Here is a 43,208-nt window from a genome sequence, read left to right as displayed (position 1 = left end):
AAAAAAGGGGGCCTGACGAGCCTGCCGATCACGCTCTAGGCCGCAGCCGTGGCGGCCTGACAACCAAAATCCACATGCTCTGCGACGCCAACGGGATACCGTTGCGCTTCCTTCTCTCTGGTGGTCAAGCCAGTGACATCAGCTACGCACAACCACTGTTGGACGAGGTCGGCATTCCATCGAGCCAACGTGGCCGCCCGCGCAAGCGCTGTAAATGGCTGCTTGCCGATAAGGGCTACGACGCCGAAGCGCTACGCCGCTACTGCGACCAATATCGAATGCAACCCGTCATCCCGCTGCGCTCGATGAAGCGCAAGCCCAAGCCTGGCTTGCCCAGACTGTTCGACCGGCCCAAATACCGACAGCGCAACATCATCGAACGCATGTTTGACTGGCTGAAAGAGAACCGCCGAATCGTCACGCGCTTCGACAAGCTCGCGAAAAGTTATGCCGCGATGGTCTCGCTGGCTTGTGTCATGCGGTGTATGCGACGGCTTTTTTCAGACAGAGCCTAATCAAGCTTGAACGAAAAGCCTATAGGTAACTACTCTACAGCAGCTTCTGCAAACACTACCGAGCACCCAGGTAGACTTTTTCACTTAGTTATATTGTGCTCCGCAACAAATGCGCCAATGCAGCTCAGCAAAGGTAGCCTAGTAATATAACATAGTGTATATTACACGACTTTTTATGAGCGCAATTGAAAAGTGACAAAGGAACGTCCTGCAAAAACAACTAATTCGAGCCTAGCGCCCAATAAGAGTAAGAATTGCTTCATTGTGACGCCGATAGGCTCTAGCGACTCTTCTACTAGGCGAGCAGCGGATGGCCTGATTAGCTCTGTACTTAAGCCCTTACTCAGCGAAATGGGATTCGATGTCTATGTAGCGCATGAGATATCTTTGACGGGGTCCATTACACGACAGGTCGTGGAACACGTTCTTACGGCAGAGCTTGTGGTAGCAAACCTATCAGAGCTGAATCCGAATGTAATGTACGAATTGGCGGTTAGGCACTGCACTGGCCTGCCAGTTGTGGCGATTGCAGAGCTTGGGACAAAGCTCCCGTTTGATATTTCAGATGAAAGAACCGTCTTTTACACTAATGACATGCGAGGCGTGTTTGAGCTTACCCCGGCTTTACGAGTTGCTATCGAAGGAGCAATGACCCGGAGTGATGCGGATAACCCTGTGACACGAGTAAGGAAAAACCGAGTACTACTAGAGTCTCTCGATCAAGCGACGCTAAAACAATTTTAATTGAGCGCCTAGACAACATCGAATCTTTACTAGCAGATCTACGGTTTGCGGGAGACAAATTCGACAGGCTAGCACGAAAGAACCATAGGCTAATGCTAGTTGTAGAGTCTGGAGAGGCTGTAGAGCGATTCAAGAGTGCCTTGCTGAGAGCCCACCCAAGCTGCTCACTTCGAGAGCGGGCGGGGTCGCATCACAAGAATGGGACAATATTTAGTTCGTGCGTAAATTTCTCGATTGAAACTCCCGACGGAATCGACTCTGGTGTCGTTCTTGATCTCTGCCACCAAGTAAATCTCAAAGTACTCGATCTGATCGCCATTTGAATTTTTAACATCAAATTTTCTAGAATAACAATTTAATAGCGACACTATGACTTAGGTAGACGGGTGCCATCGGGCGTCCGTCAGCCCAAACGATATCAGCTACACTCAACCATCGTCTGGAGGACACCCGCACTGTCTTCGCCCACGCCGCTCTACAAATGCACCCAATGTAAGATCGCTCACATTTTTTACCCGAGCCAATCGACCAATAATACTCTACACCACCTCAAACAAGAGTCAAAATATACACCCTTACAAAAAACTTATAAATCTAAGAGATCAATTATTTTATCTCGCTCATAGTCTAAAAGATCAGATCTTAAGTGAAGGCGACGCTCACGAATATACTTAAGCACCTTATCCTCAGATATATCGTCCGGCACAACCCCCTCTAATTTTTTCGCTGCAGTTGAAGGGACACCGTATTCATCTAGAATAGATAAGTTCGACTGAATAAAATCATTTTCAATCTGCGACGCATAATAGGAGTAACTGCCAAATTTATAGCCCTTCTCTCGACATACAAACTCTTGAATACTGCTCACAACACTCAACCACTTTGGAATTTTGTATTGGAACCAATGTTTCAAAACCTGGAACCCCTCCCTAACAGAGTCATCCAAGATATCCTTCATCTTTTTTCTGCATGACACTTCATCAAGTCGACTAACATCCAACTGCGAAAGCTTATAGTTTCTCATGTTACGAATCAGCACATAAATGCTTTTTTGCCGCCCATAATCATAAGTAAGTTTAGTCAACCTCGCCGGAGACATTGGTTTAACAAGCTCTCCAGGTAGCGCCAAGTATTTGCATGCCAGTTCAATAACAAATTGCAACTGATCATAGCTAGGATAATAGGACCAATTCAAAAGCTCATGTTTTTCATATACGACCTCGCGCAGGTAATCGAGCAACTTAAGTTGCCCTTGCACGTTCATGTGATTCGCCTTCACAAGCTCACGAACACCCCAGCTCAGCGCCAGCAACTCCTGATACTGCTTACTTTCTCTATCGTTAACCTCTGAGCCTTCAAGCTGTATGAGCACCTCATCTGAAATAGGGCTCTGTTCATAAAATGGAATATCAACAATTGTCTCTTGCTTTTCAGGAACCGGATTGAAATTATAGACCACACCGCTGTAGTGCTGCATCATCCGACCGGCTCGCCCCTTAATATTCGAATAGTCGAAATAATCAACTGGCTTATCAGCACCCTTCACATCATCATAAAAAATTACATTTTTCGCACTTGTATTAACACCCTCGATAATCGTTGAAGTACAAAACAAAACATCCAGCTTACCTCTCTCAAAGAAATCAAGCATACTATTGGTGATGTGTTTTTGTAACGCCCCATCATGAATACCTATTCTTGACTTTAATAGATCTATCAAGACCCACTCAGGATCAACATTTATTTCTATCCAAGAAATTATGCTCAACTCATCTTGCAACAAAAGCTTGTTTGAGGACTGCAAATGTTCTAGATAAGCTCTTGCCAAGGAGCGAACACGAGCTGGGGACGAACAGTAAATAATGGTCTGCTGAGAATCAAAACTGTCAAGCAATGAAAAAAGCGCCCTCTCCTTTACTTTCTTTTTAGCTCCGCGAGGGCCGAACTGCCCCGTATATTTTTCATACGTATTGACACCACTATTAAGTACGAGCTTGTAATCGCTTTTATAAAACACAGAATTATATTTCTCATTAAAACCAGCAGAAATACCATCTATGTTCGGACCCAACAAATAGAATTGCGGAGAGAAACTCTTTAGCATAAAATAAAAAGCGTTATTCAATGCATCCGATCGCTCATCATCGCGCCTCGCACTTAACTTATAAAATTCATCCATGACCAACAAATCAATTGCGACAAAATGCTTATACTCATTAACTCGCTCCGCGGTAAGCAAATATATATTACCAAGAACATCCGATGGTTCTTGAGATGTTCTCACAACGAGCTTGTATCTATCTGAATACTTATTTAACTTACGTCTCGTCTCATCCAATAAAGCCAACGTAGGCTGAATAATCACCACATTTCTATAAATACCAGACGCCACGAGCTCTTCAATTATTAAACTCTTACCGAAACTAGTAGGCGCACTGACAATTAAGTTTGCACGATCACGAGCAAGCAAGTTATATATATACTTTTGTTCCTCATGAAGCAAACGCTCACCTCCAGATACAGCCTGATGGTAGGCTACTCTTATAGAGTGGCTAGTGGAGCGAACGACCAGATTCTCTCGTTGCAGATATGGATATAATCCATAGGATTCAATAAGGTCAGCAAACATTTCATCCAAGGCCGACGGAAACTTATCTCTATTCTCAAGAATAGAAATAGCTACCTCATTTTCTGGATCTTTATCATTCACTAGCAGCTCTGAAGCGCTTTTCAAAACATCGAAAGCACTATCAAAATCAAGCTTATCCGCCTTCGCAACTAACGAAATCAGATCAAAAGAGTCCATTCATCAATCCCCCAACACCTGCATCATTCCTAGCTTCTGATGCAACCTTTTTACTAATTCTTTTTTGCACTTCACAGGCAGCAGAATAAGAACAATGTTTATCTTGGATTTCCACGCATGATTATTTCCATCATGAAATTTTTTTGATATAGCTCTTGCTTGATCAACCAGCTCCTTTTTAAATGCATCAACCTCATCATCATAGGTGCTAAAGGTTTCGCATGAATAGGTACAAAGCATAGGTATATAGATATCTGTAAGCTTTTCCTTTAATCGCTTGGCACTGCTCATCCATTTCGTCCAATACTCAACATCTTCATGAAATGAAAAGTGCTTGATTTTTTTCGAAATTATGGAGAACTCATCCGCCATGTAGTCTGAGCGAATATGCTCTCCTAAATCTTTGACAAGAGCAGCTACACCCTTAAAGGGATCCATGTATAGCTTTGACTCTCCAAGCCATAAACTTTTAGTTTCCGGGTTTATATGCACCGAGTCAAAACCATGAACGGTATGACCATAGGAATCTTTGAAGTAGATTTTCGACAACAGCGGGATAGTTCCAAAGTTATCACGCAGAATCAGATGCAATAACAACTCACCAAACTCCCCTCGTCGCAGGTACTTATCTTCCAGATCATCATCCAGATGGCCGCCTGAAAGGTAGATATCTTTCACACGAGAGAAATCTTCGATTTTATATATGGATTTTGCTGCATCGGACAATGCGACAACTAATTTGTTACTCTGAACAGAACTACCTTCATGCATTCCAAAAGCAAACTCATGGACTGCCGATACCAGTACATTTACAAAGTCTTTCCAGCGATACTGCCCATTCTGGGTATCGTCAGCAAGATCATATCCAACAAAAAAACACCGCAAACTATCGTTGACAGCGATTTCTTGAATTATTTCCCTTGACCCGAAATAGCCTGTCATCGCGCTTAACCCGCTTCCCTTTTCGCGTTAAGAAGAAACTCCATATAGGCTCGACGCTAGGCAACGAATCTATAAGTAGCAGCAAATGACGATAATATCTCATTGCCATCATCGCTGAGCAAGCGCAAAAAAAAACCCAGTCGTTTCCGACTGGGCTTTTTCGTTTCAATAATGGTCGGGACGGAGTGATTCGAACACTCGACCCCTTGCACCCCATGCAAGTGCGCTACCGGGCTGCGCTACGCCCCGACTGGGCTTTGAAGCATGTTCTCGATGCTGCTGAGAACGAAAAGAAATGTACCCTAACCTTTTGATTAATGAAAGCTTTTTTTCAAAAAACTTTCCACCCGTCGGCTCAGGTCACTTCTTGAGCACCACCAGCACATCTTCCAACTCGGCGATCATCTGCCGAATCAGCTGCTTGTACTGGGTGGTGTCATCCTTGGCCTCGTCACTGGAGAGGCGCAAGCGCGCCCCGCCGATGGTGAAGCCCTGGTCGTACAGCAAAGCGCGGATCTGGCGGATCATCAGCACGTCTTGGCGCTGATAATACCGCCGGTTCCCACGTCGCTTGACCGGGTTGAGCTGCGGGAACTCCTGTTCCCAGTAACGCAGCACGTGCGGTTTTACCGCACAGAGCTCGCTGACCTCACCGATGGTGAAGTAGCGTTTGCCCGGAATGGGGGGCAGCTCGTCGTTATGGCTTGGTTCCAGCATAGGCCTCAACCCGGGCTTTCAGTTTCTGCCCTGGACGAAAGGTGACGACGCGGCGCGCGGTGATCGGGATCTCTTCCCCTGTCTTGGGGTTGCGGCCCGGCCGCTGGCGTTTGTCGCGAAGGTCGAAGTTGCCAAAACCGGACAACTTGACCTGCTCGTTGTCTTCAAGCGCGTGTCGAATTTCTTCGAAAAACAGCTCGACCAGCTCCTTGGCCTCGCGCTTGTTGAGCCCCAGCTCCTCGTACAGCCTTTCGGCCATCTCAGCTTTCGTCAGAGCACCCATACCGTTATTTCCTTAACGTGGTGTTCAACCTTTGTTCAAGCGAGGTGAGGATATTTTGCAGGGTAGTGTTCACCTCATCGTCGTTAAGAGTGCGCGATGGATGCTGCCAGGTCAAGCCGACGGCCAGGCTTTTTCTATCAGGATCAATGCCTTTACCCTGGTAGACATCAAACAGCCTGAGGTCTGTGAGCCATTCGCCTGCATTGTCACGAATTACTTCAAGAACCGAGCTAGAAGCAACATCACGTCCTGCGATCAAAGCCAGGTCACGCCTCGTTTCCGGGAACTTGGACAGTTCGCTGAACTTCGGCAGGCTGCCATCGACCACTTCACCCAAGACCAGCTCGAAGACGAACACCGGGCGCTCCAGGCCAAGGGCCTTGGCGAGCTCCGGGTGGAGGGCGCCGAGGTAGCCGACTTCCTTGCCATCACGCTCGATGCGAGCGGTCTGGCCGGGGTGCAGGGCCGGGTGCTTGCCAGCGCTGAAGGTGAATTCGCCCAGGGCGCCAGCGTAGCCCAGCAGGGCTTCGACGTCGGCCTTGACGTCGAAGAAGTCGACGCCGTCGCGGCCGTTGGCCCAACCTTCAGGCAGGCGGCTTCCGCTGACCACACCGGCGAGCATCGGCTGTTGCTTGAGGTCGCCCAGTTGGCCGACGAAGCGCAGGCCGCTCTCGAACAGGCGCACGCGGTCTTGCTGGCGGTTGAGGTTGTGCTGCAGCGCCTTGACCAGGCCCGGCCACAACGACGCGCGCATGGCGGCCATGTCGTTGGAGATCGGGTTGGCCAGCAGCAGCGGCTCGACGCCCGGGCTGAACAGCTCGAACAGTTTCGGGTCGATGAAGCTGTAGGTGATGGCTTCCTGGTAGCCGCGGGCAACCAGCAGACGACGCAGGGTCGGCAGCTCGGCACGGGCTTCCGGGCGAGCTTTCGGGGCCAGGCGGGCTTGCGGGTAACGGACCGGCAGGCGGTTGTAGCCGTACAGGCGCGCCAGTTCTTCGATCAGGTCGACTTCCAGGCTGATGTCGAAGCGGTGGCTAGGGACTTCGACGGTCCACTGCCCTGCCCCACTGGCCGTGGTGGCCAGGCCCAGGGCGTTGAGCAGTTGCTCGACTTGCGCAGGGTCCATGTCCATGCCGAGCATCTGGCTGATGCGCTCTGCACGCAGGGTGACCGGAGCGACCTTGGGCAGGTGCGCTTCGCTGACCGCCTCGACGATCGGGCCGGCTTCGCCGCCGACGATCTCCAGCAGCAGCGCGGTGGCGCGCTCCATGGCTTCGCGGGCCAGTTGCGAATCGACGCCGCGCTCGTAGCGGTGCGAGGCGTCGGTGTGCAGGCCGTAGGAACGGGCCTTGCCAGCGACCGAGACAGGCTCGAAGAAAGCGCTTTCGAGGAACAGGTCGCGGGTCTTCTCGGTGTTCACGCCGCTGTGCTCGCCGCCCATGACGCCGGCGATGGCCAGGGCACGGGTGTGGTCGGCGATCACCAGGGTGTCGGCACGCAAGGCGACTTCCTGGCCATCGAGCAGGACCAGTTTTTCGCCCTCCTCGGCCATGCGCACGCGGATGCCGCCGTTGATTTCCGCCAGGTCGAAGGCGTGCATCGGCTGGCCGAGTTCGAGCATCACGTAGTTGGTGATGTCGACGGCGGCGTCGATGCTACGCACGTCGCTGCGGCGCAGGCGCTCGACCATCCACAGCGGGGTTGGCTTGCTCAGGTCGACATTGCGAATCACGCGGCCCAGGTAGCGTGGGCAGGCGGTCGAGGCCGACACGTCGACCGGGCGCACTTCATCGTGGGCGGCCGGTACCGCTGGCACGGTCGGACGGGTGACCGGTACGTCGTACAGGGCGCCGACGTCGCGAGCCAAGCCGGCGATGGACAGGCAGTCGCCGCGGTTCGGGGTCAGGCCGATCTCGATGCTGGCGTCGTCGAGGTTCAGGTACTGGCGGATGTCCTGCCCTACCGGAGCGTCGCTGGCCAGTTCCAGCAGGCCGTCGTTCTCTTCACTGATCTGCAGCTCGGCGGCCGAGCAGAGCATGCCGAACGACTCGACGCCGCGCAGCTTGGCCTTCTTGATCTTGAAGTCGCCCGGCAGCTCGGCACCGATCATGGCGAACGGGATCTTGATGCCGGGGCGCGCGTTGGGGGCGCCGCAGACCACCTGGAAGGTTTCCTGGCCGTTGCCGACCTGGCACACACGCAGCTTGTCGGCGTCCGGGTGCTGTTCGGTGGCGAGGATCTCGCCCACTACGATGCCGCTGAACTGGCCTGCAGCGGGGGTTACGCTGTCGACTTCCAGGCCGGCCATGGACAGGCGGGCGACCAGGTCGTCACGGGAGACTTGCGGGTTTACCCAACCGCGCAGCCACTGTTCACTGAATTTCATGCTGTTCTTCTCCTGAAAGTTGCGTCGGGTTCGGCCTAGCGGAATTGCGCCAGGAACCGCAGGTCGTTGTCGAAGAACAGACGCAAATCGTTGACGCCATAACGCAGCATGGCCAAGCGCTCCACGCCCATGCCGAAGGCGAAGCCGGAGAACTGCTCAGGGTCGATACCGGACATGCGCAGCACGTTCGGGTGCACCATGCCGCAGCCCATGACTTCCAGCCAGCCGGTTTGCTTGCACACGCGGCAGCCCTTGCCGGAGCACATCACGCACTCCATGTCGACTTCCGCCGAAGGCTCGGTGAAGGGGAAGAACGACGGGCGGAAGCGCACCGCCAGTTCTTTTTCGAAGAACACCCGCAGGAACTCCTCGATGGTGCCCTTGAGGTCAGCGAAGTTGATATCGCGATCGACCAGCAGGCCTTCGATCTGGTGGAACATCGGCGAGTGGGTGATATCCGAGTCGCAGCGGTAGACACGGCCCGGGCAGACAATGCGGATCGGCGGCTGGCTGGACTCCATGGTCCGCACCTGCACCGGGGAGGTGTGGGTGCGCAGCAGCATGTTGGCATTGAAATAGAAGGTGTCGTGCATCGCCCGGGCCGGGTGGTGGCCAGGGATGTTGAGCGCTTCGAAGTTGTGGTAGTCGTCTTCGACCTCAGGGCCTTCGGCGATGCCGTAGCCGATGTGGGTGAAGAACTGCTCGATGCGCTCGAGGGTACGGGTGATCGGGTGCAGGCCACCGGTGGCCTGGCCGCGACCTGGCAGGGTCACATCAATGCATTCGGCAGCCAGGCGAGCGTTCAGCTCGGCCTCTTCGAAGGCGGCCTTGCGTGCGTTGAGCACTTCGGTGACGCGTTCCTTGGCGTCGTTGATCAGCGCACCGACCTTGGGGCGCTCTTCGGCTGGCAGGTTGCCCAGGGTCTTCATCACCTGGGTCAGCTCGCCCTTCTTGCCGAGGAATTGGACCCGGATCTGTTCCAGGGCATTGATGTCTTCAGCGCGCTCCACGGCCTCAAGGGCTTGGGAGACCAGCGCGTCCAGGTTTTCCATGTACAGACTCCAGATACGAAAATAGGGGAAGAGCTTTGAAGGCTCTTCCCCTATCGATGACGTTTTACACCCGACGGCGCAGAGCGCCGCCGGATGATTGTCGCGGGTACTTAAGCCAGGACGGCTTTAGCTTTCTCGACAATCGCAGCAAACGCCGCTTTTTCGTTCACTGCCAGGTCGGCCAGAACCTTGCGGTCGATTTCGATCGACGCCTTTTTCAGGCCAGCAATCAGACGGCTGTAGGACAGACCGTTGGTGCGGGCACCGGCGTTGATACGAGCGATCCACAGAGCGCGGAACTGACGCTTTTTCTGGCGACGGTCGCGGTAGGCGTATTGGCCTGCCTTGATGACCGCCTGCTTGGCAACGCGGAATACGCGCGAGCGCGCACCGTAGTAGCCTTTAGCCAGTTTCAGAATTTTCTTGTGACGCTTACGAGCGATGACGCCGCGCTTTACACGAGCCATGAGTAACTTCCTCTATCGTTGACCAGAATTAACGTACGCGCAGCATGCGCTCGACTTTTGCCACGTCGGACGGGTGCAGCAGGCTGCTACCACGCAGTTGACGCTTACGCTTGGTCGACATTTTGGTCAGGATGTGGCTCTTGAAAGCGTGCTTGTGCTTGAAGCCGGAAGCCGTTTTCAGGAAACGCTTCGCAGCACCGCTCTTGGTTTTCATTTTTGGCATGTTGGAACTCCGCATTCGATAAAATTACACATAACCATCAGGCCTGCCGTGCCCGGGAGGTTATTTCTTCTTTTTGGGGGCGATGACCATCATAAGCTGGCGTCCTTCCATCTTAGGATGCTGTTCGACGGTACCGTATTCGGCGAGGTCGGTTTCGACCCGCTTCAGCAGTTCCATCCCCAGCTCCTGGTGGGCCATCTCACGACCGCGGAATCTCAGAGAGATCTTGGCCTTGTCCCCATCGCTTAGGAAACGTACCAGGTTGCGTAGTTTTACCTGGTAATCCCCTTCCTCCGTCCCTGGACGAAACTTGATTTCCTTGATCTGGATCTGCTTCTGATTTTTCTTGGCTTCGTTGGCCTGCTTCTTCTTCTCGAAGAGGTGCTTGCCGTAGTCCATGACTTTGCAGACGGGCGGTTGCGCGTCGGCAGAGATCTCTACCAGATCCAGCTTCGCTTCATCAGCGATTCGCAGCGCTTCATCAATCGAGACGATGCCAATCTGCTCGCCGTCAGCGCCAATTAACCGAACCTCGCGTGCCGAGATATTCTCGTTGATCGGGGCCTTCGGTGCAGTTCGTTTATCGTTTCTCATTTCACGCTTAATAGTCATTACTCCGATTCTAGGCGACCGCGCTGTGCCACTGCGTCAGTGAGCAGTTGGGTGAATTGGGAGACAGGCATGGAGCCGAGGTCTTTGCCTTCACGAGTGCGTACGGCGACGGTCTGCGTTTCGACTTCGCGATCCCCTATAACCAAAAGGTACGGGACCTTGAGCAAAGTATGCTCGCGGATTTTAAAGCCGATCTTCTCATTTCTCAAGTCAGACTTGGCACGGAAACCGCTACCGTTCAGGGATTTTTCCACCTCGAGGGCGAAATCGGCCTGCTTGTCGGTGATGTTCATGATCACCGCCTGGGTCGGGGCCAGCCAAGCTGGGAACACACCGGCGTAGTGCTCGATCAGCATGCCGATGAAGCGCTCGAACGAACCGAGGATCGCGCGATGCAGCATGACCGGGCGCTTACGGTTGTTATCTTCGGCGATATAGCTGGCATCGAGACGTTCCGGCAGGTTCGGATCGTACTGCAGGGTGCCGCACTGCCAGTTACGGCCGAGGCAGTCGCGCAGGGTGAACTCGATCTTCGGGCCGTAGAACGCGCCCTCGCCTGGCTGGTATTCCCACTCCAGGCCGGACTCGTTCAAAGCGTCGGCCAAAGCGCCTTCGGCGCGGTCCCACAACTCTTCGGAACCCACGCGCTTGGCCGGACGGGTCGACAGCTTCATGGCCACGTCGGTGAACCCGAAGTCCTTGTACACGTCGAGCGTCAGCTTGATGAAGTCGGCAGCTTCCTTCTTCACCTGTTCTTCGGTGCAGAAGATGTGCGCATCATCCTGCACGAAGCCACGCACACGCATGATGCCATGCAGCGCGCCGGACGGCTCGTTACGGTGGCAAGCACCGAACTCGGCCAGGCGCAGCGGCAGGTCGCGGTACGACTTCAGGCCCTGGTTGAACACCTGCACGTGGCACGGGCAGTTCATCGGCTTTACCGCGAAGTCGCGGCTTTCCGACGAAGTGGTGAACATGTTCTCGGCGTAGTTAGACCAGTGGCCGGAGCGCTCCCAGAGGATACGGTCGACGACCTGCGGGGTCTTGATCTCGAGATAGCCATTCTCGCGCTGGACCTTGCGCATGTACTGCTCGAGCACCTGGTAGATGGTCCAGCCGTTGGCGTGCCAGAACACCATGCCCGGGGCTTCTTCCTGCAGGTGGAAGAGGTCGAGCTGCTTGCCGATCTTGCGGTGGTCGCGTTTCTCGGCTTCTTCGATGCGCTGGATGTAGGCGGCCAGTTGCTTCTTGTCGGCCCAGGCGGTGCCGTAGACGCGCTGCAACTGCTCGTTCTTGGCATCGCCGCGCCAGTAGGCGCCAGACAGCTTGGTCAGCTTGAACGCCTTGAGGAAGCGGGTATTCGGCACGTGCGGGCCACGGCACATGTCGACGTATTCTTCGTGGTAATACAGGCCCATGGCCTGCTCGTTCGGCATGTCCTCGACCAGGCGCAGCTTGTAGTCTTCGCCACGGGTGGTGAACACGTCGATGACCTCGGCACGCGGGGTCATTTTCTTGATGACGTCGTAGTCCTTTTCGATCAGCTGATTCATGCGCTGTTCGATGGCGGCGAGGTCGTCGGGGGTGAAAGGACGCTCGTAGGCGATATCGTAATAGAAGCCTTCGTCGATCACCGGGCCGATCACCATCTTGGCGGTCGGGTACAACTGCTTCACCGCGTGGCCGATCAGGTGGGCGCACGAGTGACGGATGATCTCCAGTCCCTCTTCATCTTTAGGGGTGATGATCTGCAGGGTGGCATCGTGGTCGATCAGGTCGCAGGCGTCGACCAGCTTGCCGTCGACCTTGCCGGCCAGGGTGGCCTTGGCGAGGCCCGCACCAATGGATGCGGCGACTTCGGCAACGGTAACGGCGTTGTCGAACGAACGTTGACTGCCATCGGGAAGAGTAATGGTGGGCATGGCGCCTCCTCTCCTAGTGGTGACCCCTACCAAAGGTCACGTGGGTTGGGATGAGCCAGTACAAGATCCGACCTGCCTTTCCCGGGGGAAAGCCTGCCTCACAGTGGCAGAAGCCTTTCGACCATGCAGGGACGAACCAGAGTGACTGGAAAAGTTGCGAGCTTCGAGTGGTGAGCTGCAAGCCGGGCATGCTAGCACGCGGGTTGCGCGGCCGGCAGAAATATTTGGAATTTACGCGCGAGGGGTGAACTTGTGCGGAAAATTTCCTATCAGACCTTCTGAAGCAACCTACTCTTGATGAGACCTAACCCAAGGAGTGTCTGGTTATGCGACTTCAGTCTCTTCTGGCCCTGGCCGCCGCAGGGGCCCTGCTGCTGCCGGTGACGGCCACGGCTGGCAATTTCCCGGCCGGCAAGGAAGGCGCCTACATGGATCAATGCATCCAAGTGGCCTCTGGGCAAGGCGTCGACGCCAAGACGGCCAATATGCACTGCAAATGCGGTGCCGATGCCATCAAAAAGAATTTCACCGACAAGGAGATCCAGGACCTGGACAGCAAGGACGGCGTTGACGCCAAGCTGATGCAGCGGGCCCAGGCGGCCGTGAGTGCTGCCTGCAAGCCCAAGTAACGCCTCCCCAATGCAGGGCGATCCGTGCATTCTTTGCGCTGGATCAGTATCCGGCTAAGGTAAAGAGCGCTACATCCGCAGAATTAGACTATGATGTCGCCGGTGCTGCGTAGCCTCGGCAACATTGCACTTCGAATAAATAACGTTTCTGGAGAGTCACCCCATGTCCAATCGCCAACAAGGCACCGTCAAATGGTTCAATGATGAAAAAGGCTACGGCTTCATCACCCCAGCAGGCGGCGGCGACGACCTGTTCGTACACTTCAAGGCCATCGAGTCCGACGGCTTCAAGAGCCTGAAAGAAGGCCAGACTGTTTCCTTCGTTGCCGAGCGCGGCCAGAAGGGCATGCAGGCTGCACAGGTTCGTCCGGAGTAATTCGGATTCAGTTGCAAAAAAACCCGCCTTAATCGGCGGGTTTTTTATGGGCGGGGTTTGGCGATAGGGCCGGCACTGCCACCCTACCCCCAGCATCAACCGCAGTTGACGCGGCTAACCTTGCCCTGCTCGTCCACGTTCAGGTTCAGACGCTCGGAGCGGTATTCCAGGGTGACCACGTCATGCGGATGGAGGATGCGCGCCATCTGCGCACCGCTGGCCTTGCGGGCTTGCTCGAGCAGCTCCGGAGTGCCCTGCTTGCCGACGGCGAAGTCGGCGCCACTGGCAGTGCAACGGCCATCACCGCCAGCCGGGGCGGACGGCGCGGCGCTACCGCCAGCCGAAGAGCCGCCAGTGCTGCAACCAGCCAAGACAGCAGCCACCAGCAGGGTCGCCAGGGAAGCGCGGGTACGGAACATGAATCCTCCTAATCGACTTTGGGAACTGCCTTATGCGACCGCTCCACTAACAGTTTGTTGCAAAACCGCTCAAGTCTGCCTGAAGCAGCGCAGCGAGGCCAAAGGCAATCGTGTCGGAATTTTGCACCGCACCGTTGGTTAGACCGGGCGCGCTGCTTATGCTTAAGTCGCAGGGCGACCGCCGCAAAGGCATGATTTACTTCGAAGAAGTGGAGCGCGCCTCGCCTCCGCTGCGAACGCCAGGAGCGGTGTTCGACCGCAAGTCCGGGCCCGCAGCGAGTACCTTTCATGAGCAGCCACAGTATCGACGCCGACATCAAGGTGAAATGGGCCGAGGGCCAGAGCGCCTACAGCCCAGGCACACCCGAGGAGCTGCTGCTGATCGCCATCGACCTGCTGGTGCGCGACCGCGGCAGCGAGGCGGCGCGCAGCTTCATCGAACAGGTGTTCGAGCGCTACGCGCCACACGACGCTATTTCAATCGAGCCAGACGCGCACTGAGCAGGTCGAAGAAGCCCTGGGCATCGCCGTTCTCGATCCACATCACGTTGGCCGGCTGCTTGAGCACGCCATACCAGTCGGCGACGGTCTGGGCGAAGGTCGGGCCTTCGCGGCTGTCGACGGTCATGTGGATCTGCCGGCCGCTGAACAGCTCGGGCTTGAGCAGGTAGGCAATGACGGTGGCGTCGTGCACTGGGCCGCCTGACATGCCGTACTTGTCCATGTCGTACTTGATGTACGCGTTGAGAATGTCCACGACCTTCTTGCTGGCGCCGTTGTTGACGTCGGCCAGCTGCTTGAGGCGGGCGTCGCTGGTGATGACCTTGTGGGTCACGTCCAGCGGCAGGTAAGTCAGCTTGACGCCGCTGGCCAGCACCACTTCGGCGGCGTGCGGGTCGGCGAACAGGTTGAATTCGGCTACCGGGGTGATGTTGCCACCGTTGAAGTGGGCCCCCCCCATGATCACCACTTCCTTGATGCCCTTGACGATGTCCGGCTGCTGGATCAACGCCAGGGCCAGGTTGGTCTGTGGGCCGAGCATGGCGATGGTGATGCTGTGGGGTTCGGCGGCACCCAGGGTGTCGACCAGGTACTGCACGGCGTTGCCCTTGGCCAGGCCCTGCTTGGGCTCGTGCACGGGGACGCCGGTCAGGCCCTCTTCGCCGTGGACGTCGGCGGCGTAGATCGGCGCACGCACCAGTGGGCGACCGGCGCCTGCGTAGACCGGGATGTCCTCGCGGCCGGCCCACTCACGGGCCAGGCGGGCGTTGCGCGAGGTCTTGTCCAGGCGCACGTTGCCGGCGACGGTGGTGATGGCGCGGATCTTCAGCTCATCGGGAGAGGCCATGGCCAGGAACAGCGCGACTACATCGTCGGCGCCCGGGTCGGTGTCGATGATCAGGTCCCGCGGGGCGGCGTGCACGGCGGCTGCGGCCAAGGTGGACATGATGACGACTCCCTGTAGCAAACGTTTGGCGGTCTTGATCAACATCGAGCACTCCTTTTCATTCTTATTGGGATTTGGGTGGATCAATTGCCGTTGAGGGTGTTCATGCCGGCCCAATCGCCGGGCAAATTCTCAGGAGCGGCGCCGTACCTGTAGGAGCGGGCGTGCCCCGCGACAGGGCAGCACGAACACCCACAACGCCAACTAAAACGTAACGCCCGCAACCAACGCGATATTGCTGTACGGCTTGCATTCCCCGGTGCGCACCACGACCTTGGCCCGCCGGGTCAACTCCTTGAACTCATTGTGATGCAGCCGTTGCCGCTCACCGAGCAATCCCGAGGCCTGCAGCGCCTCGACCTCAACCAGGGCCGGTGGCGCCACCTGGAAGATCTCCTCGGCCAGCACGTGCCGCTCCACCTGCATCTCGCTGAGCACCACGCGCAGCACACTGGCGAAATCCGGCACCCCCGGCGTCAACGCCAGGTCGATCAGTTCGACGCCCGGCGGCACCGGCAACCCGGCGTCGCCGATCACCAGGATGTCGCCATGCCCGAGGCCGGCGATGGTGCGCGACAGGGCGATATTGAGCAGTGCGGTCTTCTTCATTCGGCCAACTCCGCCAGGTACGGGATCGACGGCTGGGCGCCGGCGCGAGTGACGGAAATCGCTGCGGCGCGCTGACCACAGACGATCGCCTCGCCCTCCTCCAGCCCCCGCGCCAAGCCTGCGGCGAAACCGCCGACGAAGGTATCGCCGGCAGCGGTGGTGTCCAGCGGCTTCACCGGTGTGGCCGGGAAGTGCTGGCTGCCGCTTTCACTGACGAACAATGCGCCCTGGGCACCCAGGGTGACGATCACCTTGCCGGCGCCCCACGCGCGCAGCTGCTCGGCGGCGCGGCGGGCGCTGTCCATGTCATGGACCGGCAGCCCGGTGAGCGCCTCGGCTTCGCTTTCATTGGGAATCAGGTAGTCGATATGCGCGAACCACTCGGCTGGCAGCGGGCCGCTGGCCGGCGCCGGGTTGAGGATCACGGTCTTGCCCAACTCGCGACCACGGGCCAGCGTCCAGGCGACGGTAGCCGGCGGCACTTCCAGCTGGCAGATGATCACTTCGGCGTTCTGCAACAACGCATCGAAACGCTCCACGCTTTGCGGCGTTAGCAGGCCGTTGCCACCCGGAATGATGACGATGGCGTTCTGGCTCGCGGCATCCACCACGATCAGCGCCACGCCGCTGGACACGCCCGGGCAGACGCTCACCGCCTGGCAATCGATGCCCTCCACGTCGAGCGCCTGGCGCAGCTGCTGGCCGTAGGCATCGTCGCCGACGCTGCCGACCATCGCCACACTGGCGCCCAGACGCGCGGCAGCCACGGCCTGGTTGGCGCCCTTGCCACCGGGCACGGTGAAGAAACTGTCGCCGGCGAGCGTCTCGCCGCCTCGCGGCAGGCGCTCGGCGCGGGCCACCAGGTCCATGTTGAGGCTGCCGACCACTACGACCTTGGCATGCATGGGTATTCCTTAACGGTAATCATTGAACAGGTCCGGGCGCGGCCCGGTGGACTCGCGCAGCACGATACGCGGCGCGACGATGCGTTGCTCGGCTGCGCCATGGTTAGGTGAGGCGATACGCGACAGCAGCAGTTCCGCAGCGCTCTCGCCCAGCTCACGGATCGACTGGCCGACGGTGGTCAGCGGCGGGTAGACGTAGCGGCTGAGTTCGATATCGTCGAACCCGATCACCGACAACTGGCCAGGCACGTCGATATTGCGTTCGGCGGCGGCACGCAATGCGCCAAATCCGATCATGTCGTTGCCGGCGAAGATCGCCGTGGGCCGCTTGCCGTCGAGCAGGCGCGCCGCCGCAGCATGGCCGCCGGGGCTGGTGAAGTCGCTGTGCAGCACTCGGTCTTCGGCCACGCTCAGGCCGGCTTCAGCCATGGCGCGACGGAAACCCGCCACACGCAGTTGACTCACACCGGTCTCCACCGGGCCACCGATGCAGGCGATGTCGCGGTGGCCGAGTTCGAGCAGGTGGCGGGTGGCGAGGTAGGCGCCCTGCTGGTGGTCTATGCGCACCAGGTCGGCGTCCACGCCGTCCAGGGCGCGGTCGACGATGACCATGGGGGTGCGCACGTTGGCCAGGCTTTCCAGCAGGTCACGGTCTTCGCCCACCGAAGCGACCACCAGGCCGTCGATGCGTTTTTCCAGCAGCACGCGCAGGTAGCTGCGCTGCTTCTTCGGGTTGTCGTCGGAGTTGCACAGAATCACGCAGTAGCCGTTGCGCTCGCAGCCATCCTCGATGCCCCGGGCCAGCTCGGCGAAGTACGGGTTGACGTTGTTGGGCACCAGCAGGCCGATGGTCGCGGTGCTGCGCGCCTTGAGCGAGCGGGCCACGGCGCTGGGCACGTAGTCCAGCTCGGCGATGGCCGCCTCGACCTTCAGGCGCACATGCTCGCTGACCGGCCGGGTCTTGTTCAGCACATGGGACACCGTGGTGTAGGAAATGCCCGCAAGTGCCGCGACGTCTTTGATGGTTGCCATGCTTTCAATTCCGCCGGCTGGCGCGCCGACTGCGATAGGTGTCGAGCACCACGGCGATGACGATGACCGCCCCGGTGATGATGCGCTTGGTCGGCTCAGACGCGCCGATCTGCGCAAGGCCCGCAGCCAGCACGGAGATGATCAGCACGCCGAAGAAGGTACTGATGATCGAGCCGCGTCCACCCATCAGGCTGGTGCCGCCGATCACCACCGCGGCGATGACCTGCAGCTCCACGCCGGAGCCGGCATTCGGGTCGGCGGCTTCCAGGCGCGATATCTGGAACAACGCGGCCAGACCGGCGAGCAGCCCCATCAGGGCGAACACGCCGATCTTGTAGGGGCGAGGGTCGATGCCGGCCAGGCGCACGGCCTCTTCGTTGGTGCCGATGCCGATCAGGTAGCGACCGAACACGGTGCGGGTCAGCACCAACTGGGCAAGGATGATCACCAACAAGGCGATGATGAACGCAGGCGAGATACCGAAGGCGATCGGGTTGGAGAACCAGGCGAAAGCGTCGCCGATATAGGCGGTGCGCGAGTCAGTGAACTGGTAGGCCAGGCCACGGGCCATTTCCAGCACGCCCAGCGAGACGATGAACGAGGGAATGCGCCAGGCCACGGTGACGCTGCCAGTGATGCTCCCGGCCAGCGCGGCGATGGCCATGCCCAGCAGTGCGGCGGGCAGCACGCCCCAACCCCAGCCGAGGATGGCGACGCTGACGGTGGACGCGGCCAGGGCCAGCACCGAACCGACCGACAGGTCGATACCGCCGATGATCAGCACGAAGGTCATGCCGACGGCCAGGACCATCAGGTCGGGGATCTGGTTGGCCAGGGTACTGAAGGTGTTGTACGACCAGAAGTGGCTGCTCAGGAAGGAGAACAGCACGATCATCGCCAGCAAGGCGCCGGCCAGGCCCAAATAGGTGCCCAGGCCGAAATAAGTGCCACTGCGGCGTGCCGGGGTGCTGCCGGCGGTGTCGAGGGAGGGGGTCTTCATACGTCCATCCTGGGAGCTGCTTCGTGCAGCAGTGCGTCACGTTTCTGATAACCGGCGAAGGCGGCGGCGAGGATCTGGTCCTGGCTCCAGGCGTCGCGGTCGAAGGTGTCGATCAGCCGGCCCGCGGAGAGCACGGCGATGCGGTCGCAGATCAGCATGAGTTCGCGCAGGTCGCTGGACACCACCACCAGGGCCTTGCCCTGGCGCGCCAGCTCGGCCAGCAGGCCATAGATGTCGAACTTGGCGCCGACGTCGATACCGCGGGTCGGTTCGTCGAACATCAGCACTTGGCAGTTGCGTTCCAGCCAGCGGCCGATCACCACTTTCTGCTGGTTACCGCCCGACAGCTCACCGACCGCCTGGGCGGAACTGGCGCTGCGAATGCGCATGGCGTTGATCTGCCGTTCAGCCATGGCGCGTTCAGCGTCGGCATCGAGCACACCGGCACGCGATACCGCGCCAAGGTTGCCGAGCACGATATTGGCGCTGATCGAATGAGGCAGCAGCAGGCCTTCGCCTTTGCGGTCCTCGGTGATCAAGGCGAGGCCAGCGCGCACGGCGGCCTTGGGCGAATCGATGTTGATCGGCTTCAGCGGATGGCCAAGTTCGATGCTGCCGCTGTCGGCGCGGTCGGCACCGTAGATCAGGCGCAGCAACTCGGTGCGGCCGGCACCGATCAGGCCAGAGATACCGAAGATCTCCCCTGCCCTGACCTCGAACGACACATCTTTCACTTTATCGGCACGGCTGAGGCCGTTGACCTTGAGCAGCGGCGCGCCGATCTCACGACGGCCCAGGTCGATGTGCTCGCCCACTTCGCGGCCAACCATCAGGCTGACCAGTTGGTTGTTGTCGTAGCGGGCGATCGGCTCTACACACATCAGCTTGCCGTCACGCAGCACGGCGATGCGCTGGGACACGCGCTGCAACTCTTCGAGACGGTGGGAGATATAGACGATGGCCACGCCGCGCTGGCGCAGGCGCTCGATCTGGGTGAACAGCAGCTCGACCTCGCGAGCGGTGAGCATCGCGGTGGGTTCGTCGAAGATCAGCACATGGCAGTCGCCGATCAGGTTACGGGCGATCTCCACCATTTGCTGATGGCCGATGCCCAGCTCGCCGACCGGAGTATCCGGATCGATGGCGTCCAGGCCGACCTGGGCCATGGCTGCGGTAGCCAGTTGGCGCAGGCGCTTCTGGCTGATCCAGCCGGCGCGGCTGGGCAAGTTGTCGAGGAACAGGTTCTCGGCCACGGTCAAGGTCGGCAGCAGGTTCAACTCCTGCATCACCATCCGCACGCCAAGGCGCTCGGCCTCGCTACGGCTGCCAGGCTGGTAGGCCTGGCCACGGTAGGTCATCTGCCCCGTAGTGGGGGTTTCCAGGCCGCTGATGAGCTTAGACAAGGTGCTCTTGCCAGCGCCGTTCTCGCCGGTCAAGGCCAGCACCTCGCCGGCGTGCAGGCTCAACGTGACATCGCCGAGCACCGGTTGGGCGTAGGTCTTGCCCAGCCCGGTGACCGCGAGCACGACTTCATTGGCCGTTACAGACATGGCCGTTACTCCTGAGGGGTGTTACTGGGTAATGAGTTGGACTGGGGTCTGGATGACGTTGTCGGCATCGACGCCAGGCTTTTCACCCTTGACCATCTTCAGCGCCGCCTGAATACCGAACACCGCCTGCTGGCTGGCCGACTGGTCGAGAGTGGCGAGCACGCGGCCATCCTTGAGCATCGGCTTGATGGCGTTGATGTTGTCGTAGCCGACCACCTGCACTTGGCCGGACTTGCCAGCGGCGCGCACGGCGGAGACCGCGCCCAGGGCCATGCTGTCGTTGCCGGCCAGCAAGGCCTTGAGGTCGGGGTATTCATTGAGCATCGAGGCGGCGACGGCGTTACCCTTGTCGATTTCCCAATTGCCGGACTGCACCGAGACGATCTTCATCTGTGCGGCTTCCATGGCGTCCTTGAAGCCGGCGGTGCGTTGCTGGGCATTGGTGGTGGTCGGCACGCCCTCGATGATGCCGACCTGATCACCCGCCTTGAGCTTCTGCTGGGCCAGGTAGTCGCCGACCAGACGCGCGCCCTTGCGGTTGTCAGGGCCGACGAAGGGCACGCTGATGCCTTTGCTCTTGAGCACTTCGGGGTCGAGGCGGTTGTCGATGTTGACCACGGTGATGCCAGCGTCCATGGCCTTCTTGATCACCGGGACCAGGGCCTTGGAATCGGCCGGGGCAATGACCAGTGCCTTGGCGCCGGTGGCGATCATCTGCTCGACGATGCGAATCTGGTTGCTGGTGTCGGTTTCATCCTTGATGCCGTTGGCGACCAGTTCGAAATCCTCGGGGTGGGCTTTCTGGTAATCCTTGGCGCCGTCTTCCATGGTGCGGAAGAATTCGTTGGCCAGGGATTTCATCACCAGGGCGACCTTGGGTTTGTCTTCGGCGTGGGCCTGGGACAGCGGCAGGGCGAAGGAAAGCGTGGAGAGAACGGCGACAGCCAGCAGGCGACCGGGGAACGGAACTTTCATGGAGGGAACTCCGAATCTTGTGGTTTTTATCGGATCGCAAACGTTTGCGGTACCTCACTATGAGAACAGGAACGGGATTTGTCAAATCCATTCCATGGCGCGGGGGTGTTCGCGCAGGAGATGATTATCTGAGAAATATCCGGAAAACCGAACAGCTTTTAGCACTTTGTTCGGATTCCCGAATAATAGGTGATTTTGTGGTGTCGATACAGGCGGCACGCCCGCTCCGCAAATACCACGGCAACGCGCATACCGCCGTGAATCAGTGCGCACATCTACGGAACAAATCCCTGAAGTACGGTCATATGCGCTTTCCGACTTACCAGCTGTTGCGAAATAACCTACAGTCAAATACTGTACACACATACAGCAAAACAAGGAAAAGCCGATGGCCAGCTCCCCTGCAGCCACGCCCAGCAGCTATGAGCAGCTGGGCATGCGCATCCAGAAAATCATCAACAGCCCCACTGCCCAGCGCAGCCGTGCCGCGCTGATCTTTCGCCTGGAGCACGAGTCGCCCGACGACTGGGCCACCTTGCTCGAAGAAATCGCCGAGAACGACAACGTCACCCTCGCCCACCGAGACGACGGCGGCGTGCAACTGTTCTGGACGGTCCCGAAGGACGACTGACCTGCTTCATCACCCGGCTGCATGCCACTACTTTCCACCCCTTTGACTGACACGCCACGCCCTCATGAAAAGACTGTTGTATGCCATGACCCTGGCATTTGCCTTTATCCCACCCGCATTCTCCAATCCGCCAGCGACCTTCTCCGAAGCCAAGGTCGTGGCCAAGCAGAAGGTCTACCTCGACCAGGCCAACAGTGCCATGGGCGAGCTCTACTGCGGCTGCAAATGGACCTGGGTGGGCAAGTCGGGCGGACGCGTCGACCCAGCCTCGTGCGGCTACCAGACCCGCAAGCAGCAGAGCCGCGCCGAGCGCACCGAGTGGGAACATATCGTGCCGGCCTGGACACTGGGCCATCAGCGCCAGTGCTGGAAGAACGGCGGCCGCGAACACTGCGCCGACGACGACCCGGTGTTCCGCGCCATGGAAGCCAACCTGTTCAACCTCTACCCCGCCGTGGGCGAGGTCAACGGCGACCGCAGCAACTTCAACTATGGCATGGCCTCGGGCGTTGGCCCACAGTACGGCCAATGCCAGACCCGCGTGGACTTCAACCAACGCGCCGCCGAGCCGCGCGATGAGGTCAAGGGTCTGGTGGCACGCACCACGTTCTACATGTACGACCGCTATAACCTGAGCATGTCGCGCCAGCAGCAACAGCTGTTGATGGCCTGGGACAAGCAGCACCCGGTGAGCCAGTGGGAACGCGAGCGCGACCGGCGCATCGCTGCGATCATGGGGCACTCCAACCCGTTCGTGACCGGCGAGCGCAGCTGGACGCCTGGCTACAAGCCGGTGGCCGACGGGGTGGCCAGCGGGATCGCCACGCCTGCACCCAAGCCCGCCGCGCAGGCAACGCTGGCCAAGGCCGGCAATGCGACGCCAGCGGCCGGCGCAATCATCGGCAACCAGAAGAGCCATCTGTATCACCTGCCCAGCGGCTGCCCGGGGTATGCCCAGGTGTCGACCAAGAACCAGGTGAGTTTCGAGTCAGAGACCCAGGCGCAGGCGGCGGGTTATCGGAAGGCGGGGAACTGCAAATAGGGAGGCAGCGTTAAGCGGCCTCATCGCCGGGCAAGCCCGCTCCCACAGGAAGCGGGCCCGGCCGCTCTCAGACCACCCGGCTCACCTCATCCAAGCGCCGCACCTGCTCCTTGGACAGCGTCAACTGGGCCGCCGCCAGGTTGGACTTCAACTGCGCCAGGGAGCGCGGCCCGATCAGCGGCGTCGAGCCATGAATCGCCGCCCAGGCGATCGCCACTTGGTCCGCCGGCGCCGCCACCTCCTCGGCCACCGCCAGCAAAGTATCGAGAATCGCGCTGCGCTGCGCCGAATTTTCCGCCTGGAACACCTTGCCACCCAAACCCTCGGCACGCCCGACCTCACCCTTGCGATACTTGCCGGTCAACATGCCACCCCCGAGCGGCGAATAGGTCATCATGCCAACCCCCAATGCCCGACAGGCCGGGAACAGGTCCAACTCGCACTCGCGCCGCACCAGGCTGTGCTCGAATTGCGCTGCGGCGATCGGCACGGCCCGCGCCAACTGCGCATAGGTGGCTGCCTGGGCCAAGCGCCACGCAGAGAAGTTGGACAGCCCGACATACAGCACCTTGCCGGCACGCGACAGGTCCTCCAGGCCGCGCACCAGCTCTTCGATGGGCGTGACGTCGTCAGGGAAGTGCACCCAGTACAGGTCGATACGGTCGGTCCTCAGTCGCTTGAGGCTGGCCTCCAGCGAAGTGACCATGGCCTTGCGGCTGTTACCGGTGACCAGCGGGCCTGCAGTGGGCGAAGCGCCTTGAGTGAACTTGCTTGCCAGCAACACATCATCCCGCCGCCCTGCCAGCAACTCGCCGAGCCGCGACTCGGATTCGCCGAACTGGTAGATGTCGGCGGTATCGACCACATTGCCGCCCGCTTCCAGGTAGGCGTCGAGCATCGCCACGCAGGCATCGAGGTCGGCGCCATGGCCCCAGGCGGTGCCAAAGTTGCCAGTGCCCAGGGCCAATTGGGAAAGTTGAAGCCCGGTGTTGCCAAAAGGTGCATAACGCATAGCCGCTCCTGAATAATGGAACCCACTTTTTCCGGCAGGCACCCAGGTGACCCGTGGTGCCGCCCCTATAGTTGCATATGCAACTGTTGTAGGTACAATAATCCACATGAACACACCTATCAAGCCACTCGGCTGCACCAACCTGAAGTTGCGCCAACTCACGCGCACCATCACCCGCCACTACGACCAGCAGTTGGCGTCGATCGGCCTGAAGAACACCCAGTACGCATTGCTATCCCACGTGCTGCGGCTCGGGCCGCTGCGCCCCGGGGAACTGGCCAAGGCCATGCAGATGGAACCCTCGACCTTGACGCGCAACATGCAGCCGCTAGTGGCCCACGGCTGGCTGAGCATCGGCGCTGGCGGCGACGCGCGCAGCCGGGCAGTGCTGATTACCGAAGAAGGCCGCCTGAAACAGGAGGAAGGCAGCCGAGCGTGGCAGGCGGCTCAGGAAGCCCTGCATGCGCAACTGGGGCCAGAGCGCACGCTGGCGCTGCACCAGTTGATGGACGACTGCATGGCCACGCTGGGCGACTCTGCAGAACTGGAATGAAGCCTCAGGCCAGGGCTTGCAGGTAGGCGCTGGCCTCGCGGTAGCGGTTGAGCCGGGCGAGGTCTGCCGGCCCCGGGCAAGGAATGCGCGAAAGGTCGCTGTTATCGGCCAGGTCGGCCAGCTTGACCAGGCGCGCCAACGGATCGCTCCCCAGGCGCACCACAAAGTCCTCATAGGGCTCGCCCTGGCGCCGACTCAGGGCCAGTAGCGCGGCGAGTATCTTCAGCGGAAAGCCTTCACGGGCAAGGTCCGAGAGGGTCAACGGCGTGTCTTCCAGCACGTCGTGCAACACCGCGACGATGCGCTGCTCCGGCGTGCTGACCCGCATCATCACCCGCAACGGGTGGAGGATGTAGGCCGCTCCGCCCTTGTCGAACTGCCCTTGATGGGCCCTGGTTGCCACTTCGATCGCCCGCTCCAGGCTAGACATGACGCCTCCCCACTCAACCTTCGCATTGCCACCGAGCGCCATGGCCAGCACATCGGTAAGAACACCCTCAGGCAAAGCATAGTCGAGCAAATTCAAAGTCATGGCGTTTGTACAAGGCCAGTGCCGGTTCGTTGTCGCGGCCGGGGCAGAAACGAAAACGCCCAGGCACGAAGGCCCGGGCGCCAGGGGTGGCGGATCAGCGTGAAGCGCCGTGCTGGATGACGATCGAGTCGGTGCCCAGACGCCCCATCACGTCGGCCTTGCGCGCATCGGCCTCGGCCTTGGTGGGGAAAGGCCCCATCAACACCACCGGCTTACCGTCGCGGTATTCGACCGAGGACGGGATGCCCTTCTCGATCAAACGCGCGGTCATATCGCTGAGCGCGCCCATGTTGGCGCCTTGGATCACCTCGACATCCCAGCCCTCGGGGGCCGGCTGGTCGGCCAGGGCGTCGGCGCGGCGCTGCAGGTCGGCGCCGCCACAGGCCTCGCGGATACGCAGGTTGTTGCCCGTGTCGTCGACGATGATGTCGTACTGGCCGTTGCGCTTGATCGCCACGTAGCTGCGGTAGGCGGTGTATTGCCCAGCCTCATCCTTGTCGCGTACCTGCCCGCAGATGGTGCCCTGGGTGTCGATCCGCACGTTGGCGAACTTGGCCTTGCTGGGGTTGCCCAGGTGTTCAGCCACCTGCTTGTGCACGCCCTCGACCTCATTCTCACAGCCAGCCAGGGCCAGCACCGCCACTACCACCGCCAGTTTGCGCACGTATCCATCTCCTGATTCGAAGGGCCGGATTCTAGCATGGCGGCCCTCGACCGCCGACGGCCAGGCTGTCGCAGGCTGTGTCTGGCGAGAGGCAGAATGCAAAAAGGGCGACCCTTGCGGATCGCCCTCTTCTGATTTGGTAGGCACAATTGGACTCGAACCAACGACCCCCACCATGTCAAGGTGGTGCTCTAACCAACTGAGCTATGTGCCTGTCGTGTGGCGCGCATATTAGGGGAGCAATGCACACCTGTAAAGCGTTTTTTTCAAAAAAATCAAAAACTTTGCATCTTCACCGCCCCCTTGCAGGAGCGGACTGGCCCCGGGAGGGCGCCATCAGGGCCACCCTCGCTGGCGCGTCCGGCGCCATCCCGGTCGAAGGGGAGGACAATTGCTTTTTGAAAATGCAAAAGGGGCGATCCTTGCGGATCGCCCCTTTTCGATTTGGTAGGCACAATTGGACTCGAACCAACGACCCCCACCATGTCAAGGTGGTGCTCTAACCAACTGAGCTATGTGCCTGTCGATGTGGGCGCATTCTACGCGGTTCGGATCAGGTGTCAACTCTTTTTTTTGCGCTAACTCACTGATTCTAAAAATATTTGCTATAGAAGTTGGCGATTGGCCGTGCGTAAAGGATTTTCACCATACGACTAGCGGGTGTTTATTATTATTGATAGCATCGGTACATTCGTTAAAAATATAAAACACGAGGTTTCTCGAGCATGCCCAATACCCCCTACCCCCAGTCCTACTACGCCGCCTCGGCCAACCCGGTGCCGCCACGTCCGGCGCTGCAGGGTGAGGTGGAAACCGACATCTGCATCATCGGCGCCGGCTACACCGGCCTGTCCAGCGCCCTGTTCCTGCTGGAGAACGGCTTCAAGGTGAGCATCGTCGAAGCCGCAAAGGTCGGCTTCGGCGCGTCGGGCCGCAACGGTGGCCAGATCGTCAACAGCTACAGCCGCGACATCGACGTCATCGAGCGCACCGTCGGCCCCAAGCAAGCGCAATTGCTGGGCCAGATGGCTTTCGAAGGCGGCCGCATCATCCGTGAGCGCGTGGCCAAGTACAACATCCAGTGCGACCTCAAGGACGGTGGCGTGTTCGCCGCCCTCACCAGCAAGCAGATGGGTCATCTGGAATCGCAAAAGCGCCTGTGGGAACGCTTCGGCCACACCCAGCTGGAGCTGATGGACCAGAAGCGCATCCGTGAAGTGGTCGCCTGCGACAACTATGTCGGCGGCATGCTGGACATGAGCGGCGGCCACATCCACCCGCTGAACCTGGCCCTGGGCGAAGCCGCCGCGGTCGAGTCGCTGGGCGGCATCATCTATGAGCAGACCCCGGCCGTGCGCATCGAGCGTGGCGCCAACCCGGTGGTGCACACCCCCCAGGGCAAGGTGCGCGCCAAGTTCATCATCGTCGCCGGCAACGCCTACCTGGGCAACCTAGTGCCTGAACTGGCCGCCAAGTCGATGCCGTGCGGCACCCAAGTGATCACCACCGAGCCGCTGAGCGACGAGCTGGCCCGTACCCTGCTGCCGCAGGACTACTGCGTCGAAGACTGCAACTACCTGCTCGACTACTACCGCCTGACCGGCGACAAGCGCCTGATCTTCGGCGGTGGCGTGGTCTACGGCGCGCGCGACCCGGCGAACATCGAAGCGATCATTCGTCCGAAGATGCTCAAGGCCTTCCCGCAGCTCAAGGATGTGAAGATCGACTTCGCCTGGACCGGCAACTTCCTGCTGACCCTGTCGCGCCTGCCGCAGGTTGGTCGCATCGGCGACAACATCTACTACTCGCAGGGCTGCTCGGGCCACGGCGTGACCTATACCCACCTGGCCGGCAAGGTGCTGGCCGAGGCGCTGCGCGGCCAAGCCGAGCGCTTCGATGCGTTCGCCGAGCTGCCGCACTATCCGTTCCCGGGCGGGCAACTGCTGCGCGTGCCGTTCAGTGCGCTGGGGGCCTGGTACTACAGCCTGCGCGACCGCCTGGGGATCTGATCGGTCCGGTTGATGGGTTGGCTGTACTGACGCCATCGCGGGGCAAGCCCGCTCCCACAGGCACAACACGTCCTGTGGGAGCGGGCTTGCCCCGCGATGCTTTTAGCGACCCAGGGTGCTGACCGCCTGTTTTGCGGCAATCTCCTGGCCTGCCCGCGCCAAGTCGTCGGCAGCCTGCAACCAGCGCTGGCGGTCCACCTGGGCCGGCAACTGGCGCGGCGACTGCACCAGCACCGCCCAACTGCCCTCCTTCTCCCATGCCGACTGGAACTCATCGAAGTCCAGCACCTGCCGACGCTTCATCCCCGAACGCAGCAGCACCCGTTGCTTGTAGCGGTCATAGCCGATCAGCACCGCATAACGGGGTTCCCCCCACAGCGCCGCCCCGTCGTGATAGCGCAGCAACACTGGGTTGCCCGCCGCCACTTGGGTCAGCAGCGCATCCAAGTGTTTATCCAACGGGTAGACCAGCATGCCGTACTCGCGCGCGACGCGAGGGATGGCGGTTTCCAACGACGCGACGCCCTGGGGCAAGCTCAACGGTTTGTCCAATAGCCCAGGCGTAATACGCACGCCCTGTTGGGAGAGAAGCTCGGCCAATGCGATAGAGCCACTGGCGTTGGCGGTGCCGGCATAGAACGGCACGCTGCTGATCTCGACCCGTTGCGGCAAGCCCTTGAGCGCGGCCGGTGGTGCGCTGGCGCAGCCGGCGAGGCTTGCGGCCACCAGGCATGCGGCCAGCAGCCGGCGTGGCGCGACGACCATCGATAGGAGGGAATGTTGCGGCATGGACACTCGCTTGTCTCAACGCCAGGCAGATGGCACCCGGCCCTGGGCACCGATCATAGGCCGCCAGCGGGCGCGGGTATAGCCTGTGACGGGCTTGGAGCGAATCGACCCAAGGGATAGACCTTTGGTCAATGGAACGTCATGCAGGGCAAGCTAGACTAAAGCTGTGTCTGGAAGGCGAGCGCGCAGCTTGCCTGAGAGAAGGAGGCACACATGAGCCTGACAATGGCAATCCTGATGCTGGTCGGCATGTGGCTCAGCGTCGCAGCCGCCATGCTGTGGGGGGTACTGCGCATCGTAAGGCGCCATGCCCACCATCACGCCCCGCCAAAAGCCCTGCCCAAACAGCCCGTGCGACGCGCGCGGCGGCACGCTGGGGCGCATTGAACTGAGCGCCCTATCGCGGGCAAGGCCACTCCTACAAGGATTGGGGGGCATTCAGCCCCCCTTTCTGCGTCACCCTTCAGTGGCCTCGCGCTTCAACCGCGCGCGGCGCGCCAGGATGTTCAGCACCTCGATGGCCGTCGAGAACGCCATCGCCGCATACACATAGCCTTTCGGCACATGGGCACCGAAGCCTTCGGCGATCAGCGTCATGCCGATCATGATCAGGAAGCCCAGGGCCAGCATTACCACGGTCGGGTTGTCGTTGATGAAGTTGGCCAGCGGGTCGGCCGCCACCAGCATCACGATCACGGCGGTGATCACGGCGATGATCATGATCGGCAGGTGCTCGGTCATGCCCACGGCGGTGATGATGCTGTCGACCGAGAACACGATGTCCAGCAGCAGGATCTGGAAGATTGCCGCCGCGAAGCCCAGCGTGACGGTGGAGGAGACCTTGGACTCTTCCTTGGCGCCATGCGGGTCGACGCTTTCATGGATCTCCTTGGTCGCCTTCCACAGCAGGAACAGGCCACCAGCGATCAGGATCATGTCCTTCCACGAGAACGCGTTGCCAAACAGCTCGATGACCGGGTCGGTCAGCTGAACGATCCACGCCACGGTGCTGAGCAGCGCCAGGCGCATGATCAGCGCCATGCTGATACCAATGCGCCGCGCCTTGGAGCGGTACTCCATAGGCAGCTTGTTGGTGAGGATGGAGATGAAGATCAGGTTGTCGATGCCGAGGACGACTTCCATGGCCACCAGGGTGGCCAGGGCAATCCACGCGGTCGGGCTCGCGGCCAGTTCCAGCAAGTATTCCATTTAATGTTCCTTCGCTCAGATGTCCTGGGTGGTGTTCTTGTCGTCGCTGTCCTTGGCCTTCTGGCCATCGTTGCCGATGGCGTCACTCAGGGCCTGCTGCGCGGCTTCGTTGGTCTTGTCGATAGCCTGCTTGGCCGACTCGGCGGCCTGGTCGAGCATCTGCTGGGCGGATTTCTCGGCCTGGTCGCAACCAGCCATGGCGAACAGCGCCAGGGCCAGCACCAGCGGCGTGCCTATGGATTTCAGTTGTAGCATGGGGTCCTCGCTTGTCGATGTTCCGTCGGCGCGCGCGGCGCCTGATGGAACGCATTCTAGAGAGGCGAATACTTCAGGAAAATTCGTATTTTTAGCGGTTATACTTCGAGTTTTCCGAAGTGAGCCAACGCCATGCTCAATTATCGTCAGCTCCACTATTTCTGGGTGGTGGCGCGCACCGGCAGCATCACCCGCGCCAGCGAACAACTAAACCTGACGCCACAGACCATCAGCGGCCAGATCAGCCTGTTCGAGCAAACCTACAATCTGGAGCTGTTCCAACGCGTGGGTCGGCAACTGGAACTGACCGAAACCGGGCGCCAGACCCTGGCCTATGCCGAGCAGATGTTCCAGATCGGCAGCGAGCTGGAGACCCTGCTGCGCGCCGGCCCCCAGGAACAGATCCTGTTCCGCGTGGGGGTCGCCGACGTGGTGCCCAAGTCCATCGTCTACCGTCTGCTGGCGCCGACCATGGAACTGGACGAAGTGCTGCGCATCAATTGCCGCGAAGACAAACTCGAACGCCTGCTCGCGGACCTGGCGATCCAGCGCCTGGACCTGGTGATCTCCGACAGCCCCATGCCCAACCACCTGGACATCAAGGGCTACAGCCAGAAACTCGGCGAATGCGGCCTGAGTTTCTTCGCCACACCGACCCTGGCCCAGCGCCTCACCCTGCCCTTCCCTGCCTGCCTGGACGACGCGCCGCTGCTGGTGCCTGGCCAGGAAACCGTGGTCCGCAGCCGGTTGCTGCGCTGGCTGGCCGAGCAGCAAGTGCAACCGCGGATCGTCGGCGAGTTCGACGACAGCGCCCTGATGCAGGCCTTCGGCCAGTCCGGCAGCGGCATCTTCGTCGCGCCCAGCGTGATCGCCGACGAAGTATGCCGCCAGTACGGGGTGACGCTGATCGGGCAAACCGAGGCGGTCCACGAGTCGTTCTACGCCATCTCGGTGGAGCGCAAGGTCAAGCACCCAGGGATCGTGGCGATTACCGAGGGGGCGCGGCGCGAGCTGTTCAACTGGTAACGGACGATACCCGCGAAGCACCCAGAAAGTGCCTACACCGCGCTGTGCTAGAATCGCCGGTTTGTTCAAACCCGAGATCCCGCTTCACATGACTCCCGTTCTGCGCCTCCTCAACCGCACCAGCCTGGTGACCCAGATCGTCATCGGCCTGCTCGCCGGCATTGCCCTGGCCGTGCTCGCCCCCGCCGTGGCCCGGGACCTGGCATTCCTCGGCAAGGTGTTCGTCTCCGCCCTGAAGGCGGTGGCACCGGTGTTGGTGTTCATCCTGGTGATCGCCTCCATCGCCAACCACCGACATGGCCAGGAAACCCATATCCGCCCGATTCTCTGGCTGTACCTGCTGGGCACTTTCGCCGCCGCGGTAGTGGCCGTCGTGGCCAGCATGGCCTTTCCTTCCGCACTGGTGCTCAACACTGGCGACGCGACCCTGAGCGCGCCAGGCGGCATCACCGAGGTGCTGCAGAACCTGCTGCTGAGCGCCGTGGACAACCCGGTCGCGGCGCTGCTCAACGCCAACTTCATCGGCATCCTGACCTGGGCCATCGGGCTGGGCGTGGCCTTGCGCCATGCTGGCGACACCACCCGCCAGGTGGTGGAGGACCTGTCCAACGGCGTGACCCTGATCGTGCGTGTGGTGATCCGCTTCGCCCCGCTGGGGATCTTCGGCCTGGTCAGCTCGACCCTGGCACAGTCGGGCCTGGACGCGCTGCTCGGCTACCTGCACCTGCTGGCGGTGCTGATCGGCTGCATGCTGTTCGTGGCACTGGTGGTCAACCCGCTGATCGTGTTCTGGAAGATCCGCCGCAACCCCTACCCGTTGGTGCTGCTGTGCCTGCGCGAGAGCGGCATCACCGCGTTCTTCACCCGCAGCTCAGCGGCCAATATCCCGGTCAACCTGGCGCTGTCGCAGCGCCTGGGGCTGCATGAGGACACCTACTCGGTGTCGATACCGCTGGGCGCGACCATCAACATGGCCGGGGCGGCGATCACCATCACCGTGCTGACCCTGGCTGCGGTGCACACGCTGGGGATTGCCGTGGACCTGCCCACGGCGGTGCTGCTCAGTGTGGTGGCAGCGGTGTGCGCCTGTGGCGCCTCGGGCGTGGCCGGGGGGTCGTTGCTGCTGATACCGCTGGCGTGCAGCCTGTTCGGCATTCCCAGCGAGGTGGCCATGCAGGTGGTGGCGGTGGGGTTCATCATCGGTGTGCTGCAGGACTCGGCGGAAACCGCGCTGAATTCCTCGACCGATGTGCTGTTCACCGCAGCGGCGTGCCAGGCGATGGAGCGTCGCACCGCTTGACGCGTGGCTGCGGCGCAGTCCAATCGTGGGCAAGCCCGCTCAGGTTCCCGACAATCCTCACCTGTAGGAACGGGCTTGCCCCACGATGAGGCCCGCACAGCCCTCGATTGCTTAACCCCAGCGCATTGCCTAGTCTAGGGGCCTTTTTCCCCGCAAGTGAGACAGGGCCATGTCAGAACACGAAACCGCAGGCGAAGGCCGCTTCAACAGCACCGAAATCCGCGTCCTCGGCTCGCTGATCGAAAAGCAGGCCACCAGCCCGGAAACCTACCCGCTGACCCTCAATGCCCTGGTCCTGGCCTGCAACCAGAAGACCAGCCGTGAACCGGTGATGAACCTTTCCCCCGGCCAGGTCGGCCAGGCCCTGCGCGCGCTGGAGGGCCAGGACATGACGCGCCTGCAGATGGGCAGCCGCGCCGACCGTTGGGAGCAGCGGGTCGACAAGGCCCTGGAGCTGGTGCCGGCGCAGTTGGTGCTGCTGGGGTTGATGTTCCTGCGCGGGCCACAGACGGTCAACGAGCTGCTGACCCGCAGCAACCGCCTGCATGACTTCGAGGACGCCGAGCAGGTGCAGCACCAGCTCGACCGCCTGGTGTCTCGCGAGCTGGCCCTGCACCTGCCGCGCCAGCCCGGCCAGCGTGAAGACCGCTACACCCATGCGCTGGGCGACCCCGCGGAAATCGAGGCGATCCTCGCGGCGCGCCAGCACGGTGGTGAGCGTGGCCCTGGGGGTGCCGTGTCGGAAGAGCGCATCGAGGCGCTGGAAGCCCGGATAGCCGCGCTGGAGGCGCGCCTGGCACAGTTGGAGGGTTGAGCCGGCGCTATTCCGGCTCGGGGAAGTTTCGGCAACTCTTGCGCTCGGCCAGTTCCTGGTCGCTGGGGCGCTGGTCGACGAACACGGTGCGGCCGTCGCCGTAGATTTCCAGATAGCCCCAGTGCAGGTCCTGTTCCTGCTGACCGGGTTTTGGCGGGACGAGCCACCAGGGTTCGCGGCTGATCAGGTTCATGTCGAGGTTCCCGTAAAGGCCTGCATTGAATGATAGACAGCCTCGGCACCCCTGGTTCCCCGGCCTCACCGGCCCCTTGCCTTGTAGAGGCGGGCTTGCCCCGCGATAAGGCCAGCACAGGCAAACGAAAACGCCGCCCTTTCTCACGAAAGGGCGGCGTTTTTCCGTTCAGCGATCAGCCTCAGGCCGGCGCCGATGTGCGGATCAGGTGATCGAAGGCCGCCAGCGAGGCCTTCGCGCCCTCCCCCACGGCAATCACGATCTGCTTGTACGGCACCGTGGTCACGTCACCGGCGGCGAACACGCCAGGGATGCTGGTCTGCCCCTTGGCATCGACGATGATCTCGCCACGCGGCGACAACTCAACGGTGCCCTTGAGCCAGTCGGTGTTAGGCAGCAGGCCGATCTGCACGAAGATGCCTTCGAGCTCCAGCGCATGCACCTGCTCGGTGGTGCGGTCCTTGTAACGCAGGCCGGTGACCTTCTCGCCATTGCCCAGCACTTCGGTGGTCAGCGCGCTGGTGATCACCTTGACGTTCGGCAGGCTGTGCAGCTTGCGTTGCAACACGGCGTCTGCGCGCAGCTGGCTGTCGAACTCGATCAGCGTCACCTGGGCAACGATGCCGGCCAGGTCGATGGCCGCTTCCACGCCGGAGTTGCCGCCACCGATGACCGCCACGCGCTTGCCCTTGAACAGCGGGCCATCGCAGTGCGGGCAATAGGCCACGCCTCGGGCGCGGTACTCCTGCTCGCCCGGCACGTTCATTTCGCGCCAGCGGGCACCGGTGGCAAGGATCACGGTCTTGGCCTTGAGCGAGGCGCCACTGGCCAGGCGCACTTCGTGCAGGCCGCCATCGGTGCCCGGAATCAGCGCTTCGCCGCGTTGCAGGTTCATGATGTCCACGTCGTACTGCTTGACGTGCTCCTCCAGCGCCGTGGCCAGCTTCGGCCCTTCGGTCTCCTGCACCGAGATGAAGTTCTCGATGGCCAGGGTGTCGAGCACCTGGCCGCCGAAACGCTCGGCGGCGACACCGGTACGGATGCCTTTGCGCGCCGCATAGATGGCAGCTGCGGCGCCAGCCGGGCCACCGCCGACCACCAGTACGTCGAAGGCATCCTTGGCGTTGATCTTCTCGGCCTGACGGCTGCCGGCGTTGGTGTCGATCTTGCCGAGGATCTCTTCCAGGCCCATGCGGCCCTGACCGAACACTTCACCGTTCAGGTAAATGCTGGGCACTGCCATGATCTTGCGCGATTCGACTTCGTCCTGGAACAGCGCGCCGTCGATGGCCACGTGGCGGATACTAGGGTTGAGCACTGCCATCAGGTTCAGCGCCTGGACCACGTCCGGGCAGTTCTGGCACGACAGCGAGAAATAGGTTTCGAACAGGAACTCACCGTCGATCGCCTGGATCTGCTCGATCACTTCGGCGCTCGCCTTGGAGGGGTGGCCACCCACTTGCAGCAGCGCCAGCACCAGAGAGGTGAATTCGTGGCCCATGGGGATGCCGGCGAAGCGCAGGCTGATCTCCGCCCCTGGGCGGTTGAGCGAGAACGACGGGCGACGTGCATCGTTGCCGTCCTCACGCAAGGTAATGAGGTTCGACAGGCCGGCGATTTCCACCAGCAGGTCGTGCAATTCACGGGACTTCGCGCCGTCGTCGAGGGAAGCGACGATCTCGATCGGCTGGGTGACCCGCTCCAGGTAGGTCTTGAGTTGCGATTTAAGCGTGGCGTCCAACATACGGGCGATTCCTTGATTTCAAACGTGTAAATAAAAACGCCCAGGCGAGGTCGCCCGGGCGTTTTTCGGGGCGGTGACGAACTCAGGTGTGGCGGTTGCTCACCGCCCGGATCTGGCGCACGGTCTTAGATCTTGCCGACCAGGTCCAGGGAAGGGGCCAGGGTGGCTTCGCCTTCTTTCCACTTGGCCGGGCAGACTTCACCCGGGTGGGCGGCGACGTACTGGGCAGCTTTGACCTTGCGCAGCAGCTCGCTGGCGTCACGGCCGACACCACCGTCGTTCAGTTCGACGATCTTGATCTGGCCTTCTGGGTTGATCACGAAGGTACCGCGATCGGCCAGGCCAGCTTCTTCGATCAGCACGTCGAAGTTGCGCGAGATGACGTGGGTCGGGTCACCGATCAGCGGGTACTGGATCTTGCCGATGGTCTCCGAGGTGTCATGCCAGGCTTTGTGGGTGAAATGGGTGTCGGTGGACACGCCGTAGATCTCGACGCCCAGCTTCTTGAACTCGGCGTAGTTGTCAGCGAGGTCACCCAGCTCGGTCGGGCAGACGAACGTGAAGTCGGCCGGGTAGAAGAACACCACAGACCATTTGCCTTTCAGGTCGGCTTCGCTCACCGGAACGAATTCGCCGTTGTGGTAGGCAGTGGCGTTGAACGGTTTGACCTGGCTGTTGATGATTGGCATAAGACGCTCCTTCATGGGTTGGAAAGCTTTGACGAAGAGAATCCTAACCAACGAGGCCGAGAAAGGCTCATTGGCAAAGCTCATGCTGTTGATTGGTTTTGGCTATAAAGCGGTCGGTTGGATAGATCCTTTGATTTCTAAACCTACAATCGACCTCCCTAGCGTGCCCCGCACGTCACCGATTTCCCTGCGCCGTAGGCAACCCAGCATCCTTGCCCATCCCCCCACGTCACCTGGAGCTGGCCTTCATCACGGTCAGAACGCGCCTGCAGGCGACTGCCCTGCCCCACCATGCCGACCTCGTTGCCTGATTCATCCTGCACCAGGGCCCCGAAGGGCAATGGGCGCCCATCGTCCATGCGCGCCTCGAACATCAACAGGCGACCGCCACGGGTCGGAAAGTACAACCGCGACGCAGCGCCCGCCCGGGGCACCAGTGACTGGCCAGAGAGCTGCAACTCGACATCACGGGACATGCCCTTGGGATCGAGCTCGACCGTGTTGAGGCGGTAGGGTTGCAGCGTGGGCACCACGCCATAGCCTCGACCATCCAGGCGTATGTAGGGATGCTGGCGAACCCCCGCACTCGCTGCGCCTGGCGCATGGACGATGGCGAAGCTCTCACCCAGCGGTTGCGCCAACGTGATACCACCGCCATGCCCAACCAAGGCCCCGCGCGCGCCCAACGAGAACTGCCGATATCCTTCACGCCCGGCCAGGCTGCCACTGAGCTCGCCGCCAAAGGCACGATGCAGCAGGTTCGCTTCGAAGCCATGGGTGCTTCGCGCGCCCGTCTGCCTGACCGCAGACACACCATACCCCCACTGCTGCCGATCACCCGCCGTACCACTCCCACGCAGCATGGCGTTACTGCGGCCCTGGTTGTCGTGGTGATACTGACTACTGATGGAGGCACGACGACGCTCACCCAATGGCATGCCCAAAGTGAACGTGAAGGTGTTCAGTGCCGCACGCGCAGAGCGCTGTTCATGACGCAACGCAAGGCCAAAGCTGAGCGCGCCGTAATGGTTGAAGTAGCCCAGGTTGTAGCTGTTGCTGCTGCGTTGCGCAGCCCAGGCGCGATTGCTGCTGGCGGCAAAACTCAAGCGCCCGCCGCGGCCTTGCAGGGACTGGTTGAGGGTTAGGCCCACACGCCAGCGTGAAGGCTGGTGGCGCCCGCCTCGTTCGGCCCGGGCGAACTCGTCGAAGGTCAAGTACCGAGGGCTGTCGCTAAGGCTCACCTGAGTGCTCAGGTCAGCACTGCCCAGCCGGGTCCGCCAGCTCAGGCGCATGGCCTGGCCCTGCTGGGGCGCTTGCCCGGGTAACGCCGAACGGGCCTGGTACCCTGTCAGGCCCAAGGCGCCGAAGTCGCTGTTGAGAGCCAAGCCCATGGCACTGGCCAGGTAGTCTTCAGCCACCCAGGCACCACCATGAAGGCTCAGATGATTGCCCAGGCCTTGCTGCCAACTCCCTTGGGCAAAGGCCGGGCCGGCAGCGTTCAGTTCATCGCGCCACACTCCAGCATTCACTTCAAAACGGCTGGCCCCTGGGCGCAAAGCCAGGGGTGCGGAATGGTAGGGCTGGGTAAAGGTACGGACACTGCCATCGGCCTCTCTCAAGGTCACCTCCAGGTCATCGCTCAGGCCGCTGGCAAGCAAGTCGTCGATCGCGAACGGGCCAGGTGCGACGGTCGACTCATGCAGCAATACGCCCCGTTGGCGAACGCTCAACAGCGCCGTGCTATTGGCGACGCCTCGCACCACCGGCGCAAAACCACGCAGCGACTCGGGCAACATGCGCTCGTCACTGCCCAACAAGGCGCCACGGAAGGCGCTGCCTTCGAACACGCCGCCGCTGCTGTAGCCGTCGCCGACAGTCAACTGCGCCGACCATATCGGCACATCCCGTCGCACCCAGGTAGCGCCCGGTCGATAACGGGCTCGGGCACCGTCGGAGGCTTGCCAGTCACCCTCGTGACGCCAGTACCATTGTCCCGCATTCAAGCCGCTGCGCAGGCCCAGATAGGACTGTCGCGTGGTCAGGCCAGCCTGCAACTGCCGTTGCTCGTAAAGGTTGAAACGGTAGTCGACGAAGCCGGCGAGAATGCCACTGTCCCAACTTTCTGGGGGTAGGTAACCCTGCGGCAGCCGCTGCAAGGCCTCCTGGGCGATCTGAAGGTCAAGGCGCAACTCACTGAAGTCCAGTTGCTCAGTGGCCACCAGGCGCAGGTCATGCAGTGCGAGGCAGGCCTGCGGGGCCGCAAGTCGTTGCCGCACGTCAGTGTCAAGCCGTTGCACGTCCACGCCCAACCGTTGCAAGAGGGCGTCGCTATAGCAAGGCGTTGCCTGCCGGGCATCGCCCTGGCGTCGCAACCAGAGGGACTGCGGCCCCTTTCGATGCTGGTTCAAGGTAATGTCGAGCGTAACCTCGTGCTCGGGCACCGCCGCCTCGCGCTGATAGCGCTCCAGATCGACCTCAGTGCCCTGGCGCAGCAGGCCGGCATCGAACTCCACGGCGTGAACGACGCTCACAGCCTGAATCACCCATGACGCTGCCAGCAGATAACCTGGTGTGCGATGCTCAAGCCACATCCACTTTTACCGTGACAGGTCCACCACTGCCGAGCCCTTGCTCACTCCGCCATAGTCGTCGATGACGGTGTAAATCACCTGTGAGGCTGGTTGACCGGCACCGCCCGCCCCCTCGAACGTGAAGCGCGTGCTGGAAAGCGGCGGCAAATGAGTGGGCGTGCCTTCCAAAGAACGCTCGCCCTGGCGCAAGCTCAAGCTGCCCAAGTTGACGAAAAAGGGGCTGGGGTTGTGCGCTTGCACATGCCACTGCCGGCCTTCGCGCAGCAGGCGCCAAGTCAGCAAACCATGGGCATCAGCAGCCTTGCCCGACAGTCCGACAGGCCGATACAGCAGCTTGATACGCGTGCGCAGGGAAACCTGCAGGGCATTGCCCGAGGCTTTGGGCGGTACTTCGAGGACATTGAGCCAGTAAAGGGTTTCCCGGTCGGAAGGCAGTGCCTCGCCGTCATGGAATAGCCTCAGTGTCTGTGCCTTGCCTGGCTCAAGGCGAAACAACGCTGGCATCAAGCTGAACGGTAGCTGCAACGTATCCAGGGGCGCCTGAGGGCGTCCATCGTCGATCCAGGCTTGCACCAGCGACGGGTGCTGCCCCTCGTGGCTCAGCTTGACGGTGACTTCAGTCTCCGGCGCAGGAAAGATCACACGGGTGGTGGCGATGACGACGCTTGCGCTGGCTGGCGTGCTGGTCAGACAGGCAGCCAGCAACGCTCCACGCCATAGGGCATTGAGTGAACGGTTCATGATCGTGCTCGGAAGGTGTCGCGCAAAGCAGCCCTTCCGTGGGCTGCCTGATGCGGGTCAGAGATAATCCAGGGAATACTGAACGCGAGTGGCGACCAGGCCAGGCGTGGTGAGACCAGTGGAGAAGTACTGTGCCGAGTAGCGCAGGGTGGCGTTGCCTCCCACGATCTGCACGACCTGCGAACCCTGATTGCCCTTGGCCGCGCTCAGGTCCATGGCCGAATTGGCGTTGTTGAGCAATTGCACTTCAACGTTCTGGCTCCCCCCGGCATCCACGATCAAGCGACCGTCCGGACTGATGGTGGGGCCGGGCTCGAAGTAGGTCGACACACGACTGACACCCGGTGCGCAATTACTCAGTTCGAGCTGGAACGGGGTAAGGCCGGCGACGTCACCGGGGCGCGACAACAATGATGCATTGACGTCGGGCAGACCGACCGGCAAGTTGCCGTCGCCGCCATTGACCGTGCAGGTGGGGGCCAGGACTCGCCCGCTGAAACTGATTTCGCCGAAATCGGCCTGGGCAGTCGTCATGCCGATCAACAGGCAACAGGCAGTCGTTGCGCGTAAGGTTTTGGACAGTGGAGTCATAAGTCACCCTTTCGTTATCTGAACATCGGCCAGCCAGGTAAGGCATGGCCGGCGCCGCTTGCACGACGCCCGCTCAGTATTGAAAAGAGGTCAGAAACTTACTGTCAGAAACAAGGCAACCCACCATAGGATACGCCCACAGGCAATGTAGGAGACATGACCCTAGTCAAGAGGCCATGTGCCACTCAACGCGTGGGCGTGCGCAGCGTGACGAACTCTTCCGCCGCAGTGGGGTGCACGCCGATGGTCTCGTCGAACTGCTGCTTGGTAGCGCCCGCCTTAAGGGCGATACCCAAGCCTTGGATGATCTCGCCAGCGTCCGGACCGACCATGTGGCAGCCCAGGACCTTGTCGGACTCGACGTCCACCACCAGTTTCATCAGGGTCTTTTCCTGGATGTCGGTAAGGGTCAGCTTCATCGCTCGGAAGCGGCTTTCGAAAATCTGCACCTTGTGCCCGGCTTGCAACGCCTGCTCCTCGGTCAGGCCCACAGTGCCGATCGGCGGTTGGCTGAACACCGCGGTCGGAATGTTGCGGTAGTCCACCGGGCGGTACTGCTCGGGCTTGAACAGATGCCGCGCCACCGCCATCCCCTCGGCCAACGCAACCGGCGTCAACTGTACCCTGCCGATCACATCGCCGATGGCGAATACCGACGGCTCGGTTGTGCGGTACAGCTCGTCGACGCGGATGTAGCCCCGCTCATCAAGCTCCACGCCGGTGTGCTCGAGGCCCAGGTCGTCGAGCATCGGGCGCCGACCGGTAGCATAGAACACGCAGTCGGCGATCAGCTCGCGGCCGTCTTTGAGGGTGGCCTTGAGGCTGCCGTCGTCTTGTCGGTCGATGCGCTGGATATCGGCATTGAACTGCAGGTCGAGGCCACGCTTTTCCAGCTCTTCCTTCAAATGGGTACGTACCGAGCCGTCGAAACCACGCAGGAACAAGTCGCCGCGGTACAGCAAGGTGGTCGCTGCGCCCAGGCCCTGGAAAATGCCCGCGAATTCCACGGCGATGTAGCCGCCGCCGACCACCAGCACGCGACGCGGCAGGTCCTTGAGGTAGAACGCCTCGTTGGAGGTGATCGCCAGCTCCTTGCCGGGGATGTCCGGTACCTGCGGCCAGCCGCCGGTGGCGATGAGGATGTTGGCGGCGCTGTAGCGCTGGCCCTCGACTTCCACCTCATGGGCACCGGTCATGCGCGCGTGGCCTTGCAACAAGGTTACGCCGCTATTGACCAGCAGGTTGCGATAGATGCCGTTGAGGCGCTCGATCTCGCGGTTCTTGTTGGCGATCAGCGTACCCCAGTCGAAATGCCCCTCCTCGAGCGTCCAGCCGAAACCGGCGGCCTGCTCCAGCTCGTCGGCAACGTGCGCGCCGTAGACCAGCAGCTTCTTTGGCACGCAGCCGACATTGACGCAGGTGCCGCCCAGGTAGCGGCTCTCGGCCACTGCCACTTTTGCGCCGAAGCCGGCGGCGAAACGCGCGGCGCGCACACCGCCGGACCCGGCACCAATCACGAACAGATCAAAATCGTAGGCCACTTTCAAGACTCCACAAAAAAAGCCACCCGAGGGTGGCTCTTTTTCTGGCGAGCTGCAAGCGGCAAGCACAACAGTACTACTTGCGCCCCATGGCTTGCAGTATGTGGCTTAGTAAGCCTTGCCGGTCTTGTAGTAGTTCTCGAAGCAGAAGTTGGTCGCGTCGATGTAGCCTTCGGCGCCACCGCAGTCGAAACGCTTGCCCTTGAACTTGTAGGCGATCACGCAACCGTTCTGCGCCTGCTGCATGAGGGCGTCGGTGATCTGGATTTCGCCACCCTTGCCCGGCTCGGTGTTGGCGATGATGTCGAAGATGTCCGGGGTCAGGATGTAGCGACCGATGATCGCCAGGTTGGACGGCGCGTCTTCCGGCTTGGGCTTCTCGACCATGTTGGTCACCCGGAAGATGTCATCGCGGATCATGTCGCCAGCGATCACGCCGTACTTGTTGGTTTCCTGCGGGTCGACTTCCTGAATGGCGACGATCGAGCAACGGAACTGGTTGTACAGCTTGACCATCTGGGTCAGTACGCCGTCACCTTCCGGGTTGACGCACAGGTCATCGGCCAGCACCACGGCGAACGGCTCGTCGCCGATCAGCGGGCGGCCGGTGAGGATGGCGTGGCCCAGGCCTTTCATTTCGGTCTGGCGGGTGTAGGAGAACGAGCACTCATCGAGCAGACGGCGAATGCCGACCAGGTACTTTTCCTTGTCGGTGCCCTTGATCTGGTTTTCCAGCTCGTAGCTGATGTCGAAGTGGTCTTCCAGCGCACGCTTGCCGCGACCGGTGACGATGGAGATCTCGCTCAGGCCGGCGTCCAGCGCCTCTTCAACGCCATACTGGATCAGTGGCTTGTTCACCACCGGCAGCATTTCCTTGGGCATGGCTTTGGTAGCGGGCAGGAAGCGGGTGCCGTAACCGGCTGCCGGGAACAAGCATTTCTTGATCATATACATCCTTAAACAAGGGCTGGGCCTGTGATATTCGGCGCAGTCTAATCAGGCGGCGGTCACCTTACAATGCCCCCCCTGCGACCGACCGATGCCATGATAGAGATAACCCAGTGTAGTAAGTTCCGAGGGATCGTAAATATTGCGCCCGTCGAACAGCACCGGCATGCGCATCAGCCCGCGGATGCGGCGAAAATCCGGCTGACGGAACGGTTTCCATTCGGTCACCAGCACCAACGCATCGGCGCCTTCCACGCAGGCGTAAGGGTCCTCGACCAAGCGCAGCTGACCAGTGGCCACGGCCTGCGTGTAGGCCACGGCCACTCCGGCCAGCGCTGCCGGGTCGCAGGCTTGCACGCGCACCCCGGCAGCCAGCAGCGCGTTCAGCAGCACCAGGCTCGGCGCCTCGCGCAGGTCATCGGTGCCGGGCTTGAATGCCAGCCCCCACAACGCTACGCAGCGACCACGCATGAAGCCCGCGAAATGTTGCTGCAGGGCGCGGAACAACCAGGTTTTCTGCTCGGTATTACGCGCCTCGACCGCCTGAAGGATCGCCGGCTGGAAGCCCTGCTGCTCGGCGGTGTGGATCAACGCCCGCACGTCCTTGGGAAAGCACGAGCCGCCATAGCCGCAGCCGGCGTACATGAAGTGGCTACCGATGCGCCTGTCGCTACCGATGCCTCGGCGCACTTGTTCGATGTCCACCTCCAGATGGGCGCACAG

45 protein-coding genes and 3 tRNA genes (1 of these 48 running past the window's edge) are annotated in these 43,208 nt (G+C 60.8%); 12 read left to right on the top strand and 36 right to left on the bottom strand.

Annotated elements, in window-relative coordinates:
• Positions 1 to 515 (top strand): IS5 family transposase (locus tag P0Y43_RS13340; RefSeq protein WP_275637715.1); only part of this gene is annotated, 515 nt, incomplete at its 5' end.
• A gap of 1,330 nt (positions 516 to 1,845) precedes the next feature.
• Here P0Y43_RS13340 and P0Y43_RS13335 read toward each other — a convergent pair.
• The 11 genes from P0Y43_RS13335 to thrS form a co-directional block, all read right to left on the bottom strand.
• Positions 1,846 to 4,065 carry a DEAD/DEAH box helicase gene (locus P0Y43_RS13335; RefSeq protein WP_275637714.1) on the bottom strand — a complete coding sequence of 740 codons (2,220 nt, stop codon included), beginning with the start codon at positions 4,063 to 4,065 and terminating at the stop codon, positions 1,846 to 1,848.
• A 3-nt stretch (positions 4,066 to 4,068) separates the two neighbouring features.
• Positions 4,069 to 5,007, bottom strand: a complete 939-nt coding sequence (locus tag P0Y43_RS13330) for a HamA C-terminal domain-containing protein (RefSeq protein WP_275637713.1) — start codon at positions 5,005 to 5,007, stop codon at positions 4,069 to 4,071.
• Between the two features lie 172 nt (positions 5,008 to 5,179).
• Positions 5,180 to 5,256: transfer RNA gene (locus P0Y43_RS13325), tRNA-Pro, on the bottom strand.
• 111 nt (positions 5,257 to 5,367) lie between these two features.
• Positions 5,368 to 5,724 carry a MerR family transcriptional regulator gene (locus P0Y43_RS13320; RefSeq protein ID WP_043213594.1) on the bottom strand — a complete coding sequence of 119 codons (357 nt, stop codon included), beginning with the start codon at positions 5,722 to 5,724 and terminating at the stop codon, positions 5,368 to 5,370.
• The gene (ihfA, locus tag P0Y43_RS13315; protein ID WP_009394049.1) at positions 5,705 to 6,007 is read right to left on the bottom strand and encodes an integration host factor subunit alpha; all 303 of its coding nucleotides are present in this window, start codon (positions 6,005 to 6,007) and stop codon (positions 5,705 to 5,707) included. Before ihfA ends, P0Y43_RS13320 begins: the two co-directional genes overlap by 20 nt.
• A gap of 4 nt (positions 6,008 to 6,011) precedes the next feature.
• On the bottom strand, positions 6,012 to 8,393 hold the full coding sequence (gene pheT, locus P0Y43_RS13310; protein WP_275637712.1) for a phenylalanine--tRNA ligase subunit beta: 2,382 nt from the start codon (positions 8,391 to 8,393) through the stop codon (positions 6,012 to 6,014).
• Positions 8,394 to 8,428: 35 nt separating this feature from the next.
• Positions 8,429 to 9,445, bottom strand: a complete 1,017-nt coding sequence (pheS, locus tag P0Y43_RS13305) for a phenylalanine--tRNA ligase subunit alpha (RefSeq protein ID WP_275637711.1) — start codon at positions 9,443 to 9,445, stop codon at positions 8,429 to 8,431.
• A gap of 110 nt (positions 9,446 to 9,555) precedes the next feature.
• Positions 9,556 to 9,912: a 50S ribosomal protein L20 gene (gene rplT, locus P0Y43_RS13300; protein ID WP_003250671.1), complete on the bottom strand. Its 357-nt coding sequence runs from the start codon at positions 9,910 to 9,912 to the stop codon at positions 9,556 to 9,558.
• A gap of 28 nt (positions 9,913 to 9,940) precedes the next feature.
• Positions 9,941 to 10,135, bottom strand: a complete 195-nt coding sequence (gene rpmI / locus P0Y43_RS13295; RefSeq protein ID WP_009394045.1) for a 50S ribosomal protein L35 — start codon at positions 10,133 to 10,135, stop codon at positions 9,941 to 9,943.
• Positions 10,136 to 10,195: 60 nt separating this feature from the next.
• On the bottom strand, positions 10,196 to 10,747 hold the full coding sequence (gene infC / locus P0Y43_RS13290; protein WP_011533207.1) for a translation initiation factor IF-3: 552 nt from the start codon (positions 10,745 to 10,747) through the stop codon (positions 10,196 to 10,198).
• Positions 10,747 to 12,669, bottom strand: coding sequence for a threonine--tRNA ligase (thrS, locus tag P0Y43_RS13285; RefSeq protein WP_275637710.1), 1,923 nt, complete (start codon positions 12,667 to 12,669; stop codon positions 10,747 to 10,749). The genes infC and thrS overlap by 1 nt, the downstream gene beginning before the upstream one ends.
• A 326-nt stretch (positions 12,670 to 12,995) precedes the next feature.
• On the opposite strand from thrS, the gene P0Y43_RS13280 reads away from it, so the two are divergent.
• Both P0Y43_RS13280 and P0Y43_RS13275 read left to right on the top strand, forming a co-directional pair.
• Entirely contained in the window at positions 12,996 to 13,298 is a 303-nt protein-coding gene (locus P0Y43_RS13280; protein ID WP_275637709.1) for a hypothetical protein, read from the top strand.
• Between the two features lie 163 nt (positions 13,299 to 13,461).
• Positions 13,462 to 13,674, top strand: a complete 213-nt coding sequence (locus P0Y43_RS13275; protein WP_003250656.1) for a cold-shock protein — start codon at positions 13,462 to 13,464, stop codon at positions 13,672 to 13,674.
• 95 nt (positions 13,675 to 13,769) lie between these two features.
• Here P0Y43_RS13275 and P0Y43_RS13270 read toward each other — a convergent pair whose 3' ends face one another.
• The gene (locus tag P0Y43_RS13270) at positions 13,770 to 14,093 is read right to left on the bottom strand and encodes an I78 family peptidase inhibitor (protein ID WP_275637708.1); all 324 of its coding nucleotides are present in this window, start codon (positions 14,091 to 14,093) and stop codon (positions 13,770 to 13,772) included.
• A gap of 288 nt (positions 14,094 to 14,381) precedes the next feature.
• Between P0Y43_RS13270 and P0Y43_RS13265 the strand changes: the two genes are divergently transcribed.
• Positions 14,382 to 14,594 (top strand): hypothetical protein, encoded by a 213-nt coding sequence (locus tag P0Y43_RS13265; RefSeq protein ID WP_275637707.1) that lies wholly within the window; start codon positions 14,382 to 14,384, stop codon positions 14,592 to 14,594.
• On the opposite strand, the gene P0Y43_RS13260 is transcribed toward P0Y43_RS13265, so the two are convergent.
• From P0Y43_RS13260 to P0Y43_RS13230, 7 genes are all read right to left on the bottom strand, one after another.
• Positions 14,566 to 15,540 carry a nucleoside hydrolase gene (locus tag P0Y43_RS13260; protein ID WP_275637717.1) on the bottom strand — a complete coding sequence of 325 codons (975 nt, stop codon included), beginning with the start codon at positions 15,538 to 15,540 and terminating at the stop codon, positions 14,566 to 14,568. The genes P0Y43_RS13265 and P0Y43_RS13260 overlap by 29 nt on opposite strands.
• 204 nt (positions 15,541 to 15,744) lie before the next feature.
• Positions 15,745 to 16,149: a D-ribose pyranase gene (rbsD, locus tag P0Y43_RS13255; RefSeq protein WP_275637706.1), complete on the bottom strand. Its 405-nt coding sequence runs from the start codon at positions 16,147 to 16,149 to the stop codon at positions 15,745 to 15,747.
• Positions 16,146 to 17,054: a ribokinase gene (gene rbsK / locus P0Y43_RS13250; RefSeq protein WP_275637705.1), complete on the bottom strand. Its 909-nt coding sequence runs from the start codon at positions 17,052 to 17,054 to the stop codon at positions 16,146 to 16,148. The genes rbsD and rbsK overlap by 4 nt, the downstream gene beginning before the upstream one ends.
• Before the next feature lie 9 nt (positions 17,055 to 17,063).
• Positions 17,064 to 18,086 carry a LacI family DNA-binding transcriptional regulator gene (locus P0Y43_RS13245; RefSeq protein WP_275637704.1) on the bottom strand — a complete coding sequence of 341 codons (1,023 nt, stop codon included), beginning with the start codon at positions 18,084 to 18,086 and terminating at the stop codon, positions 17,064 to 17,066.
• Positions 18,087 to 18,090: 4 nt separating this feature from the next.
• Entirely contained in the window at positions 18,091 to 19,086 is a 996-nt protein-coding gene (locus P0Y43_RS13240) for an ABC transporter permease (RefSeq protein ID WP_275637703.1), read from the bottom strand.
• Complete coding sequence (locus P0Y43_RS13235; RefSeq protein ID WP_275637702.1) at positions 19,083 to 20,636, bottom strand: sugar ABC transporter ATP-binding protein; 1,554 nt, start codon at positions 20,634 to 20,636, stop codon at positions 19,083 to 19,085. The genes P0Y43_RS13240 and P0Y43_RS13235 overlap by 4 nt, the downstream gene beginning before the upstream one ends.
• Positions 20,637 to 20,657: 21 nt before the next feature.
• Positions 20,658 to 21,611, bottom strand: a complete 954-nt coding sequence (locus P0Y43_RS13230) for a sugar ABC transporter substrate-binding protein (RefSeq protein ID WP_275637701.1) — start codon at positions 21,609 to 21,611, stop codon at positions 20,658 to 20,660.
• A 388-nt stretch (positions 21,612 to 21,999) separates the two neighbouring features.
• Between P0Y43_RS13230 and P0Y43_RS13225 the strand changes: the two genes are divergently transcribed.
• Together P0Y43_RS13225 and P0Y43_RS13220 are read left to right on the top strand one after the other, a co-directional pair.
• Positions 22,000 to 22,242, top strand: a complete 243-nt coding sequence (locus tag P0Y43_RS13225; protein WP_275637700.1) for a DUF1654 domain-containing protein — start codon at positions 22,000 to 22,002, stop codon at positions 22,240 to 22,242.
• Between the two features lie 64 nt (positions 22,243 to 22,306).
• Positions 22,307 to 23,284 (top strand): endonuclease, encoded by a 978-nt coding sequence (locus P0Y43_RS13220; RefSeq protein WP_275637699.1) that lies wholly within the window; start codon positions 22,307 to 22,309, stop codon positions 23,282 to 23,284.
• Positions 23,285 to 23,351: 67 nt separating this feature from the next.
• Here P0Y43_RS13220 and P0Y43_RS13215 read toward each other — a convergent pair whose 3' ends face one another.
• Positions 23,352 to 24,296: an aldo/keto reductase gene (locus P0Y43_RS13215; protein WP_275637698.1), complete on the bottom strand. Its 945-nt coding sequence runs from the start codon at positions 24,294 to 24,296 to the stop codon at positions 23,352 to 23,354.
• A gap of 106 nt (positions 24,297 to 24,402) precedes the next feature.
• Here P0Y43_RS13215 and P0Y43_RS13210 point away from each other — a divergent pair, with 106 nt between their 5' ends.
• Positions 24,403 to 24,849: a MarR family winged helix-turn-helix transcriptional regulator gene (locus P0Y43_RS13210; protein WP_275637697.1), complete on the top strand. Its 447-nt coding sequence runs from the start codon at positions 24,403 to 24,405 to the stop codon at positions 24,847 to 24,849.
• 4 nt (positions 24,850 to 24,853) lie between these two features.
• On the opposite strand, the gene P0Y43_RS13205 is transcribed toward P0Y43_RS13210, so the two are convergent.
• From P0Y43_RS13205 to P0Y43_RS13190, 4 genes are all read right to left on the bottom strand, one after another.
• Positions 24,854 to 25,279, bottom strand: coding sequence for a GTP pyrophosphokinase (locus P0Y43_RS13205; protein WP_275637696.1), 426 nt, complete (start codon positions 25,277 to 25,279; stop codon positions 24,854 to 24,856).
• A 196-nt stretch (positions 25,280 to 25,475) separates the two neighbouring features.
• Positions 25,476 to 26,045, bottom strand: coding sequence for an SPOR domain-containing protein (locus P0Y43_RS13200; protein WP_275637695.1), 570 nt, complete (start codon positions 26,043 to 26,045; stop codon positions 25,476 to 25,478).
• 137 nt (positions 26,046 to 26,182) lie between these two features.
• Positions 26,183 to 26,259, bottom strand: a tRNA-Val gene (locus P0Y43_RS13195).
• Positions 26,260 to 26,490: 231 nt separating this feature from the next.
• A tRNA-Val gene (locus tag P0Y43_RS13190) sits at positions 26,491 to 26,567 on the bottom strand.
• 203 nt (positions 26,568 to 26,770) lie between these two features.
• On the opposite strand from P0Y43_RS13190, the gene P0Y43_RS13185 reads away from it, so the two are divergent.
• Positions 26,771 to 28,054 (top strand): NAD(P)/FAD-dependent oxidoreductase, encoded by a 1,284-nt coding sequence (locus P0Y43_RS13185; RefSeq protein ID WP_275637694.1) that lies wholly within the window; start codon positions 26,771 to 26,773, stop codon positions 28,052 to 28,054.
• Between the two features lie 102 nt (positions 28,055 to 28,156).
• Here the strand turns inward: P0Y43_RS13185 and P0Y43_RS13180 are convergent, their stop codons facing one another.
• A complete protein-coding gene (locus tag P0Y43_RS13180) occupies positions 28,157 to 28,843 on the bottom strand; it encodes a peptidase C39 family protein (RefSeq protein WP_275637693.1) in 687 nt (228 codons plus the stop codon).
• A 213-nt stretch (positions 28,844 to 29,056) separates the two neighbouring features.
• On the opposite strand from P0Y43_RS13180, the gene P0Y43_RS13175 reads away from it, so the two are divergent.
• Positions 29,057 to 29,230, top strand: coding sequence for a hypothetical protein (locus P0Y43_RS13175; protein WP_275637692.1), 174 nt, complete (start codon positions 29,057 to 29,059; stop codon positions 29,228 to 29,230).
• A gap of 69 nt (positions 29,231 to 29,299) precedes the next feature.
• Here the strand turns inward: P0Y43_RS13175 and P0Y43_RS13170 are convergent, their stop codons facing one another.
• Together P0Y43_RS13170 and P0Y43_RS13165 are read right to left on the bottom strand one after the other, a co-directional pair.
• Positions 29,300 to 30,052: a TerC family protein gene (locus P0Y43_RS13170; protein WP_275637691.1), complete on the bottom strand. Its 753-nt coding sequence runs from the start codon at positions 30,050 to 30,052 to the stop codon at positions 29,300 to 29,302.
• A gap of 15 nt (positions 30,053 to 30,067) precedes the next feature.
• A complete protein-coding gene (locus P0Y43_RS13165; protein WP_275637690.1) occupies positions 30,068 to 30,307 on the bottom strand; it encodes a hypothetical protein in 240 nt (79 codons plus the stop codon).
• A 132-nt stretch (positions 30,308 to 30,439) separates the two neighbouring features.
• On the opposite strand from P0Y43_RS13165, the gene nhaR reads away from it, so the two are divergent.
• From nhaR to P0Y43_RS13150, 3 genes are all read left to right on the top strand, one after another.
• Positions 30,440 to 31,333 carry a transcriptional activator NhaR gene (nhaR, locus tag P0Y43_RS13160; RefSeq protein ID WP_275637689.1) on the top strand — a complete coding sequence of 298 codons (894 nt, stop codon included), beginning with the start codon at positions 30,440 to 30,442 and terminating at the stop codon, positions 31,331 to 31,333.
• 88 nt (positions 31,334 to 31,421) lie between these two features.
• Positions 31,422 to 32,633: a serine/threonine transporter SstT gene (gene sstT, locus P0Y43_RS13155; protein WP_275637688.1), complete on the top strand. Its 1,212-nt coding sequence runs from the start codon at positions 31,422 to 31,424 to the stop codon at positions 32,631 to 32,633.
• A gap of 169 nt (positions 32,634 to 32,802) precedes the next feature.
• The gene (locus P0Y43_RS13150; RefSeq protein WP_275637687.1) at positions 32,803 to 33,447 is read left to right on the top strand and encodes a YceH family protein; all 645 of its coding nucleotides are present in this window, start codon (positions 32,803 to 32,805) and stop codon (positions 33,445 to 33,447) included.
• 7 nt (positions 33,448 to 33,454) lie between these two features.
• Here P0Y43_RS13150 and P0Y43_RS13145 read toward each other — a convergent pair whose 3' ends face one another.
• From P0Y43_RS13145 to P0Y43_RS13105, 9 genes are all read right to left on the bottom strand, one after another.
• The gene (locus P0Y43_RS13145) at positions 33,455 to 33,640 is read right to left on the bottom strand and encodes a hypothetical protein (RefSeq protein ID WP_275637686.1); all 186 of its coding nucleotides are present in this window, start codon (positions 33,638 to 33,640) and stop codon (positions 33,455 to 33,457) included.
• A gap of 181 nt (positions 33,641 to 33,821) precedes the next feature.
• A complete protein-coding gene (ahpF, locus tag P0Y43_RS13140) occupies positions 33,822 to 35,384 on the bottom strand; it encodes an alkyl hydroperoxide reductase subunit F (RefSeq protein ID WP_275637685.1) in 1,563 nt (520 codons plus the stop codon).
• A 125-nt stretch (positions 35,385 to 35,509) separates the two neighbouring features.
• Entirely contained in the window at positions 35,510 to 36,073 is a 564-nt protein-coding gene (ahpC, locus tag P0Y43_RS13135) for an alkyl hydroperoxide reductase subunit C (RefSeq protein ID WP_043861743.1), read from the bottom strand.
• A gap of 158 nt (positions 36,074 to 36,231) precedes the next feature.
• Positions 36,232 to 38,604 carry a fimbria/pilus outer membrane usher protein gene (locus P0Y43_RS13130; protein WP_275637684.1) on the bottom strand — a complete coding sequence of 791 codons (2,373 nt, stop codon included), beginning with the start codon at positions 38,602 to 38,604 and terminating at the stop codon, positions 36,232 to 36,234.
• A gap of 66 nt (positions 38,605 to 38,670) precedes the next feature.
• Positions 38,671 to 39,405 carry a fimbrial biogenesis chaperone gene (locus tag P0Y43_RS13125; RefSeq protein ID WP_275637683.1) on the bottom strand — a complete coding sequence of 245 codons (735 nt, stop codon included), beginning with the start codon at positions 39,403 to 39,405 and terminating at the stop codon, positions 38,671 to 38,673.
• A 57-nt stretch (positions 39,406 to 39,462) separates the two neighbouring features.
• Positions 39,463 to 39,996, bottom strand: a complete 534-nt coding sequence (locus P0Y43_RS13120) for a fimbrial protein (RefSeq protein WP_275637682.1) — start codon at positions 39,994 to 39,996, stop codon at positions 39,463 to 39,465.
• Positions 39,997 to 40,181: 185 nt separating this feature from the next.
• Positions 40,182 to 41,537, bottom strand: coding sequence for a glutathione-disulfide reductase (gene gorA / locus P0Y43_RS13115; protein ID WP_275637681.1), 1,356 nt, complete (start codon positions 41,535 to 41,537; stop codon positions 40,182 to 40,184).
• A gap of 108 nt (positions 41,538 to 41,645) precedes the next feature.
• Positions 41,646 to 42,485, bottom strand: a complete 840-nt coding sequence (galU, locus tag P0Y43_RS13110) for a UTP--glucose-1-phosphate uridylyltransferase GalU (protein ID WP_085590936.1) — start codon at positions 42,483 to 42,485, stop codon at positions 41,646 to 41,648.
• Between the two features lie 48 nt (positions 42,486 to 42,533).
• A protein-coding gene (locus P0Y43_RS13105; RefSeq protein ID WP_275637680.1) for a UDP-glucose dehydrogenase family protein crosses the window boundary here: on the bottom strand, positions 42,534 to 43,208 show its 3' portion. It continues 687 nt past the right edge of the window; only the last 675 of its 1,362 coding nucleotides appear in the window; its start codon lies beyond the right edge, outside the window; its stop codon occupies positions 42,534 to 42,536.

Origin of the sequence: Pseudomonas entomophila (assembly GCF_029193575.1) — a bacterium.
GTDB classification, from domain to species: Bacteria; Pseudomonadota; Gammaproteobacteria; order Pseudomonadales; family Pseudomonadaceae; genus Aquipseudomonas; species Aquipseudomonas entomophila_G.
This window is presented reverse-complemented; position numbering and strand designations above follow the sequence as displayed.

Bases quoted from the DNA above. Each gene is read 5' to 3' on its own strand.
- P0Y43_RS13335 (WP_275637714.1), bottom strand. From the start codon at position 4,065: ATGGACTCTTTTGATCTGATTTCGTTAGTTGCGAAGGCGGATAAGCTT.
- P0Y43_RS13330 (WP_275637713.1), bottom strand. From the start codon at position 5,007: ATGACAGGCTATTTCGGGTCAAGGGAAATAATTCAAGAAATCGCTGTC.
- P0Y43_RS13320 (WP_043213594.1), bottom strand. From the start codon at position 5,724: ATGCTGGAACCAAGCCATAACGACGAGCTGCCCCCCATTCCGGGCAAA.
- ihfA (WP_009394049.1), bottom strand. From the start codon at position 6,007: ATGGGTGCTCTGACGAAAGCTGAGATGGCCGAAAGGCTGTACGAGGAG.
- pheT (WP_275637712.1), bottom strand. From the start codon at position 8,393: ATGAAATTCAGTGAACAGTGGCTGCGCGGTTGGGTAAACCCGCAAGTC.
- pheS (WP_275637711.1), bottom strand. From the start codon at position 9,445: ATGGAAAACCTGGACGCGCTGGTCTCCCAAGCCCTTGAGGCCGTGGAG.
- rplT (WP_003250671.1), bottom strand. From the start codon at position 9,912: ATGGCTCGTGTAAAGCGCGGCGTCATCGCTCGTAAGCGTCACAAGAAA.
- rpmI (WP_009394045.1), bottom strand. From the start codon at position 10,135: ATGCCAAAAATGAAAACCAAGAGCGGTGCTGCGAAGCGTTTCCTGAAA.
- infC (WP_011533207.1), bottom strand. From the start codon at position 10,747: ATGACTATTAAGCGTGAAATGAGAAACGATAAACGAACTGCACCGAAG.
- thrS (WP_275637710.1), bottom strand. From the start codon at position 12,669: ATGCCCACCATTACTCTTCCCGATGGCAGTCAACGTTCGTTCGACAAC.
- P0Y43_RS13280 (WP_275637709.1), top strand. From the start codon at position 12,996: ATGCGACTTCAGTCTCTTCTGGCCCTGGCCGCCGCAGGGGCCCTGCTG.
- P0Y43_RS13275 (WP_003250656.1), top strand. From the start codon at position 13,462: ATGTCCAATCGCCAACAAGGCACCGTCAAATGGTTCAATGATGAAAAA.
- P0Y43_RS13270 (WP_275637708.1), bottom strand. From the start codon at position 14,093: ATGTTCCGTACCCGCGCTTCCCTGGCGACCCTGCTGGTGGCTGCTGTC.
- P0Y43_RS13265 (WP_275637707.1), top strand. From the start codon at position 14,382: ATGAGCAGCCACAGTATCGACGCCGACATCAAGGTGAAATGGGCCGAG.
- P0Y43_RS13260 (WP_275637717.1), bottom strand. From the start codon at position 15,540: ATGTCCACCTTGGCCGCAGCCGCCGTGCACGCCGCCCCGCGGGACCTG.
- rbsD (WP_275637706.1), bottom strand. From the start codon at position 16,149: ATGAAGAAGACCGCACTGCTCAATATCGCCCTGTCGCGCACCATCGCC.
- rbsK (WP_275637705.1), bottom strand. From the start codon at position 17,054: ATGCATGCCAAGGTCGTAGTGGTCGGCAGCCTCAACATGGACCTGGTG.
- P0Y43_RS13245 (WP_275637704.1), bottom strand. From the start codon at position 18,086: ATGGCAACCATCAAAGACGTCGCGGCACTTGCGGGCATTTCCTACACC.
- P0Y43_RS13240 (WP_275637703.1), bottom strand. From the start codon at position 19,086: ATGAAGACCCCCTCCCTCGACACCGCCGGCAGCACCCCGGCACGCCGC.
- P0Y43_RS13235 (WP_275637702.1), bottom strand. From the start codon at position 20,636: ATGTCTGTAACGGCCAATGAAGTCGTGCTCGCGGTCACCGGGCTGGGC.
- P0Y43_RS13230 (WP_275637701.1), bottom strand. From the start codon at position 21,611: ATGAAAGTTCCGTTCCCCGGTCGCCTGCTGGCTGTCGCCGTTCTCTCC.
- P0Y43_RS13225 (WP_275637700.1), top strand. From the start codon at position 22,000: ATGGCCAGCTCCCCTGCAGCCACGCCCAGCAGCTATGAGCAGCTGGGC.
- P0Y43_RS13220 (WP_275637699.1), top strand. From the start codon at position 22,307: ATGAAAAGACTGTTGTATGCCATGACCCTGGCATTTGCCTTTATCCCA.
- P0Y43_RS13215 (WP_275637698.1), bottom strand. From the start codon at position 24,296: ATGCGTTATGCACCTTTTGGCAACACCGGGCTTCAACTTTCCCAATTG.
- P0Y43_RS13210 (WP_275637697.1), top strand. From the start codon at position 24,403: ATGAACACACCTATCAAGCCACTCGGCTGCACCAACCTGAAGTTGCGC.
- P0Y43_RS13205 (WP_275637696.1), bottom strand. From the start codon at position 25,279: ATGTCTAGCCTGGAGCGGGCGATCGAAGTGGCAACCAGGGCCCATCAA.
- P0Y43_RS13185 (WP_275637694.1), top strand. From the start codon at position 26,771: ATGCCCAATACCCCCTACCCCCAGTCCTACTACGCCGCCTCGGCCAAC.
- P0Y43_RS13180 (WP_275637693.1), bottom strand. From the start codon at position 28,843: ATGCCGCAACATTCCCTCCTATCGATGGTCGTCGCGCCACGCCGGCTG.
- P0Y43_RS13175 (WP_275637692.1), top strand. From the start codon at position 29,057: ATGAGCCTGACAATGGCAATCCTGATGCTGGTCGGCATGTGGCTCAGC.
- P0Y43_RS13170 (WP_275637691.1), bottom strand. From the start codon at position 30,052: ATGGAATACTTGCTGGAACTGGCCGCGAGCCCGACCGCGTGGATTGCC.
- P0Y43_RS13165 (WP_275637690.1), bottom strand. From the start codon at position 30,307: ATGCTACAACTGAAATCCATAGGCACGCCGCTGGTGCTGGCCCTGGCG.
- nhaR (WP_275637689.1), top strand. From the start codon at position 30,440: ATGCTCAATTATCGTCAGCTCCACTATTTCTGGGTGGTGGCGCGCACC.
- sstT (WP_275637688.1), top strand. From the start codon at position 31,422: ATGACTCCCGTTCTGCGCCTCCTCAACCGCACCAGCCTGGTGACCCAG.
- P0Y43_RS13150 (WP_275637687.1), top strand. From the start codon at position 32,803: ATGTCAGAACACGAAACCGCAGGCGAAGGCCGCTTCAACAGCACCGAA.
- P0Y43_RS13145 (WP_275637686.1), bottom strand. From the start codon at position 33,640: ATGAACCTGATCAGCCGCGAACCCTGGTGGCTCGTCCCGCCAAAACCC.
- ahpF (WP_275637685.1), bottom strand. From the start codon at position 35,384: ATGTTGGACGCCACGCTTAAATCGCAACTCAAGACCTACCTGGAGCGG.
- ahpC (WP_043861743.1), bottom strand. From the start codon at position 36,073: ATGCCAATCATCAACAGCCAGGTCAAACCGTTCAACGCCACTGCCTAC.
- P0Y43_RS13125 (WP_275637683.1), bottom strand. From the start codon at position 39,405: ATGAACCGTTCACTCAATGCCCTATGGCGTGGAGCGTTGCTGGCTGCC.
- P0Y43_RS13120 (WP_275637682.1), bottom strand. From the start codon at position 39,996: ATGACTCCACTGTCCAAAACCTTACGCGCAACGACTGCCTGTTGCCTG.
- galU (WP_085590936.1), bottom strand. From the start codon at position 42,485: ATGATCAAGAAATGCTTGTTCCCGGCAGCCGGTTACGGCACCCGCTTC.